Annotated in this window: 53 protein-coding genes, 4 tRNA genes and 1 pseudogene (1 of these 58 running past the window's edge); 46 read left to right on the plus strand and 12 right to left on the minus strand. The window is 39.0% G+C overall.

The genetic code is table 11. The features are described from left to right. Positions 1–302: 302 nt before the first annotated feature. The 8 genes from ABES52_RS00580 to dnaA all read right to left on the minus strand — a co-directional run bounded on the left by ABES52_RS00580 (position 303) and on the right by dnaA (position 10,574). Complete coding sequence (locus ABES52_RS00580) at positions 303–1,391, minus strand: HD-GYP domain-containing protein (protein ID WP_429647900.1); 1,089 nt, start codon at positions 1,389–1,391, stop codon at positions 303–305. A gap of 118 nt (positions 1,392–1,509) precedes the next feature. Continuing rightward, complete coding sequence (gyrA, locus tag ABES52_RS00585) at positions 1,510–3,987, minus strand: DNA gyrase subunit A (RefSeq protein ID WP_429647901.1); 2,478 nt, start codon at positions 3,985–3,987, stop codon at positions 1,510–1,512. Between the two features lie 107 nt (positions 3,988–4,094). Beyond that, positions 4,095–6,023 carry a DNA topoisomerase (ATP-hydrolyzing) subunit B gene (gene gyrB / locus ABES52_RS00590; RefSeq protein ID WP_429647903.1) on the minus strand — a complete coding sequence of 643 codons (1,929 nt, stop codon included), beginning with the start codon at positions 6,021–6,023 and terminating at the stop codon, positions 4,095–4,097. A 100-nt stretch (positions 6,024–6,123) separates the two neighbouring features. Then, positions 6,124–6,363 (minus strand): extracellular matrix regulator RemB, encoded by a 240-nt coding sequence (gene remB, locus ABES52_RS00595; protein WP_429647905.1) that lies wholly within the window; start codon positions 6,361–6,363, stop codon positions 6,124–6,126. A 10-nt stretch (positions 6,364–6,373) separates the two neighbouring features. After that, positions 6,374–7,492 carry a DNA replication/repair protein RecF gene (gene recF / locus ABES52_RS00600; protein ID WP_429647907.1) on the minus strand — a complete coding sequence of 373 codons (1,119 nt, stop codon included), beginning with the start codon at positions 7,490–7,492 and terminating at the stop codon, positions 6,374–6,376. A gap of 15 nt (positions 7,493–7,507) precedes the next feature. After that, entirely contained in the window at positions 7,508–7,723 is a 216-nt protein-coding gene (gene yaaA / locus ABES52_RS00605; RefSeq protein WP_429647908.1) for a S4 domain-containing protein YaaA, read from the minus strand. Positions 7,724–7,907: 184 nt separating this feature from the next. Beyond that, positions 7,908–9,044 (minus strand): DNA polymerase III subunit beta, encoded by a 1,137-nt coding sequence (gene dnaN / locus ABES52_RS00610; protein ID WP_429647910.1) that lies wholly within the window; start codon positions 9,042–9,044, stop codon positions 7,908–7,910. Between the two features lie 186 nt (positions 9,045–9,230). Then, positions 9,231–10,574: a chromosomal replication initiator protein DnaA gene (gene dnaA, locus ABES52_RS00615; protein ID WP_429647912.1), complete on the minus strand. Its 1,344-nt coding sequence runs from the start codon at positions 10,572–10,574 to the stop codon at positions 9,231–9,233. A 543-nt stretch (positions 10,575–11,117) separates the two neighbouring features. On the opposite strand from dnaA, the gene rpmH reads away from it, so the two are divergent. From rpmH to ABES52_RS00670, 11 genes are all read left to right on the plus strand, one after another. After that, complete coding sequence (rpmH, locus tag ABES52_RS00620; protein ID WP_429647914.1) at positions 11,118–11,252, plus strand: 50S ribosomal protein L34; 135 nt, start codon at positions 11,118–11,120, stop codon at positions 11,250–11,252. 65 nt (positions 11,253–11,317) lie between these two features. Then, the gene (rnpA, locus tag ABES52_RS00625) at positions 11,318–11,695 is read left to right on the plus strand and encodes a ribonuclease P protein component (protein WP_429647916.1); all 378 of its coding nucleotides are present in this window, start codon (positions 11,318–11,320) and stop codon (positions 11,693–11,695) included. A 106-nt stretch (positions 11,696–11,801) separates the two neighbouring features. Then, positions 11,802–12,587, plus strand: coding sequence for a YidC family membrane integrase SpoIIIJ (gene spoIIIJ, locus ABES52_RS00630; RefSeq protein WP_429647918.1), 786 nt, complete (start codon positions 11,802–11,804; stop codon positions 12,585–12,587). Next, positions 12,584–13,207, plus strand: a complete 624-nt coding sequence (gene jag, locus ABES52_RS00635) for an RNA-binding cell elongation regulator Jag/EloR (protein WP_429647920.1) — start codon at positions 12,584–12,586, stop codon at positions 13,205–13,207. The genes spoIIIJ and jag overlap by 4 nt, the downstream gene beginning before the upstream one ends. A gap of 300 nt (positions 13,208–13,507) precedes the next feature. Beyond that, the gene (mnmE, locus tag ABES52_RS00640) at positions 13,508–14,893 is read left to right on the plus strand and encodes a tRNA uridine-5-carboxymethylaminomethyl(34) synthesis GTPase MnmE (protein WP_429647922.1); all 1,386 of its coding nucleotides are present in this window, start codon (positions 13,508–13,510) and stop codon (positions 14,891–14,893) included. A 21-nt stretch (positions 14,894–14,914) separates the two neighbouring features. Beyond that, entirely contained in the window at positions 14,915–16,804 is a 1,890-nt protein-coding gene (gene mnmG, locus ABES52_RS00645; RefSeq protein WP_429647924.1) for a tRNA uridine-5-carboxymethylaminomethyl(34) synthesis enzyme MnmG, read from the plus strand. A 21-nt stretch (positions 16,805–16,825) separates the two neighbouring features. Continuing rightward, a complete protein-coding gene (gene rsmG / locus ABES52_RS00650; protein WP_429647926.1) occupies positions 16,826–17,542 on the plus strand; it encodes a 16S rRNA (guanine(527)-N(7))-methyltransferase RsmG in 717 nt (238 codons plus the stop codon). Between the two features lie 136 nt (positions 17,543–17,678). Beyond that, positions 17,679–18,521, plus strand: coding sequence for a nucleoid occlusion protein (noc, locus tag ABES52_RS00655; protein WP_429647928.1), 843 nt, complete (start codon positions 17,679–17,681; stop codon positions 18,519–18,521). A 177-nt stretch (positions 18,522–18,698) separates the two neighbouring features. Further along, positions 18,699–19,460, plus strand: a complete 762-nt coding sequence (locus tag ABES52_RS00660) for a ParA family protein (protein ID WP_429647930.1) — start codon at positions 18,699–18,701, stop codon at positions 19,458–19,460. Beyond that, entirely contained in the window at positions 19,453–20,298 is an 846-nt protein-coding gene (locus tag ABES52_RS00665) for a ParB/RepB/Spo0J family partition protein (protein WP_429647932.1), read from the plus strand. The genes ABES52_RS00660 and ABES52_RS00665 overlap by 8 nt, the downstream gene beginning before the upstream one ends. 71 nt (positions 20,299–20,369) lie before the next feature. Further along, positions 20,370–21,077, plus strand: coding sequence for a DUF554 domain-containing protein (locus tag ABES52_RS00670; RefSeq protein ID WP_429647934.1), 708 nt, complete (start codon positions 20,370–20,372; stop codon positions 21,075–21,077). Here the strand turns inward: ABES52_RS00670 and yyaC are convergent. Beyond that, complete coding sequence (yyaC, locus tag ABES52_RS00675) at positions 21,074–21,697, minus strand: spore protease YyaC (RefSeq protein ID WP_429647935.1); 624 nt, start codon at positions 21,695–21,697, stop codon at positions 21,074–21,076. The genes ABES52_RS00670 and yyaC overlap by 4 nt on opposite strands. A 156-nt stretch (positions 21,698–21,853) precedes the next feature. Here yyaC and ABES52_RS00680 point away from each other — a divergent pair, with 156 nt between their 5' ends. The 12 genes from ABES52_RS00680 (at position 21,854) to ABES52_RS00735 (ending at position 34,625) form a co-directional block, all read left to right on the plus strand. Continuing rightward, positions 21,854–22,750 (plus strand): mechanosensitive ion channel family protein, encoded by an 897-nt coding sequence (locus tag ABES52_RS00680; protein WP_429647937.1) that lies wholly within the window; start codon positions 21,854–21,856, stop codon positions 22,748–22,750. A 13-nt stretch (positions 22,751–22,763) separates the two neighbouring features. Continuing rightward, the gene (locus tag ABES52_RS00685) at positions 22,764–22,961 is read left to right on the plus strand and encodes a DUF951 domain-containing protein (RefSeq protein WP_429647939.1); all 198 of its coding nucleotides are present in this window, start codon (positions 22,764–22,766) and stop codon (positions 22,959–22,961) included. 173 nt (positions 22,962–23,134) lie between these two features. Continuing rightward, the gene (gene ychF, locus ABES52_RS00690; protein ID WP_429647941.1) at positions 23,135–24,235 is read left to right on the plus strand and encodes a redox-regulated ATPase YchF; all 1,101 of its coding nucleotides are present in this window, start codon (positions 23,135–23,137) and stop codon (positions 24,233–24,235) included. A gap of 366 nt (positions 24,236–24,601) precedes the next feature. Then, the gene (gene rpsF / locus ABES52_RS00695) at positions 24,602–24,889 is read left to right on the plus strand and encodes a 30S ribosomal protein S6 (protein ID WP_429647943.1); all 288 of its coding nucleotides are present in this window, start codon (positions 24,602–24,604) and stop codon (positions 24,887–24,889) included. A gap of 64 nt (positions 24,890–24,953) precedes the next feature. Then, positions 24,954–25,451, plus strand: a complete 498-nt coding sequence (ssb, locus tag ABES52_RS00700) for a single-stranded DNA-binding protein (protein WP_429647945.1) — start codon at positions 24,954–24,956, stop codon at positions 25,449–25,451. Positions 25,452–25,509: 58 nt separating this feature from the next. After that, positions 25,510–25,746 (plus strand): 30S ribosomal protein S18, encoded by a 237-nt coding sequence (gene rpsR, locus ABES52_RS00705; protein ID WP_429647947.1) that lies wholly within the window; start codon positions 25,510–25,512, stop codon positions 25,744–25,746. Between the two features lie 203 nt (positions 25,747–25,949). Then, the gene (locus ABES52_RS00710; protein ID WP_429648160.1) at positions 25,950–27,989 is read left to right on the plus strand and encodes a methyl-accepting chemotaxis protein; all 2,040 of its coding nucleotides are present in this window, start codon (positions 25,950–25,952) and stop codon (positions 27,987–27,989) included. 227 nt (positions 27,990–28,216) lie between these two features. Next, positions 28,217–29,149 (plus strand): YybS family protein, encoded by a 933-nt coding sequence (locus ABES52_RS00715; RefSeq protein WP_429647949.1) that lies wholly within the window; start codon positions 28,217–28,219, stop codon positions 29,147–29,149. 29 nt (positions 29,150–29,178) lie between these two features. Beyond that, positions 29,179–31,152 (plus strand): DHH family phosphoesterase, encoded by a 1,974-nt coding sequence (locus tag ABES52_RS00720; RefSeq protein WP_429647951.1) that lies wholly within the window; start codon positions 29,179–29,181, stop codon positions 31,150–31,152. Then, a complete protein-coding gene (gene rplI / locus ABES52_RS00725) occupies positions 31,149–31,598 on the plus strand; it encodes a 50S ribosomal protein L9 (protein ID WP_429647952.1) in 450 nt (149 codons plus the stop codon). The genes ABES52_RS00720 and rplI overlap by 4 nt, the downstream gene beginning before the upstream one ends. A 113-nt stretch (positions 31,599–31,711) precedes the next feature. Then, positions 31,712–33,076 carry a replicative DNA helicase gene (dnaB, locus tag ABES52_RS00730; RefSeq protein WP_429647954.1) on the plus strand — a complete coding sequence of 455 codons (1,365 nt, stop codon included), beginning with the start codon at positions 31,712–31,714 and terminating at the stop codon, positions 33,074–33,076. A gap of 256 nt (positions 33,077–33,332) precedes the next feature. Next, positions 33,333–34,625: an adenylosuccinate synthase gene (locus tag ABES52_RS00735; protein ID WP_429647955.1), complete on the plus strand. Its 1,293-nt coding sequence runs from the start codon at positions 33,333–33,335 to the stop codon at positions 34,623–34,625. Positions 34,626–34,672: 47 nt separating this feature from the next. Here the strand turns inward: ABES52_RS00735 and ABES52_RS00740 are convergent, their stop codons facing one another. After that, complete coding sequence (locus tag ABES52_RS00740) at positions 34,673–35,698, minus strand: potassium channel family protein (protein WP_429647956.1); 1,026 nt, start codon at positions 35,696–35,698, stop codon at positions 34,673–34,675. 117 nt (positions 35,699–35,815) lie between these two features. Between ABES52_RS00740 and ABES52_RS00745 the strand changes: the two genes are divergently transcribed. The 10 genes from ABES52_RS00745 to ABES52_RS00790 all read left to right on the plus strand — a co-directional run bounded on the left by ABES52_RS00745 (position 35,816) and on the right by ABES52_RS00790 (position 40,210). Next, a complete protein-coding gene (locus ABES52_RS00745) occupies positions 35,816–36,283 on the plus strand; it encodes a hypothetical protein (protein ID WP_429647958.1) in 468 nt (155 codons plus the stop codon). Then, positions 36,280–36,582 (plus strand): hypothetical protein, encoded by a 303-nt coding sequence (locus ABES52_RS00750; RefSeq protein WP_429647959.1) that lies wholly within the window; start codon positions 36,280–36,282, stop codon positions 36,580–36,582. Before ABES52_RS00745 ends, ABES52_RS00750 begins: the two co-directional genes overlap by 4 nt. Then, complete coding sequence (locus tag ABES52_RS00755) at positions 36,582–37,856, plus strand: glutathionylspermidine synthase family protein (protein WP_429647961.1); 1,275 nt, start codon at positions 36,582–36,584, stop codon at positions 37,854–37,856. The genes ABES52_RS00750 and ABES52_RS00755 overlap by 1 nt, the downstream gene beginning before the upstream one ends. Positions 37,857–37,868: 12 nt before the next feature. Then, positions 37,869–38,054, plus strand: coding sequence for a hypothetical protein (locus ABES52_RS00760; RefSeq protein WP_429647962.1), 186 nt, complete (start codon positions 37,869–37,871; stop codon positions 38,052–38,054). A gap of 65 nt (positions 38,055–38,119) precedes the next feature. Further along, the gene (locus tag ABES52_RS00765; RefSeq protein WP_429647964.1) at positions 38,120–38,536 is read left to right on the plus strand and encodes a DUF350 domain-containing protein; all 417 of its coding nucleotides are present in this window, start codon (positions 38,120–38,122) and stop codon (positions 38,534–38,536) included. Between the two features lie 198 nt (positions 38,537–38,734). Further along, positions 38,735–39,091, plus strand: a complete 357-nt coding sequence (locus ABES52_RS00770; protein WP_429647965.1) for a cupin domain-containing protein — start codon at positions 38,735–38,737, stop codon at positions 39,089–39,091. Between the two features lie 548 nt (positions 39,092–39,639). Beyond that, positions 39,640–39,715, plus strand: a tRNA-Lys gene (locus ABES52_RS00775). A 7-nt stretch (positions 39,716–39,722) separates the two neighbouring features. Further along, positions 39,723–39,794 (plus strand) — tRNA-Glu (locus ABES52_RS00780). Between the two features lie 45 nt (positions 39,795–39,839). Continuing rightward, positions 39,840–39,915: transfer RNA gene (locus tag ABES52_RS00785), tRNA-Asp, on the plus strand. 222 nt (positions 39,916–40,137) lie between these two features. Further along, positions 40,138–40,210 (plus strand) — tRNA-Phe (locus ABES52_RS00790). A gap of 569 nt (positions 40,211–40,779) precedes the next feature. On the opposite strand, the gene ABES52_RS00795 is transcribed toward ABES52_RS00790, so the two are convergent. After that, positions 40,780–41,247: a GNAT family N-acetyltransferase gene (locus ABES52_RS00795; protein ID WP_429647967.1), complete on the minus strand. Its 468-nt coding sequence runs from the start codon at positions 41,245–41,247 to the stop codon at positions 40,780–40,782. Positions 41,248–41,708: 461 nt separating this feature from the next. On the opposite strand from ABES52_RS00795, the gene ABES52_RS00800 reads away from it, so the two are divergent. The 10 genes from ABES52_RS00800 (at position 41,709) to ABES52_RS00845 (ending at position 52,881) form a co-directional block, all read left to right on the plus strand. Further along, positions 41,709–43,181 carry a peptidoglycan DD-metalloendopeptidase family protein gene (locus tag ABES52_RS00800; RefSeq protein ID WP_429647969.1) on the plus strand — a complete coding sequence of 491 codons (1,473 nt, stop codon included), beginning with the start codon at positions 41,709–41,711 and terminating at the stop codon, positions 43,179–43,181. A gap of 511 nt (positions 43,182–43,692) precedes the next feature. Then, entirely contained in the window at positions 43,693–44,400 is a 708-nt protein-coding gene (yycF, locus tag ABES52_RS00805; protein ID WP_429647971.1) for a response regulator YycF, read from the plus strand. A 4-nt stretch (positions 44,401–44,404) separates the two neighbouring features. Next, the gene (gene walK / locus ABES52_RS00810; protein WP_429647973.1) at positions 44,405–46,228 is read left to right on the plus strand and encodes a cell wall metabolism sensor histidine kinase WalK; all 1,824 of its coding nucleotides are present in this window, start codon (positions 44,405–44,407) and stop codon (positions 46,226–46,228) included. Beyond that, positions 46,225–47,544 carry a YycH family regulatory protein gene (locus ABES52_RS00815; RefSeq protein WP_429647975.1) on the plus strand — a complete coding sequence of 440 codons (1,320 nt, stop codon included), beginning with the start codon at positions 46,225–46,227 and terminating at the stop codon, positions 47,542–47,544. The genes walK and ABES52_RS00815 overlap by 4 nt, the downstream gene beginning before the upstream one ends. Continuing rightward, positions 47,531–48,334, plus strand: a complete 804-nt coding sequence (locus tag ABES52_RS00820; protein WP_429647977.1) for a two-component system regulatory protein YycI — start codon at positions 47,531–47,533, stop codon at positions 48,332–48,334. Before ABES52_RS00815 ends, ABES52_RS00820 begins: the two co-directional genes overlap by 14 nt. Before the next feature lie 5 nt (positions 48,335–48,339). Continuing rightward, positions 48,340–49,134 carry an exodeoxyribonuclease YycJ gene (locus ABES52_RS00825; protein WP_429648162.1) on the plus strand — a complete coding sequence of 265 codons (795 nt, stop codon included), beginning with the start codon at positions 48,340–48,342 and terminating at the stop codon, positions 49,132–49,134. A gap of 150 nt (positions 49,135–49,284) precedes the next feature. Next, the gene (locus ABES52_RS00830) at positions 49,285–50,496 is read left to right on the plus strand and encodes a S1C family serine protease (protein WP_429647979.1); all 1,212 of its coding nucleotides are present in this window, start codon (positions 49,285–49,287) and stop codon (positions 50,494–50,496) included. A gap of 124 nt (positions 50,497–50,620) precedes the next feature. Further along, entirely contained in the window at positions 50,621–50,779 is a 159-nt protein-coding gene (locus ABES52_RS00835; RefSeq protein WP_429647981.1) for a CxxH/CxxC protein, read from the plus strand. A 94-nt stretch (positions 50,780–50,873) separates the two neighbouring features. Then, a complete protein-coding gene (gene rlmH, locus ABES52_RS00840; protein WP_429647983.1) occupies positions 50,874–51,353 on the plus strand; it encodes a 23S rRNA (pseudouridine(1915)-N(3))-methyltransferase RlmH in 480 nt (159 codons plus the stop codon). Positions 51,354–51,891: 538 nt separating this feature from the next. Next, positions 51,892–52,881 (plus strand): spermidine synthase, encoded by a 990-nt coding sequence (locus tag ABES52_RS00845; RefSeq protein WP_429647985.1) that lies wholly within the window; start codon positions 51,892–51,894, stop codon positions 52,879–52,881. A 107-nt stretch (positions 52,882–52,988) separates the two neighbouring features. Here ABES52_RS00845 and ABES52_RS00850 read toward each other — a convergent pair whose 3' ends face one another. Continuing rightward, positions 52,989–54,848, minus strand: coding sequence for a spermine/spermidine synthase domain-containing protein (locus ABES52_RS00850; protein WP_429647987.1), 1,860 nt, complete (start codon positions 54,846–54,848; stop codon positions 52,989–52,991). Between the two features lie 581 nt (positions 54,849–55,429). Here ABES52_RS00850 and ABES52_RS00855 point away from each other — a divergent pair. The 3 genes and pseudogenes from ABES52_RS00855 to ABES52_RS00865 all read left to right on the plus strand — a co-directional run. Further along, a pseudogene (locus ABES52_RS00855) lies at positions 55,430–55,663 on the plus strand (bifunctional homocysteine S-methyltransferase/methylenetetrahydrofolate reductase); the annotation flags it as partial. A 356-nt stretch (positions 55,664–56,019) separates the two neighbouring features. Beyond that, positions 56,020–56,871 (plus strand): CPBP family intramembrane glutamic endopeptidase, encoded by an 852-nt coding sequence (locus ABES52_RS00860; RefSeq protein WP_429647989.1) that lies wholly within the window; start codon positions 56,020–56,022, stop codon positions 56,869–56,871. 752 nt (positions 56,872–57,623) lie between these two features. Then, positions 57,624–57,671: the beginning of an Alp7A family actin-like protein gene (locus ABES52_RS00865; protein WP_429647991.1), read on the plus strand. The gene runs 1,149 nt beyond the window's last position; only the first 48 of its 1,197 coding nucleotides appear in the window; it begins with the start codon at positions 57,624–57,626; its stop codon lies off the right edge, out of view.

Below are 57,671 nucleotides of genomic sequence, written 5' to 3' on the forward strand. Positions count from 1 at the left end.
ATTGACGTTGACGCTTCGTTTTGTTTAGTTTTCAAGGATCAATCATTAGCGACTTTTATAATATATCATCTATTAAAATATGTGTCAACAACTTTTTTAGAAAACTTTTTTCGTAAACTAAATAAAGTTTTTTGACTCAACGTTTTGTATTCTATCAACTTCAAGAGTAGAATGCAAGACTAATTTTATATTTTTAGAGAAAATGAAATATCTTTTTATCAATAAATGCTTAAGCAACTAATTTATCATTTTTAAAAAGAAAAAAAGGTGATTTGATCTCATCTATCAAACCACCTTTTCCCCTAATCTAGGATTTGTTCAATATGAATTTCTCTTGTTTTTTCTAAATCAATAATTTCATCGGACGAGGAAATTTTAACAATTGGTCTTGTTGGTGCTTGTGTTTTTTTAAAGATGACTGTACCTTGTTGGCCGTTACTTAATTGAATGCGTGTCCCTGTTGAAAAGTTGTGTAATAACTTGATTAACGTTTGAATAATAAATATATCAAATTGACCAAAACTATCATCTAGCATAATTTCGATTGCCTTAAACGGAGAAACACGCTTTCGAAACAGCCGATCGGATGTTAACGCATGATAGACGTCAGCGACGGCCACTATTTTCGAGAATTGGTGTATTTTTTCGTTCTTTTCTCCAAGAGGATATCCAGATCCATTAATTCGTTCATGATGTTGGAGAACGGCAAGTTTTGTTTCATTCTTTAACAAAGGGGAATATTGAATCATTTTATAACTATAGACGGGATGGGTTTTAATTTCGTCAAATTCTCGATGCGTTAATGTAGTTTCTTTTAATAATATTTGCGGATCGATTTTAGCCATGCCGCAATCAGCGAGAGTTCCAGCAAGGGCAACTTGAATCGTTTTGCCTCGGTCTCCATAAAGCTTATGAGCAATCAGTCCACTAATTAATCCGACCGATACCGCATGGTGATAAAGATAGTCTTGCATTTTAGATTTTGAAAGGAGCACTTGAAATTGTGCTGAGTGGTCTAAAATCACTTCTAACAAAGGAACTATGAGTGAGCGAATTTTGGTAATGTCTACTGTTGCTCCCGATTGCCATTTAATGTACTCATTTTGATATCCTTTGACCGCCTTCGTGTACAATTGGTCAATATCAGGGAGAATATGATTTTTTTCCTCTCTTGTTTTTTCTTCTTCTTCTATGATGTGAAGTGGTTTAAACGTCGTACCGTCCGCTTTCACTTTGCTAACATCGACTTCTTCAATCTGAAAAGCGTTCAAAATATCCAAATGGAGAGTTGATAAGGTCGTATTCTTTGGAATAATTGGGTAAGCCGTTTTCCCGAAGACATCTTTTGTTAATATGCAACCAACTTCTAGACACGAAACTTTTACCCTCACCTGTTCCACCCCGTTTTCTTTCTCACTATTACTATATTACCAAAAATTATGTAATTTTTCCTACTACTTTTTAAGGAAAAAAAAGAGACACCCTAAGATTAGGGTGTCCTCAAATATGTTATTCTTGGTCTTCTGAACCTTTTTCTTCTGTTGCTTGATCTTCGTCCTCTTCTTTTTCTACTTTGGCTACTGTTGCGACCGCATCATTTTCTTCTAACCGAATGAGTTTAACTCCTTTTGTCACACGTCCCATTGTTGAGATTCCATCAACCCCAATACGAATGAGAACGCCACCCTCTGTAATCAACATCAAGTCTTCTTCACCAGTAACCGCCTTTACAGACACAACTGGCCCATTTGCCTCGTTGACATTACACGTTTTAATTCCTTTTCCGCCACGACTTTGAACGCGGTATTCACTTTCTGGAGTTCGTTTACCATAGCCGTATTTCGTCACGATTAATATTTCTTCGCCTTCGTTTAAGATATCCATACCGACCACTTCATCCTCGGCATCCAACGTAATCCCTTTTACCCCAGTAGCAGTACGTCCCATGGACCGCACATCTGTTTCGTGGAAACGAATTAAAATACCATTCTTCGTTCCGATAATGATATGTTTATTTCCGTCAGTTAATCGAACAGAAATTAATTCGTCTCCTTCTCTTAAGTTCAATGCAATTAACCCTGAAGTACGAATGTTGGCGAAGGACGATAATGGTGAACGTTTAACGATTCCTTCTTTAGTGGCAAAGAACAAGTACCAATCGTCGACAAATTCTTGAACAGGGATAATGGCATTTACCCATTCGTCTTTATCAATCTCTAATAAGTTAATAATTGGTAACCCTTTCGCCGTTCTGCTAAACTCTGGAATCTCGTATCCCTTTGTTTTATACACTTTTCCTTTATTTGTAAAGAATAAAATTGTATCGTGTGTTGATGTCGTTAGCAAATGCTCAACGAAGTCGTCATTGTGAATACCCATTCCTTGAATTCCACGTCCACCACGTCGTTGACTGCGGTACGTAGAAACTGGTAGACGCTTAATATATCCGTTATGCGTTAACGTGATGACGATATTTTCTTTCGGAATTAAATCTTCGTCTTCGATTTGATCCACGCCACCAGAAACAATTTCAGTACGACGTTCGTCATTGTAACGTTCTTTAATTTCAAGAAGTTCTTCACGAATAATTTGTAATACTTTTTCTTCGTCGGCTAACACTTCTTTTAGTTCTTGAATAAGCTTTAGTAGACTTTGATATTCGTCCTCGATTTTCTCGCGCTCGAGACCGGTTAAGCGTTGTAAACGCATATCTAAAATGGCTTGCGCTTGTTTTTCCGTTAACGAAAATTTCTCCATTAAACCAGCTTTCGCAATTTCTGTTGTTTGTGAGCTACGAATTAAGTTAATAATTTCATCAATATGGTCAAGCGCAATGCGTAATCCTTCTAAAATATGGGCACGGGCTTCCGCTTTTCGTAAATCATATTCGGTCCGTCGGCGAATAACGACTTTTTGATGGTTTAAATAATGTTGTAAACATTGTTTTAAGTTCAGCACCTTCGGCTGACCGTTTACTAGTGCGAGTAAATTAATACCGAAGCTTGTTTGCATCGCTGTTTGCTTATACAAGTTATTTAATAACACGTTGGCGTTGGCATCTTTCCGTAGCTCAATGACAATCCGCATTCCATTTCGATCAGACTCATCACGAAGATCGGTAATACCTTCAATCTTTTTATCGCGAACAAGCTCGGCAATTTTTTCAATTAATTTCGCTTTATTCACTTGATAAGGAATTTCTTTAACGATAATTGATTGTTTTCCGTTAGGTTTTTCTTCAATTTCAACGCGGGCACGTAACGTAATCGAACCTCTTCCCGTTTCATAAGCACGGCGAATGCCACTTCGACCGACAATTAATCCAGCAGTAGGGAAGTCTGGACCAGGAATATATTCCATTAATTCTTGAACAGTAATATCTTTATCCTTACTAAGTGCAAGTAAACCATCAATCACTTCGCCTAATTGATGCGGAGGGATATTCGTTGCCATTCCAACCGCAATACCGGACGATCCATTCACAAGTAAATTTGGAAAACGAGAAGGCAGCACTTCAGGCTCTTTTTCCGAGCCGTCATAGTTATCCTTATAATCAATCGTGTCCTTGTTGATATCTCTTAAAAGCTCCATCGAGATTTTTGACATTCGCGCTTCTGTATAACGCATTGCTGCCGCTGCGTCGCCATCAACAGAACCAAAGTTACCGTGACCGTCTACAAGCATATAGCGATAGTTGAAGTCTTGAGCCATCCGAACCATCGTATCGTATACAGCAGAATCACCGTGAGGATGGTACTTACCGATGACTTCTCCAACGATACGAGCAGATTTCTTGTACGGTTTATCTGCAGTCATTCCTAAGTCATGCATCGCGTATAAAATACGACGGTGAACCGGTTTTAATCCATCGCGTACATCCGGTAATGCCCGGGACACAATAACACTCATCGCATAATCTAAAAACGAGGAGCGCATTTCCTGGCTAATGTTTACTTCTTTAATTCTGGAATTTGGTGTTTCGGCCATCTTGTAAAGGAACCTCCTTTATAGAAAGACCAATGCGATCATTTGTCTTTCAATCGGTGTGATAGAAAAGGGCAGGATAGTCGGAGATCCTCCTATCCTGCATTCCTTTAAATATCTAAGTTTTTCACGTATAACGCATTTTCTTCAATAAATTGCCTGCGCGGTTCAACTTTGTCACCCATTAATATTTCAAATGTTTCATCCGCTTCAATCGCATCCTCAAGACTTACTTGAAGAAGCGTTCGCGTTTCTGGATTCATCGTTGTTTCCCAAAGTTGTTCTGGATTCATTTCACCCAGACCTTTGTAACGTTGAATACCTGGCTTTGGTTGGGATGGTAAAGAAGCTAAAATCTCCTCTAACTGTCGATCGTTATAGGCATATTCCACCCGTTTTCCTTGCGTAATTTTATATAAAGGTGGCTGGGCAATATATATATAACCCGCTTCAATAATTTGTCGCATATAGCGATAGAAGAACGTGAGCAACAATGTTCGAATGTGCGCTCCGTCCACATCGGCGTCGGTCATAATCACGATTTTATGATAACGCGCCTTGGAAATATCAAAATCTTCACCAATTCCGGTTCCCAGCGCGGTAATAATAGTCCGGACTTCATTATTGGACAAAATCTTGTCTAAACGGGCTTTTTCTACGTTAATAATTTTTCCACGCAACGGTAAAATTGCTTGGAAATGGCGGTCTCGACCTTGTTTTGCAGAACCTCCCGCTGAGTCTCCCTCAACGATGTAAAGTTCGCTTATGTTTGGGTCTCTTGATGAGCAATCTGCTAACTTCCCTGGTAAGTTCGATATTTCTAATGCATTTTTCCGTCTTGTCAGTTCACGAGCTTTTTTCGCCGCTAAACGTGCGCGCGCAGCCATGACTCCTTTTTCAACAATTTTCTTCGCTACGGAAGGATTTTCTAGTAGAAACTTTTCAAATTGCTCCGCAAAAATAGCATCGGTGATTGCCCGCGCTTCAGAGTTTCCTAATTTCGTCTTCGTTTGCCCTTCAAATTGCGGGTCAGGATGCTTCACCGAAACAATAGCGGTTAGACCTTCACGTACATCTTCTCCTGATAAATTAGGATCGTTTTCTTTAAAAATTTGATGTTTCCGCGCATAATCATTGATAACACGTGTTAAAGCGGTTTTAAATCCCGATTCGTGAGTACCACCTTCGTACGTATGAATATTGTTTGCAAAGGAATAAATGTTACTTGAAAAACCATCGTTATATTGTAAAGAAATTTCCACGGTAATTCCGTCTTTTTCTCCTTCAATGTAAATCGGTTCTTCATGAAGGACTTCTTTCGTACGGTTTAAGTGTTCAACGTACGATTTAATTCCGCCTTCGTAGTAATATTCATTTTTTCGATTTTCAGTCCGTTTATCTTCAATCGTGATTTTAATGCCACGATTTAAAAACGCTAATTCTCGTAATCGGTTAGACAAAGTTTCGTAATCAAACTCAGTCGTTTCCGTAAAAATCTCTGGATCCGGTTTAAAATGAGTCGTTGTTCCAGTACGATCCGTTTCACCAACAACTTTTAAATCAAAACATGGAACGCCTCGTTCGTATTTTTGGTAATAAATCTTTCCATCTCGGTGAACGTATACTTCTGTTTCTGAAGACAATGCGTTTACGACGGATGCACCAACCCCGTGTAAACCACCTGATACTTTATAGCCGCCACCGCCGAATTTTCCTCCAGCATGAAGAACCGTCATAATGACTTCAACTGCTGGTCGACCCATTTTTTCATGGATTCCAACAGGAATTCCGCGCCCATTATCTTGTACCGTAATACTGTTATCCGCTTCAATCGTTACGTTTATTTCATTACAGAAACCAGCTAACGCTTCATCAATACTATTATCAACGATTTCCCAAACGAGATGGTGTAAGCCTTTTGCGCTTGTGGAACCGATGTACATACCAGGACGTTTACGAACAGCTTCTAAACCTTCAAGAACCTGTATCTGATTTTCATCGTACGTTTGTAATTGCTTTTCCTTTTGTTCCATCGCCATATTATTCACCTACACTTTCCGAAAATGCGTTCCATCTAGCTTTTTTATGAATAAAACTTGGCCATTCTGTCCAAACTGGCCAAGTGTTGTTGTATTTCTTTCATTGAATAGATGTTTCCGAGCGTTTTTTTAAAGTGGTAGAAGCAAGAGGAGAGAGATAGATTTTATGATCCGTAATAACGATAGATTTCGTTATGCGTTTGGAAAGACGGATCACTTTTTTTTCGTTAGCGGTGAGCCATGTTTCCATTTCTATTGAATCATCCATCACTGAATAATCGAGAATCGCAATAATTTCTTTCATTTGTACCATGACGTCTCCGCCCACATGGACATACACGATTTCCACCTCATTTAACTCTCATCATTGTCCCAGCTTCTACACGATACGTGGAGGCTTCGTTCAACGTTTCATGGTCAATGCCATCCACACTGGTCGTTGTTACAAACGTTTGAACTTTCCCTTGAATTGTATTTAATAAATGGGACTGGCGATAATCGTCCAGTTCCGATAAGACATCGTCCAACAATAAAATCGGATACTCTCCAATTTCTGAATGAATTAATTCGATTTCTGCCAATTTCACTGACAAAGCAGTTGTCCGCTGCTGCCCTTGGGAACCGAACGTTTGCACGTCTCTTCCATTCACTAAAAATTGAACATCATCACGGTGTGGACCTACAAGTGTAACTCCCCGTTCTATTTCTTTCGTCCGAATATCAGCCATTTTTCCCTCGATTATGTTAACCATTTTTGACCAATTCATCTCTTCTGATACATGAATGGACGGTTTATATATAATTTTTAACTCTTCTAGTCCTCGTGAGATGCCTGCATGAATTGGGCGAGCCCATTCTTCTAATAAACGGATGAATTCAAAGCGTCTTTGCATCACTCGAATGGCTAACTGGATAAATTGCTCCGTCAATACATCAAGCATCGTTTCATCGTTGTTTTTTTTCATTTGCAACAGTTTTAAATAATGGTTTCGTTGTTGTAATATTTTTTGATATTGACTCATCTCGTGTAAGTAAACGGATGAGACTTGGCCAATTTCCATATCAATAAAACGACGCCTTACTTGAGGGCTCCCCTTTACAAGGTGGAGATCTTCAGGCGCAAACATGACAACGTTCATATTTCCGATGTATTGACTTAATTTTTTCTGCTCAAGGTGATTGCATTTCGCTTTTTTTCCTTTTTTAGAGATGACAAGTTCAAGTGGAACCGATCCGTGATGTTTTTTTATCCTCCCTTTTATTTTAGCATAATCCCTATCCCAACGGATTAAATCTTTATCATTGGACGTTCGATGGGATTTTGCCATGGCTAACACATAGATCGATTCCATTACATTCGTTTTTCCTTGCGCATTTTCTCCAAGAATGACGTTCACTTTATTTTCAAAGTCCACTTCTAGCGATTCATAATTTCGATAATCCATTAATTGTAAACGCTCAATATACATTCCTGGTACATCCTTTTATTGGGAAATTTTAAAAGTACCAAAACCTGGGATTTTAATCACATCACCGACTCGAAGTTTACGCCCTCGGCGCTGATCTTGTTCACCGTTAATATATACGTCGTTTTCACTTAAAAACCATTTGGCCATGCCACCTGTTTGAATAATATCCGCTAATTTTAAAAACTGACCTAAAGTGATAGTGTCGGTTTGAATATAAATCTCCTTTACCACGTTCTCACTTCTTTCTCGAATTAATCTCTAAAAATTTATTTTACTAAATTCTTTTCAGTTAGACAAAGGACGTCTAAAGGCCTTACAGAATAAAAGGCGTTACCAGTATTGATTTTTTCCCACCATACGTTTTAAAAATAAAAACTGCCGGTTTTAAACCGACAGTCTATGCTATTCATCTCGATTAATACGTACGCACAGGTAAAATTAACTGTAAAATCGAGTCGTTATCAATTGGGCGAATAATAAATGGACGCATCGCTCCAGTGAAGCGAATAGAAATTTCAGGTCCTTCAATCGCTTTTAAGGCATCCATCATGTATTTCGCACTAAAAGAAATTTTTAGTTCTTCCCCTTCGATTGATTCGCTTGTTACGTGTTCAACGACCTTTCCGATTTCAGGAGAATTGGAAGATATTTCGATCATGCCGTTTTCTAACGTTGACAGTTTCACCACGTTATTTTTCCCTTCCCTTGCTAATAGAGAAGCTCGGTCAATGGCTTGCAAAAATTCCTTTGTATTCAAATGAATATCTGTTTTTCCATCTGTCGGAATGAGACGGGTCGTATCTGGGTAGCTTCCTTCTAATAAACGAGAGAAGAACAATAAATGTTTCGTCTTAAATAAAATTTGGTTTTCAGTTATGACAATTTCTACTGGTTCTTGAGTATCATCTAAAATTTTACTTAATTCATTTAAACTTTTTCCAGGAATAACGACATTGTAAGTGACCCCATCCGTAATTTCGACTGGTGCTTTTCGCATCGCTAAACGGTGGCTATCTGTTGCAATACATGAAAGTTCACCATTCTCGATTTTCCAGTTTACCCCGGTTAAAATCGGACGAGTTTCGGAAGTAGAGACAGCAAACACCGTTTGACGAATCATTGCTTTTAATAAATCGGTCGGTATTTTAAAGACGTTTTCTTCAATGATTTGAGGTAAATGAGGATACTCCTCATGATCTAACCCATTTAAGTTAAATTCAGTTTGTCCGGATCGAATAACTGTTTGGAAATGGTTACCCACTTCAATTTCTACCGTATCTGAAGGTAGTTTCTTCACGATTTCGCTAAAAAATTTCGCCTGTAAAACGACACCACCAGTTTGGTGAATTTCAACGATTTCATTTCCGTCTTCTTCTTTTGGTAAAAATGATTCAATGGAAATGTCCGAATCACTTCCAGTTAAAGTAACCCCATCTTCTGTAGCCACTACTTTAATACCAGTTAAGATAGGAATGGTTGTTCGAGAAGTGACAGCTTTCATCACATCTTGCACACTTTGAACTAATCGATCTCGTTGGATGAAAAATCTCACAAAGGTTCCCTCACTTTCATCTTTTTCATCGCCGTTGCATATATTTATATTTTAAATATAAATCGTACTAGTAGTAATATAGCTTGTGGATATGTGGATAACCCTGTGAAATGAAAGGAAACACAGTCTATCCACATGTGGACAGACTGTGTGTAACCTTTTCTAAGTTATACACATTTTCCCCGATTAATGTTTAAGCATATCTTTAATCTCTTTAATTTTCTTTTGTAATTGGGGATCGGATTGAAGCATTTTTGAAATCTTCTCATGGGCATGAATGACCGTTGTATGGTCTCTTCCCCCAAATTCTTCCCCGATTTTTGGTAATGAAAAGTCCGTTAGTTCACGAGATAAATACATTGCGATTTGACGTGGAAACGCAATAGATTTCGTCCGCTTTTTCGCTTTAAAATCTTCGAGCTTCACTCCGTATTGTTCACCAACTACTTTTTGAATATCGTGAATCGTAATGACTTTTGGTTTGGAGCTAGGAATGATATCTTTTAACGCTTCAGCTGCTAAATCCGCATTAATATCTTTATTGATTAGCGAAGAATAGGCAACGACGCGTATTAATGCTCCTTCTAATTCACGAATATTGGAATCTATTTGATTAGCAATATATAACATCACTTCGTTTGGAATATCGAGTCCTTCTGCTTTCGCCTTTTTCCGTAAAATCGCAATTCGTGTTTCTAAATCTGGTGGAGTAATATCCGTAATTAACCCCCATTCAAAGCGAGAGCGGAGACGATCTTCCAATGTCGGAATTTCCTTTGGTGGGCGGTCGCTGGAGATGACAATTTGTTTACTTTCCTCATGAAGAGTATTAAACGTATGGAAAAACTCTTCTTGCGTTTGTTCTTTTCCGGCTAAAAATTGAATATCATCTATCAGCAGAACATCCACGTTACGATATTTATTTCGAAAATCCACCGCTTTATTATCTCGAATGGAGTTAATAAACTCATTTGTAAATTTTTCTGACGATAAGTAAACGACTTTGGCGTTCGGATTATGCTCGAGTACGTAATGGCCGATGGCATGCATTAAGTGGGTTTTTCCTAATCCCACGCCTCCATATATAAAAAGAGGGTTATACGCTTTCGCCGGTGCTTCGGCTACTGCTAATGAGGCTGCATGAGCAAAGCGATTGCCAGAACCAATGACGAACGTATCAAACGTATATTTTGGATTTAACATATTTTGCGGTAATTCTTGAGGTTCCTCTTTTTTGACCTGTTTCGGTGGAACGGAAACCTCGACTTCTTGCTCATCTTGATTTAATGGAATAATAAATTTAATTTCTAATTCTTCACCGGTAATATCGTAAATAACACTTGAAATCAGTTGGGAATATCGACCTTCCAACCAGTCACGGGCGAATTCATTAGGAGCTGTAATAATGAGTGTATCCCCTTGTAAGGAATGAGCTTTTGTAGATTTCAGCCATGTTTCGTAACTTGGTTTGCTAATTTTTTTACGAATTTCTTCTAAGGCTTTATTCCACAAATCTGATATATTCTCCAACGCCGCTCCCTCCTTTACCTCTCACCTTGTATAATGTTTGTCAAACTGTTTTTTTTCGAAAAATTTATATTCATGCAAGATCTTGAATGTGGAAAAACATATAATAAAGTAGAAAAGCACTTTTCGACAATATTCATGGTTTGTGGACAAGTTTTTACATAAGGGGTGAATAAAGAGTCCACAACCTATCCACAATCTGTGGAAAACTTAGTTATTCACAAGTAGATATACAGAGTGAAAACACAATAATCATATCAGATAATCATAGAAGGTGCAATGCTTTTCCGTGATTATCCACAATACCAAACAACTGTGGAGAAAAGTTGTCCACAAGCTTTTGGTTTGTGAAAAACTTGTCAATAATGGGTGTGGATATTGCCGAAATGAATCGAAAATTATCCACAATAAATGTGAAAGAACGCTTTAAAGAGTAATAAAGGAGAATCTGGACAATAGTTGACAACTTTTGAGAGACATCTATATAATTAAAAAGACTGTCTTTTATTCAAACTTAAAAAGTTATTCCTCGGGGAGGTGTCATATATGAAACGAACATACCAACCAAATAAACGTAAACGTAGCAAAGTGCACGGATTCCGTAAGCGTATGAGCACAAAAAACGGACGTAAAGTTTTAGCTCGTCGTCGTCGTAAAGGAAGAAAAGTATTATCAGCGTAGGCCACTGAAATGTCTCAGTGGTCTTTTTTACAATAATGGAAGTAGAGATTAAGGTGTCGATGATTATGAATAAAAAAAATCGTGTGAAGAAAAATGAAGAATTTCAACTCATTTTTAAAAATGGCCAGTCCTTTGCGAACCGTCAATTTGTTGTTTATGTATTAAAAAAAGAGAACCAACCAAACTTTCGTATTGGGTTATCGGTTAGTAAAAAAATCGGAAAAGCTGTCACTCGAAATCGTGTAAAAAGATATATTCGTCAAGTGTTTCAAGAATCAAAAGAACAGATTCAAACCGGCTATGATTTCGTTATTATTGCGCGAATGCCAGTTGCCGAAATGGATTATTATCAAGTAAAAAAAAGTTTGATTCATGTGTTAAAACGGGCAAAAGTATGGAAAGGAAACAAGACGGGCCATAATGGAAATGAGTGTTCAGAATAATTTCCTTATTTTATATAAAAAAAAGTGGTACAATACTTTTTGGTATGATTGGAATCAATGGGACGTTGAAACTTGAATTTTCGTAATAGTAGGGAGGAAAATACGGTTGAAAAAGAGAATAGTATTTGTAGTCTCACTCGTCTTAACCCTTTCCTTATTAGCAGGTTGTAGTGAAGCTACGATGCAAGATCCGATCACAGCAGAGAGTGAAGGATTTTGGAATCATTACGTGGTGTATCCGCTATCATGGCTGATGATTAAAGTGGCCGAAACGTTCAATGGCAACTATGGTCTATCGATTGTTATCGTTACCATTTTGCTTCGCTTTGCGATTTTACCATTAATGATCAAACAAACTCAAAACTCTAAAAAAATGCAAGCTCTACAACCAGAACTGCAAAAATTAAAAGAAAAATACAGTTCAAAAGATCAAAAAACGCAACAAAAGCTACAACAAGAAACGATGGCATTGTTTCAAAAACACGGTGTCAATCCATTTAGCGGATGTTTGCCATTATTAATTCAGATGCCGATATTAATTGGTTTTTATCAGGCGATTGTTCGCACGGAACCTATTCGTGAACATACCTTCTTGTGGTTTGACTTAGGGGCACCAGATCCGCTATTTATCTTACCGCTAGTTGCTGGTTTGACGACGTTCATCCAACAAAAAATGTTAATGGCCGGAACAGAAAACCAAAATCCGCAATTAGCGATGATGCTATGGTTAATGCCTATTATGATTATCATCTTCGCTGTTAACTTCCCAGCAGCCCTTTCTTTATACTGGGTCGTGGGGAATATTTTCATGATTATTCAAACGTATTTCATTAAAGGTCCTGAATTAAAAAAAGAAGCGGCGACAGGACAAGTGGGAGGAGCTAAAAAGTGAAAGAACTAACTGCTACGGGTACCACCGTTCAAGAAGCAGTTGAATCAGCTTTAGCTCAATTACAAACTACCGAAGATCGAATAGACATCCGAGTAATTGATGAAGGAAAAAAAGGCTTTTTGGGACTTTTCGGTTCTCGACCAGCGGTTGTCCACGTAAAAGTGAAAATCGATCCTGTAGAAGAAGCGAAAACGTTTCTTCAGAATGTATTTCGTCACATGAACGTTTCCGTCGACATAGAAGGACATCAAGATGGAAAGGTTGTGTATTTGCAGCTTCATAGTGATGACGTTGCGATGGTGATTGGGAAACGTGGTCAAACATTAAATGCGCTCCAATATTTAACGCAACTGGCAGTGAACCGTCAGTCGGAGCAATATGTAACCGTTGTGCTTGACGCGGAAAATTATCGAGAACGTCGAAAAGAAACGCTTATCCAACTGGCAGAACGGCTAGCTCAGAAAGCGATTCGGACGAAGCAAAAAGTTTCATTAGAGCCGATGCCTTCCTATGAGCGAAAGGTGATTCATACCGCTTTAATGAACAACAAGTACGTAGAAACCGAATCAGAAGGGGTCGAGCCATTTCGCCATATCGTTATTATTCCAAAAAACGAGTAAAGAAAAAATCAACCACATCGAAGCGGTGTGGTTGATTTTTTTGTTTATATAAATGATAGAAGACGTACGTTCTATGTAAAAGAAATCCACAAAAGAGGTCATTTTGATTTTAACATCGTGTTTTATTGTTATTCACATGTGGATAAGTTAAAATAATACAGACAAAATATGCTTGTGGATAATTAAAAGTTCTTCTACTTTTTTTGCTATAAACGTTATGATATTCTAGTGATTTAGGGACAAAAGCAGAAAATAATCTTGGTTGATATAGATACTTGGAATTAAGTGAGGTGAATGAAGATGGAATTTGATACGATAGCTGCCATCTCCACACCAATGGGGGAAGGAGCCATTGCAATTGTTCGCTTAAGTGGGGATGAGGCGGTTTCGATTGTAGATAAACTTTTTAAAGGAAAAGGAACAAAAAAACTGGCGGACGTTCCTACCCATACAATTCATTATGGCCATCTCATCGACCCAGAGACGGAACAAATCGTTGAAGAAGTCATGGTTACGGTGATGAGAGGACCGAAAACCTTTACGAGGGAAGATGTAGTTGAAATTAACTGTCACGGGGGACTTGTCACAGTAAACCGTGTACTGCAACTTGTGTTGAAACACGGAGCGCGCTTAGCAGAACCTGGAGAGTTTACAAAGCGAGCATTTTTAAATGGACGAATCGATTTATCTCAAGCGGAAGCGGTAATGGATTTAATTCGTGCCAAGACCGATCGGGCAATGAACGTGGCATTAGGTCAAATGGAAGGGCGTTTGTCAAAACTCATTCAAAAGTTGCGTCAAGAAATTTTAGAAACACTCGCCCATGTAGAAGTCAACATTGACTATCCTGAATATGATGATGTCGAAGAAATGACCCACCAAATGTTAATTGAAAAAGCCACTTATGTAAAAAAAGAAATTGAGCGTCTCTTACAAACGGCACAACAAGGAAAAATTTTACGTGAAGGTCTTTCGACGGTCATTATCGGACGACCGAACGTCGGAAAATCATCCTTATTAAACAGCCTCGTTCATGAAAATAAAGCGATCGTTACCGATATTCCAGGTACGACGCGGGATGTCATTGAGGAGTATGTCAATGTTCGAGGAGTCCCTCTTCGACTGCTCGATACGGCCGGAATTCGGGAAACAGAAGATGTAGTCGAGCAGATCGGTGTTGAACGTTCCCGCAAAGTCTTAAAAGAAGCGGACTTAATTTTGCTTGTTTTAAATAATAACGAAGAACTAACTCCGGAAGATGAACAATTATTTGAAGCAGTAGAAGGCATGGACGTGATTGTTATTGTCAATAAAATGGATTTACCACAAAAAATTGATATGGAGCGTGTAAAGGAACTGGCAAAAAATCATCCGCTCGTGACTACTTCGCTGCTCCATGAACAAGGGGTAGACGAATTGGAAGAAGCCATTGCCTCTCTCTTCTTTGAAGGATCGTTAGAAGCGGGCGATATGACCTATGTCTCCAACAGTCGTCACATCGCTCTATTAAATCAAGCGTTAGATGCGATTAATGATGTCATCAAGGGTGTGGAAATGGGAACACCGATTGACATCGTACAAATTGATTTAACGAGAACGTGGGAACTTTTAGGAGAAATTATTGGTGATACTGTTCACGAAAGCTTAATTGATCAACTATTCTCCCAGTTCTGTTTAGGAAAATAGGAATCAGGAGGTTTGACCAACATGCAAACATACGAAGCAGGCCAATACGATGTGATTGTCGTTGGGGCCGGTCACGCGGGTTGTGAAGCCGGATTAGCGGCAGCTCGCCTCGGAGCGAAAACGTTAATGATTACGATTAACTTAGACATGGTTGCTTTTATGCCATGTAACCCTTCCATTGGTGGACCGGCAAAAGGTATTGTGGTTCGGGAAATTGATGCCTTAGGTGGAGAAATGGGGAAAAATATCGATAAAACCCATATCCAAATGAGAATGTTGAATACAGGAAAAGGACCAGCCGTGCGTGCGTTACGTGCCCAAGCGGATAAGTTTTTATACCAACACGAAATGAAAAAAACATTAGAAAGTGAACCAAATATTACGTTAATGCAAGGAATGGTAGAGCGGCTTGTCGTGGAAGACGGTGTATGTAAAGGAGTCATTACGAAAACAGGAGCAGTTTATCGCTCCAAAACGGTCGTCATTACTACTGGAACCTTTTTACGTGGGGAAATCATTATCGGTGACTTGAAATATTCGAGCGGACCGAACAACCAACAACCATCCATAAAACTGTCCGAACATTTACAAGAGCTTGGTTTTGAGCTTGTTCGTTTTAAAACTGGAACGCCTCCACGTGTAAATAGTCAAACAATCGATTATTCCAAAACCGAAATTCAACCAGGGGATGAAGAGCCGCGTGCCTTTAGTTATGAAACGGTAGAATACATTACCGACCAATTGCCATGTTGGTTAACGTATACTAACGAGGAAACGCATCGTCTTATCGATGAGAATTTACACCGTTCGCCGATGTTCTCAGGTATGATTAAAGGGACAGGTCCTCGTTATTGTCCGTCTATTGAAGATAAAGTTGTTCGTTTTAACGACAAGCCACGGCACCAAATTTTCTTGGAGCCTGAAGGCCGGAATACGCAAGAAGTGTACGTTCAAGGGCTATCTACAAGTTTACCAGAGGACGTTCAACGACAAATTTTAAAAACAATTCCTGGTCTGGAAAAGGCTCAAATGATGCGTGCTGGTTATGCAATTGAATACGATGCAATCGTACCAACACAATTATGGCCGACGTTAGAAACAAAACTGGTGAAAAACTTATACACAGCCGGACAAATTAACGGTACATCTGGTTATGAAGAAGCAGCAGGACAAGGAATTATGGCCGGAATTAATGCAGGTCGTCGAGCATTAGGAAAAGATGAAGTGATTTTAAGCAGATCCGATGCTTACATTGGAGTTCTAATTGACGATCTTGTGACAAAAGGAACGAACGAACCGTATCGCTTGTTAACGTCTCGTGCGGAATATCGCTTGCTCCTTCGTCACGATAACGCTGATTTACGCTTAACAGAAATTGGTTATAAAATTGGATTAATTTCCGAAGAACGTTATCAAAAATTCTTACAGAAGAAAGAAGCAATTGAAAAAGAAAAAGCTCGTCTCCAATCCATCATTTTAAAACCGAATGAACAAACACAAGAAGTCATTCGTCAAGCTGGTGGAAGTGAGTTGAAAGATGGAATTCGTGCGTCCGATTTATTAAAACGTCCTGAAATGACGTACGACCATATTCAACAGTTGGCACCAGCGGATGAACCATTATCTAAAGACGTTATTGAGCAAGTGGAAATTCAAATTAAGTACGAAGGTTATATTGAGAAGTCGCTTCAACAGGTAGAAAAAATGAAAAAAATGGAGAGCAAAAAGATTCCGGAGAACATTGATTATGACGCCATCAATGGTTTAGCGACGGAAGCACGTCAAAAACTAAAGGAAGTTCGTCCGTTATCCATTGCGCAAGCGTCACGTATTTCTGGTGTAAACCCAGCAGATATTTCCATTTTGCTCGTTTACCTCGAACAAGGTCGTATTGCTCGAGTTTCAAACTAAGAAAAAAGGATGGAGTCAATCGTGGACACGGTACAGTTTCAACAAATGTTAGAGGAGAAAGGGATTTCCCTTTCTTCTCACCAACTTAATCAATTCGAACGGTATTATCAACTGCTTGTTGAATGGAACGAAAAAATGAACTTAACCGCCATTACGGAAAAAAACGAAGTGTATTTAAAACATTTTTATGACTCGGTGTCAGCGGCATTTTATGTTGACTTTACCGAGCCGCTTACGATTTGTGATGTCGGTGCGGGAGCTGGTTTTCCAAGCATTCCGTTAAAAATTTGTTTCCCACACCTTAACGTGACGATTGTCGATTCATTAAACAAACGAATTACCTTTTTACAGCACTTAGCAAATGAGCTAGGTCTTGAAGGAACTTCTTTTTATCATGATCGAGCGGAGACATTTGGGAAAAAGCCGGAACATCGGGAAAGCTACGATCTTGTCATCGCTCGTGCTGTAGCACGTATGTCCGTCCTAAGTGAATTATGCCTTCCTCTAGTAAAAGTGGGTGGACAATTTATTGCTATGAAAGGTGCTAGTGCCAGTGAAGAGCTTCAACTAGGAAAGAAAGCCCTTTCTGTTTTAGGCGGCACGGTTTTAGATATGCATTCGTTCGATCTTCCTTTTGATAGTGGTGAACGAAATATCATCGTGGTCCAAAAAGAAAAACCAACACCGAAAAAATATCCTCGAAAGCCGGGGACTCCGAACAAATCACCAATTGAATAATAGGTGGATGTCATAAAAAGTGACTTGTTTTCACCTCTTTTATGACATCCGATGAATTTTATGTAAATATAGCAGGAATGTTGTCACAATAAAGAGAATACTAAAATTGGGAGTTTCTAAAAGGTGGTGTTAGCCAATGAGGCATCCTTTCTCTCGTTTTTTTAATTTAGGCGAAAAAGAAGAAGTAGAAAAATCAACAGAACATGAAGAAGTAAAGAAAATCCCACTCGATCAAATTGTTCCGAATCGATTCCAGCCGCGAACGGTATTTGATGAAAATAAAATTGAAGAATTAGCTAGAACAATTCATACGCATGGGATTATTCAACCGATTGTTGTACGTGAATTAGATGGTGACCGATATGAATTGATAGCGGGAGAAAGACGTTGGCGAGCTGTTCAAAAACTTGGTTGGGAAACAGTTCCAGCTATAGTTAAAAATATGACTGATACGGAAACTGCCTCGGTTGCCCTCATTGAAAATTTACAACGGGAGGAACTTTCACCCATTGAAGAAGCGATTGCTTATGGGAGATTAATAGAGTTACATAATTTAACACAAGAAGCACTCGCCCAACGGCTAGGAAAAGGTCAGTCCACTGTCGCTAACAAACTTAGACTATTAAAACTTCCTCAAGAAATACAAGAGGAGTTATTAAAAAAGACCATTACGGAACGTCATGCTCGGGCGTTAATTCCATTAAAAGATCCGGAAAAACAAATTCAATTAATGAAAGAAATTATTGAAAAACAATTAAATGTCAAACAAACAGAAGAACGAGTAGCGAAACTACTCGACACAACGAAAAAGCCGAAACCAAAGCGAAAAGCTTTTAGTAAAGATATACGCATTGCTGTTAATACCATTCGTCAATCCTTGTCCATGGTAACTGATAGCGGGATTAACCTCGACTCACATGAAGAAGAATTTGACGATTACTATCAAATTACAATTCGTATTCCTAAGAAAAAAAAATAAGATAATCATCGATAGTGGGAAGCTTTCATTCAAAAGTTTCTCACTTTTTTATCACCCCTAATGGGAAATATATGAAAACTTCTTGTTTTTTTGAAATTTTAAGATAACCCATTCGATTTCTGATAAAATAAAAAATATCGTTTATTATTTTATAGGTCGTTGAAGGTAGGTGACATCGTGGGCAAAATTATCGCCATTGCTAACCAAAAAGGAGGGGTTGGAAAAACAACAACCTCTGTTAATTTGGGCGCCTGCTTAGCATACATAGGCAACAAAGTATTACTTGTTGATGTGGATCCTCAAGGGAATGCAACAAGTGGAGTAGGCATTGAAAAAGGTGATGTTCAACAGTGTATTTATAACGTTCTTGTGGATGATGAAAATATAAAAGAGATTATAAGACAAACATCAGTTGAAAATTACCATTGTGCACCAGCTACCATTCAATTAGCAGGAGCAGAAATTGAACTCGTCCCGACTATTTCTCGTGAAGTTCGTTTAAAGCGAGCACTGGAATCTATAAAAAATGAATATGACTATATTATTATTGATTGTCCTCCTTCTCTAGGATTATTAACGATTAACGCTTTAACAGCAGCAGATTCAGTTCTTATTCCTGTTCAATGTGAGTACTATGCGCTAGAAGGATTAAGCCAATTATTAAGCACGGTTCGTCTTGTGCAAAAGCATCTCAATCAACATCTAATGATTGAAGGGGTACTTTTAACGATGCTCGATGCACGGACGAACTTAGGAATTCAAGTCATTGAAGAAGTAAAGAAATATTTCCAAGACAAAGTGTATCGCACCATTATCCCGCGAAATGTCCGATTAAGTGAAGCACCAAGCCATGGGGAGCCAATCATTATTTATGATCCGAAGTCGAGAGGAGCGGAAGTTTATTTAGATTTGGCAAAGGAAGTGGTGAACAATGGCTAGAGGGTTAGGAAAAGGAATCAATGCCCTTTTTACAAATGTCGCCAACAACAATGATGAACCAGTCACAGAAGTAAAAATTAAAGATTTACGACCAAACCCGTATCAACCTAGAAAAATTTTTGACGAAGAGCCATTAGAAGAGCTCACGCAATCAATTAAAGAACATGGGATTTTACAACCGCTTGTCGTTCGTAAAAGCATTAAAGGGTACGAAATTGTCGTTGGAGAGCGCCGTTATCGTGCAGCGAAAAAAGCTAAGTTAGACACCGTTCCCGTTGTCGTCAAAGATTTAAACGATCAACAAATGATGGAACTAGCGGTGTTAGAAAATTTACAACGAGAAGATTTAACTCCAATTGAAGAAGCGATGGCCTATCAAACGTTAATTGAGAAGCTGGATATTACACAAGAAGAACTAGCAAAACGACTTGGAAAAAGTCGTCCACACATCGCTAACCATATCCGTCTACTTTCCTTACCGAAGGATATTCAAACGTATATTTCTGAAGGAAAAATTTCTATGGGACATGGACGGGCGTTATTAGGTTTGCGAAAAAAAGAACAACTACCTGCTGTTGTAGAAAAAGTGATAAAAGAAGAATTAAATGTTCGCCAACTGGAAAAACTGATTCACCATTTAAATGAAAATGTTTCACGTGAAACAAAAAAGAAACATGAAGTAAAAGATGTATTTATTAAAGAAAAAGAGAATTTGTTACGGGAAAAGTTCGGGACAACGGTCAATATTAAACAATCAAAGAAAAAAGGTAAAATTGAAATTGAATTTTTCTCTAAAGAGGATTTAGAAAGAATTTTAGAGTTACTCCACAATGAATAAACCATCTTCCGATGAGATGGTTTTTTTTCTTGAAGTAAAAAATAATAACAGAGAAATGGTGGGAAATTGAGATGGTACTTCTTGGAACAATCATCAATGGCTGTTGCATTATTTTTGGTTCATTTTTAGGGACGTTTCTTCACCGAATTCCCGAACGGATGAAGCAAACCGTCATGTACGCTATTGGATTATCCGTAATGGTCTTAGGGTTACAAATGGGGCTTAAGAGTCAAAATTTCTTAATTGTCATTATTAGTCTTGTACTGGGGGCGATTATTGGAGAGGTCATCTCCTTAGATGATCGACTCAATACGTTAGGAAAATGGATGGAACAAAAAATAGGTAAAAAGGGTACGAATAGTCTTTCAGAAGGATTTGTCACCGCTACGCTTATTTTTGTCGTTGGTGCGATGGCTATTTTAGGTGCATTGGATAGCGGTATTCGTGGAAATCATGATATTTTACTAATGAAAGCCATTATTGATGGGTTTACGGCTCTCGTTTTAACGACGTCCCTCGGTATTGGGGTCATGTTCTCGGCGATTCCCGTCCTTCTCTACGAAGGAACGATTGCTTTATTTGCTACTCAGATTAATCGATTGGTGCCAGAACCCTTCATGGAACAATTCATTATAGAAATGACGTCTGCAGGTGGCATTATGATTTTGGCGCTTGGATTAAATTTATGTGGCTTAACAAAAATAAAAGTCGCCAATTTATTGCCAAGTATATTAGTAGTCACCATCGTTGTAGCTATCCTACACGGCCTTTCCGTTTAAGGCAAATGCTTTTCGGCATTGGATGGCTGAATGGATGTCCACGTACGTTTAGAATGGTAGGCAAGACTTGCTTTATATATACCATCAGCAATCGTTTTTGCCATTTTTAACACAAGGCTTAAGCGGGTATTTTGTAAAACGAAAAATTCCATAAACCCACTCACATTGACGATTCCAGTAATATGAATATGTCCGACTTCAGGAAGTTCTTTGTTCACACCAGCTCCTGGTTTAACCGGTCCATTCCCTAACTGAACGATTCCGACGCTTTTTAATCGTCCAAGACAAGCATCGATTCCAACAATGAACGGATTATGATGCTCGGTGTGTATCTTCGCAATTTTTTCTTCTAAATTCATCGCGTGAATGGGGTCGTCTAATGTGCCGTAAACGTAAAAGTGGGGTAGTTTTTTTTCTTCTAATAATGTTCCAATGAGAGGTCCTAATGAATCGCCTGTTGAACGATCAGTACCGATACATACGATAACGATTGGTTGAGGACCTACTCGGGGTAAGAGTGTTAATAAGTGAGAACCAATTTTTAATGAGGCATTTTCTTCATGAAACGGGATTCTCCATAACTTTTCTTTTCGATCAAACAAATTTTTCTTTAGATTCATTGGTTCCACTCCCTTATAATCGTAGTATCAGTATACGGAAAAAAGCTCTAATCTATACGTCTGAGAAGGAAATTTATTTGTTTAAATACCATATTTTGTGCATTTTCTATCTAGCAAAAAAATTTGCTAAAATAAAATGTGAAAGTAGGTGAAAAAATGTCTTTCGTAGAAGAAATGTGGGTGAAACTTTTAAATAAGTTGAAAGATGAGGACATGTGGCTACAAATGGGAGAAACGACATTAAAAATTGTTGGGATTCTTATTTTAACGAGTATCGTTATTCGTGTTGGGAAAACAGCAATTCGAAATATCTTTAAAATTCGTACGCGCGCGCCCCTTCGCATTTCGGAACGTCGGGAAGCGACGATGGTGAAGCTATTAGAAAATGTTTTAACGTATGTGGTTTACTTTATTGCGTTTGTGACCATCTTATCGACGTTAGATTTTGATATTAAAGGTTTATTAGCTGGGGCAGGAATTGTCGGACTAGCAGTTGGTTTTGGTGCCCAAAACTTAGTTCGTGATATTATTAGTGGATTTTTTATCATTTTTGAAGACCAATTTTCCGTAGGGGATTATATTCGAGTCAATGCAGTGGAAGGGTATGTTGAAGAAATTGGCTTACGGACAACGAAAATTAAAAGTTGGACGGGTGAGATGCACATTATCCCTAACGGACTGATTGACCAAGTGACGAATTTTTCGATTCATAACAGTATAGCCGTCGTCGATGTAAGCGTCGCGTACGAAGGAGATATTGAAAAAGCTGAACGCGTCATTGAAGACTTATTAAAAACATTACCGGATAAATACGAAGACTTAGTAAAAACACCAGAATTGTTAGGTGTACAAACCTTAGGAGCTTCTGATGTGGTCTTTCGAGTGGTTGCCGAAACGAAACCAATGAGACATTGGGCAATTGGTCGAGCAATCCGAAAAGAATTGAAGCTTTGCTTAGATCGACATGGAATTGAAATTCCGTTCCCACGTCTTGTTATGTACTCTCGTCACGAAGAAGAAAGTGACCAAGTCAAAAGATCATTAAGCGATTAAGGAGGAAGTATATATGGAACAAAAAGAATTTGGCTTATACGACATTGTCGAAATGAAAAAGCCTCACCCTTGTGGAACGAATCGCTGGAAAATCATTCGTATGGGAATGGATATCCGAATTAAATGTCAAGGTTGTGACCATAGTGTACTTCTTCCACGTAAAGAATTTGTTCGTAAAATGAAAAAAGTTCTCGAGAAGCATGAAGAATAGCTTCGTGCTTCTCTTTTTTATTCGTCTTGTCTTTTTATTTATTCCTTTCTATAATTGGAAGGGATTGATTTATAAGAAATCATCATCTCGTTTGAAGACTGAATGAGATTGATCATAGAAGTTCTATTGTGCCGATACGGGACGGAAGAACGGAAAAAAGAGGAGTGACAAAAATGGGCTTAACTGCCGGTATTGTTGGATTACCTAACGTAGGGAAATCTACGTTATTTAATGCAATTACAAAAGCAGGAGCAGAATCTGCGAACTATCCTTTCTGTACCATTGATCCTAACGTAGGTGTGGTGGAAGTTCCAGACCATCGACTAAACAAATTAACAGAACTTGTTCAACCGAAAAAAACGGTTCCGACAACGTTCGAATTTACAGATATAGCCGGAATTGTCAAAGGAGCAAGTAAAGGAGAAGGTCTTGGAAATAAATTCCTTTCTCACATCCGTCAAGTAGATGCGATTTGTCATGTTGTTCGTTGCTTTGCTGATAGTGACATTACCCATGTGGCTGGAAAAGTGGATCCGATTGCAGATATTGAAACGATTAACTTAGAGCTTATTTTAGCGGACTTAGAAACAGTTGATAAACGTATTGGCCGTGTTGAAAAAATGGCCAAGTCCAAAGATAAAAATGCTATGGCTGAATACGAAGTACTCGTAAAATTAAAAGAAACGTTTGAAGCAAATAAACCAGCACGTACGATTGAATTTACCGATGAACAAATGAAAATTGTCAAAGGGCTACACCTTTTAACCATTAAACCGGTGTTATATGTAGCCAACGTCGGTGAAGAAGATGTCGCAGATCCATCTGCCAATCCGTTTGTTCAACAAGTACGCGAATTTGCTCAACAAGACAATGCCGAAGTGATTGTTGTTTGCGCGAAAATTGAAGCGGAAATTGCAGAACTTGACGATGAAGAAAAGGCGATGTTCCTGCAAGAGCTGGGGATTGAAGAGTCAGGTCTAGACCAATTAATTCGTGCAGCCTATAATTTACTCGGTTTAGCTACTTATTTCACAGCAGGTGTACAAGAAGTTCGGGCGTGGACGTTCCGCAAAGGCATGAAAGCACCAGAATGTGCGGGAATTATTCATTCAGACTTTGAACGCGGATTTATCCGTGCTGAAACAGTTTCTTATGATGATTTAGTCAGTGCCGGTTCAATGGCAGCTGCACGGGAAGCTGGAAAAGTTCGTCTCGAAGGAAAAGATTACGAAGTGCAAGATGGAGACATTATCCACTTCCGCTTTAACGTTTAATGATCACTTTAAAGATTTGCTCGTATGGGCAAATCTTTTTATATTTTAGGCTATGTTATGTTCATTGTTGATTTTTAGCAAGTTATTCACACGGCGGCGACTCCAGCAGGAACAAGAAGCCAGGCAAGACTTACTTGAGCGTAGCGAGGGAAGCGGCTTGCGGCTTGCCCGCGGAAAGCGTCCGCCACAAGCGACATGTATAAGTATCAACAATATCGTTTAACAGAACCATATTTTATAAACAGAAAAAATACAATGTGTTGCCAACATTGACAGCCTATGCTATAATTACAACTTGTGAGTAATGTACACATTGCTCCTTGCCCTAATAATGGGCCGTATAGACCATAAGGAGGTGACAATAAGATGAGAAAGTACGAATTAATGTACATTATCCGCCCAAACGTCGATGAAGAAGGTAAAAAAGCAGTTGTTGAACGCTTTGACAACATCTTAACTTCTAACGGTGCGGAAATCATCGAGTCTAAAGAGTGGGGTAAACGTCGTCTAGCTTACGAAATCAAAGACTTCCGTGAAGGTATCTACCACATCGTAAAAGTGAAGTCTGAACCTGCAGCGGTTCAAGAGTTTGACCGTCTTGCGAAAATCAGCGACGACATTATCCGTCACATCGTTGTAAAAGAAGAAGAATAATCGTTGATGGAATAAAACAATCTATGTTTCATGTGAAACATAGATAGGTGAGGAGTTGATTCTGATGTTGAACCGCGTCATCCTTGTCGGTCGATTAACCCGTGATCCTGAATTACGTTATACTCCTAACGGGGTACCTGTAGCAACGTTCACCCTTGCAGTTAATCGTTCGTATACGAATCAACAAGGGGAACGGGAAGCGGATTTTATTAATTGCGTTGTTTGGCGCCGACCAGCAGAAAACGTGGCGAACTTCTTAAAAAAAGGAAGTTTAGCTGGCGTAGATGGCCGTATTCAAACACGCAGCTATGAAGCACAAGATGGTCGACGTGTTTACGTCACGGAAGTGTTAGCTGAAAGCGTTCAATTTTTAGAACCGAAAAGTGCTAATCGTGGCGGAGACAGCGGTTTCTATGGCGGTGACCAAAGAGGACAAGAATATCCTTACAGCCAGAATCAGAATCAACGCAATCCTAATGAAGGAATTTCACCAATGGAAGATGATCCTTTCGCAGATGGCGGTCAAACGATCGACATCTCCGACGACGATCTTCCATTCTAATGAATACGAAATAACGAACGGTTAATATAAAAATCCTTACAGAAGGAGGTCGAAAACGATGGCAGGACGTAGAGGCGGACGTAAACGTCGTAAAGTGTGCTACTTCACAGCAAACGGTATCACACACATCGACTACAAAGATGTAGATCTTCTTAAAAAGTTCATCTCTGAACGCGGAAAAATCCTTCCACGTCGTGTGACAGGAACTAGCGCGAAATATCAACGTATGTTAACTCGTGCAATCAAACGTGCTCGTCAAATGGCACTTCTTCCATACGTTGCAGAAGACAAATAAAAAGAAAACAGTGAGCTTAGCCTCACTGTTTTTTTTTATGTATAAAAATGGGTTCCTTAAAATTTAGTAAATTTTAAGATTTCATTATAAAAAAATGATGAAAAATGTCGAAATAATAATTAGGTACTGATATAGAACTAAAAACGCTATATGGGAACGTATCAACATTGGAAGAAAGTGCAGGTGGGAAAAACGTGTTTAAAATGAAGTCAATCAAGACGAAAATGATCCTGGTAACGACAGTAATTTTTGCTGTTTCCTTTCTTGTTCTGAATGTGCTTGTCACATGGCAACTTATGAAAAAGACCGAAGAAAATGTTGGTTCGCAAGCGATGGGGATTGTTCGCCAATTAAACGGTTCGGTCGTGTATTTCCTTGAGCAGTATGGAAAAAGCTTAGAACAATTAACGTTCTCGGATGATTTAAAAAATTTTGGTGACGTGATTCTTGCGGAAGGTATTGAAAGTGAAGCGTTTAAAGAACCTCATGAAGAAATTCACGAAGCGTTTAATAACTACATTAGTTTGTATGACGATACATCTTCCATTTACTTTGCATCAACCAACAAATATTTAAAAATTATTCCGTACGTATCCTTACCAGATGATTTTGATCCAACCAGTCGTGGATGGTATCAAGCAGCAATGGAAGATACAACAAAGGTGGTTTGGAGCCAGCCTTACATTGATGCTGCAACCAACAATTTTGTCATCACCGCTTCCAAAGCGGTAATAGCGAACGGAAAAGTCGTCGGTGTACTCGGTGTCGATATTAACCTATCAAAACTAACAAAGCGAATTTCCAACACGGATATCGGCTATAAGGGCTATCCGTTCATTTTCTCAAATGAAGGATTGGCCATTGTTCATCCAACGGAACAAGGTCAAGATATGAAGCAAAATGACTTTGTTAAGGAAATGTATGAGAATAACCAGCCTTCTGGAGAAATTCGCTATAAATATGACGGCCAGAAAAAGATTTTAGTATATGATACAGTTTCAACCACAGGATGGAAAGTCGGAGCAGCTTACAATGTAGATAATTTAATGACAGTTGCTTATCAAGTGCAAGCCATCATTTGGGTGATTGCTGGTCTAACCCTTGTAGGAGTAATAGTTATTATTTTCTACGCTTCCTCACGAATGGTAAAACCAATTGTTCAATTAAAAGAAGTCATGGGTAAAGTGGCCGAAGGGGACTTAACGGTTCATGCCAACATTCAATCGAAAGATGAAATCGGTGAACTGGCCGAGCAGCTCAATGAAACGATTGTTGGTGTTCGGAATATGATTTCTGTTGTTAACGAATCAGTTACTAACGTTCGTGAATCTGCAGAATCGTTAAGTGCAGTTTCTGAAGAAACAAGTGCATCCAGTCAAGAAATGGCTTCTGCCGTTAATGAAATCGCTCAAGGTGCATCTCGTTCAGCAGCCGATGCCGAAAATGCGAACCAGCAATCGATCCACTTAAGTGAACAAATTAACGAGATTCATAACAAAGCAGGTTTGATGTCTGAAATCGCTGAAAAAGCAGATGAAGTAAATGAACATGGAAAAACGCAAGTTCAGCAACTCAAAGATTCGTTTGAAGTAACGAACCAATTCTTACAATCAATGGAAACGGTTATTTTAGATCTTGGTGAAAAAGTCAAAACGATTGAAACAGTGATGGAAACAATTACAGACATCTCCTCTCAAACCAATTTATTAGCATTAAATGCTAGTATCGAGGCCGCAAGAGCGGGTGAACACGGTAAAGGCTTTGCGGTAGTCGCAGAGGAAGTGCGTAAACTTGCCGAACAATCGGTAAAAGCGACAGATCAAGTAAAAGCAACCATCGTAGATATTCAAAATGGTTCGAAACGTGCTGTTGAAGAAATGCTAAAAACAAAAGAAACGTTCTCACAACAGTCTGAAGTTGTCGTACAAACGAACAACACGTTTACTCAAATTTCCGATTTAATGAACGAAATGAAAGATTCGATTATGGCCGTTTACAATGAAATTCAAAACGTGACAATGAGTAAAGATGAAGTGGTGAACGTTATTCAAGGGATGGCAGCGGTGGCTGAAGAAACGGCAGCTGCTTGCGAACAAGTGAGCGCTTCAACAGAAGAACAATTACGTGCCATCCTATCGGTCACTGAATCTGCTGAGCGCTTAACTCATTTAAGCCAAGAACTGCAAGTTGCGGTAAACCGTTTTAAAACAGAAATGCACTTAAATGAAACGGAAGAAGCATAAGCTACTTTCGTAACAACTTAATCTTAATAAAATTGCTAGAGCTGTCTTCTAAAAAGGAGACAGCTCTATTTTTATCAGTTGACGGAGTCCAACGACTTCCAAATCAGTTGCCGAAAAGTTGAACGAAGGAAAAATTATCGATAAAATGGAATAAGGAATTTATACATAATCTTGCAGAGTCTCCTGATTTCTCATCAGGAATATGTGTAATAAGAGGTGCATAAACGTTGCGACAAACAAGAGCTATTACGGAAGGAGCAGTGATGCTCGCTGTTTTTACCATATTACTTTTAATTACACTCTATTTTCCGATTTTATCATTGATTTCTACGTTCTTTTTGCCACTTCCGTTTTTCCTATATAACGTACGCCATTCGGAAAAAAATTCATTGCCATTTTTTCTAGCGGCTCTCGTTCTTTCGTTTATTGTGGGGAACGTCGTTAGCATTTCTCTTGCGTTCACTTACGGGGCTGTTGGATGGACAATGGGCTGGCTCGTGAAAAAAAAGGAAAGTTGGAATACGACTTTACTTGTGTCTAGTCTTGTTTTTGCATTAAGTACCGTAATTCAATATGCAATTGCTGTTACAGTCTTCCAATTTGACTTCATCAAAGAAACGATGACCCTTGTTCGTTCGTCATATGAACAATCTATTCAGTTATTAAAAAGGTTAGGACAACAGCCACCAGCTGACATGATGAATCAAATCAATGACATGTTAGAGCTTATTCAAACGTTAATACCAAGCTTTATCGTGATGGCATCAATTATGGCAGTGTTTTTCATTCAACTCATCTTATTTCCAATCGTACGACGTTTTCAAGTGGAAGTACCAAAGCGTACTCCGTTTCGGAATATTCAAATGCCCAAAAATATTTTGTGGTACTATTTAGTGACATTAGTGCTAACATTAGTCTTAAACCCTGAAAAAGGAACGACCATGTTTTGGGTATTATTTAATTTAGCGACCATTTTTGGGTTACTTTTATTTATTCAAGGCTGCTCGTTCCTACTTTATTATCGATATCAAAAGAAATTACCGACGGTGTTTTCTTTCATTTTTGTGTTATTCGCATTACTTTTTCTTCCACTAGTTCGCTTATTAGGTATAATTGATTTAGGTTTTGACTTGAGAAAACGAATTCAAACAAAAGCATAGATTGAATAAAGTTTTTAGGAGCTGAAATCATGCCTGCGAAGGAAAATAACCGAGTGATACGATATCCCATTTACGGATTAATGATCGTTTCACTCCTTTTTGTCATCATCGTCGCTTTCCAATTCTGGTGGGCGAGTGTAATTGGATTACTTGTGTTTGGGGCTTTATTTTATCTCGTCTTTTATTTCGAGCAAAAATCCCATTTAGAAACCGAGCAATATATTTCTACGTTATCATACCGGGTGAAGCGTGTGGGTGAAGAGGCATTAATGGAAATGCCCATTGGAATTATGCTAATTAATGATGATTATTACATTGAATGGACGAATCCGTTTATGGCCTCTTGTTTTAATGAAGAAACGGTGATTGGACGCTCTTTATATGATGTTGCCGATATGCTCATCCCGCTTATTAAACAAGAAGTTGATACGGAAGTTATTACACTAAATGAGCGTAAATTTAAAGTCATTTTAAAACTTGAAGAAAAGCTCCTTTATTTCTTTGACGTAACCGAACAAGAGGAAATCGAAAAGCTGTATAAGGATAATCGAACGGCTATTGGCATTATTTATTTAGATAATTATGATGAACTAACGCAAGGCATGGACGATCAAACAAGAAGTAGTCTAAACAGCTTAGTCACTTCTCTATTAAATAAATGGGCTCATGATAACGGCATCTTTATTAAACGCATCTCTTCGGAACGCTTTATTGCCGTCCTTAACGAAAAAATATTGCACATACTGGAAAAAGAGAAATTTTCAATCTTAGACGACATCCGGGAAACGACATCCAAGCAAAACGTCCCACTCACCCTTAGTATCGGAATTGGTGCTGGTGTCCCTTCATTGCCAGAACTAGGTTCCCTAGCTCAATCGAGTTTAGATTTAGCTTTAGGGCGTGGTGGAGACCAAGTGGCTATTAAGCAACCAAATGGTAAGGTGAAATTTTACGGTGGGAAAACCAATCCAATGGAAAAAAGGACAAGGGTCCGTGCTCGAGTCATCTCCCATGCCTTAAGAGAATTAATTTTAGAAGCTGATAAAGTCATGGTCATGGGACACAAATTCCCGGATATGGACGCGATTGGTTCTGCAATGGGTGTTCGAAAAATAGCAGAAATGAACCAACGGGAAGGTTATATCGTTTTAAATTTTACGGAAATCGATATGAGTGTGCGCCGATTAATGGAGGAAGTGAAACAACATCCAGAGCTTTATTCTCGCTTTATCACACCAGAAGAAGCATTGGAAATGGCTACAGAGGATACGCTCCTCATTGTTGTGGATACCCATAAACCATCATTAGTCATAGAAGAACGTTTAGTAAACAAGACGGAAAACGTAGTCGTGATTGACCATCATCGTCGAGGAGAAGAGTTTATTTTGAATCCATTGCTCGTCTATATGGAGCCATATGCTTCGTCTACGGCCGAACTCGTAACCGAACTATTGGAATACCAACCGAAAAATGAAAAAATATCCATGCTCGAAGCTACTTCCTTGCTTGCGGGAATTATCGTTGATACGAAAAGCTTTACACTACGTACCGGCTCGAGAACATTTGATGCTGCTTCTTACTTACGAGCGCAAGGGGCCGACACCGTGCTTGTTCAAAAGTTTTTAAAAGAAGATATTGAGACGTATGTTACCCGTGCGAAATTAATTGAAGCCGCCCAATTTTATCAGCCGGGAATTGTCATATCAGTGGCACCGGATGATGAAATTTATAATCCGGTTATTATTGCCCAAGCCGCCGATACCCTCCTCACGATGAACGGTGTCACCGCTTCATTTGTTATTTCTAAGCGTTCGGAAGACGTTGTTGGGATTAGTGCCCGTTCATTAGGGGATGTGAACGTTCAAGTGATTATGGAAGCGCTCGATGGGGGCGGACATTTGACAAATGCCGCTACCCAGTTGCAAGATGTAACTATTGAAGAAGCTTTAGCTCGCTTACAAGAGGCCATTGATCATTATTTTGAAGGGGGTAACGAAGAATGAAAGTCATTTTCTTAAAAGATGTCAAAGGGAAAGGAAAAAAAGGTGAAGTAAAAAACGTTGCGGACGGATACGCTCAAAACTTTTTAATAAAAAATGGTTATGCAATCGAAGCGACTCCATCTAACTTAAAGACATTAGAAGCGCAAAAAAGAAAAGAACAAAAGATGGCCCAACAAGAATTAGAAGAAGCGAAAAAATTAAAAGAAACACTCGAAAACATCACGGTAGAAATTTCGGCAAAAGCAGGTGATGGCGGTCGTTTATTTGGTTCTGTTACAAGTAAACAAATCGCAGAGGAATTAAAAGCCTCTCATAATATTAAAATTGATAAGCGTAAAATTGAATTAAATGATGCTATTCGTGCCCTTGGCTTTACAAAAGTACCGGTCAAGTTACATTCAGAAGTAACGGCTACGTTGACCGTACATGTAAAAGAACAAAACTAAAATTGCCAATCCTCTTTCTCTTAGAACATGATAAAATAATATATAAAAAGAAATGTGATCTGGTTTTTTACCGATCACATTTTTTATAGTCCTTCTAATGGAGGTTCGAACAGATGAGTGATTTATTCGCCGATCGTCTACCTCCGCATAACATTGAAGCGGAGCAGGCTGTACTCGGTGCTATTTTTTTGGAGCCATCGTCTTTAACCCTTGCATCCGAAATTTTAATACCTGAAGATTTTTACCGTAACGCCCATCAAAAAATTTTCTCGGTTATGTTAAAACTAGCCGATGAAGGAAAGGCCATTGACTTAGTCACCGTTACCGAAGAATTGTCTGCATCCAAACAAATTGAAGACGTCGGTGGTGTTTCGTATTTAAGTGAATTAGCGGCATCGGTACCGACAGCTGCGAATATTGAATATTACGCCAAAATCGTTGAAGAAAAATCGTTGTTACGTCGTTTAATTCGAACAGCCACCAATATTGCCCAGGAAGGTTACACACGGGAAGACGAAGTCGAAGAACTGCTTAGCGAAGCAGAAAAAAGCATTATGGAAGTGGCTCAACGAAAAAATTCTGGCTCCTTCCATAATATTAAAGACGTTCTCGTTCGAACATACGATAATATTGAAATGCTGCATAACCGCAAAGGTGATGTAACGGGGATTCCAACCGGCTTTACCGAGCTTGATCGAATGACAGCTGGTTTTCAGCGGAGCGATTTAATTATTGTTGCTGCACGTCCATCGGTTGGTAAAACGGCTTTTGCCTTAAACATTGCTCAAAACGTAGCAACGAAAACGGGGGAAAATGTAGCGATTTTTAGTTTAGAGATGGGTGCGGAACAACTGGTCATGCGTATGCTTTGTGCAGAAGGAAATATAAACGCACAAAATTTACGTACAGGATCGCTAACTGATGAAGATTGGCGGAAGTTAACGATGGCGATGGGAAGTTTATCGAATGCAGGGATTTTTATAGATGATACGCCAGGGATACGAATTAGCGAAATTCGCTCGAAATGTCGCCGGTTAAAACAAGAACATGGACTAGGCATGGTGTTAATCGATTACTTGCAGCTCATCCAAGGAAGTGGACGCGTAAAAGAAAACCGTCAACAAGAAGTATCCGAAATTTCGCGTTCCTTAAAAGCACTTGCGCGTGAACTGGAAGTGCCGGTCATTGCTTTGTCCCAGCTTTCCCGTGGAGTAGAACAGCGACAAGACAAGCGGCCGATGATGTCTGATATTCGTGAGTCAGGAAGTATTGAGCAGGATGCGGATATTGTCGCCTTTTTATACCGCGATGACTATTATGATAAAGAGACGGAGAATAAAAATATTATTGAAATCATTATTGCGAAACAGCGGAACGGTCCTGTAGGAACAGTTCAATTGGCGTTCGTAAAAGAGTACAATAAATTCGTTAATTTAGAACGTCGATTTGACGAAGCGGATATCCCGCCTGGTGCTTAATCATATTTTTTACACAAAAAACCAATCCTATGTATCGTATAGGGTTGGTTTTTTGTTTTATAAGGATTTAGGCCTTTTCTTCATGTATTACCTTTATTCAAGGAGATATTCAAGAAAAAGTGACATTTTTTACGAACATAATCTAAGTTATTTCAATATATTGTTCGTGTTTTTATTGACGTTCCCTTTCGAACACTGGTAAAATGAATATGTTTGAATGTTGTTTGTGAGAGCCAAACCTTGGAGGTGTACATAAATGTCATCAGTAGTAGTTGTAGGAACTCAATGGGGCGACGAAGGAAAAGGAAAAATTACTGATTTCTTATCCGAAAACGCCGAAGTAATTGCTCGTTATCAAGGTGGAAATAACGCAGGCCATACGATTCGGTTTAACGGAGAAACATATAAATTACATTTAATTCCTTCCGGGATTTTTTATTCGGATAAAATTTGTGTAATAGGAAATGGGATGGTCGTTGACCCGAAAGCACTAGTGAAAGAATTACAATATTTACATGAAAAAGGTATTTCAACAGACAACTTACGCATTAGCAATCGGGCGCATGTTATTTTACCGTACCATATAAAACTGGACGAAGTCGAAGAAGAACGGAAAGGTGCAAATAAAATCGGGACAACAAAAAAAGGGATTGGTCCGGCTTATATGGATAAAGCGGCTCGTGTAGGAATTCGTATCGCTGACCTTCTTGACCGTGAAGTGTTTGAAGAGAAATTAGCGCGTAACTTAAAAGAAAAAAACCGTTTATTAGAACGGTTCTATGAAACAGAAGGCTTTACGCTTGAAGAAATTTTAGACGAATATTATGAGTACGGACAGCAATTTAAGCAATACGTATGTGATACGTCCGTTGTTTTAAACGACGCCCTCGATGAAGGACGTAGAGTTCTTTTTGAAGGGGCTCAAGGGGTTATGCTAGACATCGATCAAGGAACGTATCCATTTGTTACATCGTCCAATCCGGTAGCTGGTGGCGTCACGATTGGTTCAGGTGTTGGTCCAACGAAAATTCAACATGTTGTAGGCGTGTCGAAAGCGTATACGACTCGTGTTGGCGATGGACCGTTCCCGACGGAATTAAATAATGAAATTGGCGACCGTATTCGAGAAGTCGGTCGCGAGTATGGAACAACGACAGGTCGACCTCGTCGTGTCGGTTGGTTTGACAGTGTCGTCGTTCGTCATGCCCGTCGCGTTAGTGGTATTACCGACTTATCGCTTAACTCTTTAGACGTTTTAACAGGCATCGAGACGCTAAAAATTTGTGTGGCGTATCGTTATAATGGGCAAATCATCGAAGAGTTTCCAGCAAGCTTAAAAGTATTATCCGAATGTGAACCGGTTTACGAAGAGTTACCAGGATGGACAGAAGACATTACAGGCTGTAAAACGTTAGACGAACTACCGGCGAATGCCCGCCATTATGTTGAACGTGTTTCCCAATTAACAGGCATACCGTTATCGATTTTCTCTGTAGGTCCTGACCGTTCACAAACAAATGTTGTTCGTAGTGTTTGGGCTCAACGATAAAAAAGCACCGACTACCTTTCGTTGAATGAGGGTAGTCGGTGTTTCTTTTATTTAGAAGAAATGGTGTTAAACACCTCATCTTTACAAACGATATACAGCAAATCGTTTTCGGTTAATGGGTGTTTAGGGGTTTGGGCAAAATCCATTTTGTCATTGACGGAAACGAGAACTGCTCCGTGCTCGAATAACGATTGGTACGCCTCTTCATATGTCTTCCATTCATTTTTTGGGTGTAACTCGTGAATATTGCTGCCATAGGTTTTACTTAACAACTGTCGAAATAAACCAGTTGTTCCCGGATGAAGGGTTGCCTTCGCCATTAATAAGGAAATGGAGTCGTTCGATAAGATAAAGTCATCAATTTGAATATGTTTAAATTTCGGTATATGCTTTTCCTCACAAACTTCTACGACGGTATGTATATTTTGCCCATGTTTTTCCGAAAGAGCTTCGACTGCGGAAGCAATTAACAACGATTTTCCGTCCGCTAACAACGGATTATTTATCCGCGTATCTGCAAAAATGGCCACTCGCTTCGCTTTTAAAATATTCGCTTTTAACAACACTTCTTCATCGGACGGATCTCCTTGAATAAAATGGACTTTGTGATGTTCGATGGGGGTTTTAGGTAAGTCGTCGATTAGAACGATTTCTACGTCTGGATCATAGGTTAATACTTCCATAATGGTTTTTTTCGTCCGATTTGACCAGCCGATGTAGATGTAGTGGTTCTCCTTTTTATACATAAGTTTTCCCTCCGTTTTCAATTTTGAGTAAGATGTAAAAGCATCGACGATTTTTCCAATTAAAACCCCAATTAAACCAATACCAAAGACAAATAAAAAAATACCAAGAAGTCTACCAGAGACCGTCGTAGGTGAATAATCGCCATAACCGACGGTAGTTAATGTCGTCATGGTCCACCAAAATCCTTCAAAATATGTTGGAAAGTTCTCCGGTTCTAATACATGAATGAATACCGTACCAATCAGAATGATCAAAAGTGAAAGCAAAAAGATGGATAAAAATTCAAGTTTCATGAGTTTGTTCCAAAGTCGTAAAAAGATCGTCATCTAATTCCCCCCTTTTCTTCATATTATCATGAATTTTTTTAAAGTTATCATTTGGAAACGAAACTCAGGGTACACTTAACTCGTAGAAAGATAGAAAAGAGGAAGAGGAGTTTAGGAATGGCGAACGTAGTTTTAGAGTACCGACGCTTAAAGTGGAACGATGAATATGAGCCATTATATCACTACCCTAACATTGAATTAGAACAAATTTTAGCGAGACGTGAATGTGAGTTTTTTGTGAAAAATGGGGTTACGTACAAACAAGTGTCATCCGCCAAAGAAGGAAACTTATTTGTCATTTATGTACAAATTTATGAGGAATCGGCCCCTGATACGGAAGATTCAGATGCAAGAGAAGGCATTAAATTAGAGATACGGGAGTTAAATGAACGGCAAAACCATCCGCTTATTCAGACGTATCATTTTCATCACCATTTAGACGTGTTAAGCGTGATCGGTTCAGTGTACATTTATGAACAAGGGAAAGAATGGGAACGAGATTCAGCCGAAATCGATGAAGACCGAATGGTGTATATATTATATGTGACCCCGACTGGATACGAGTTAGAGGAGGAATGGTCATGAACAAAACGAAAACGATGTTAGCCGGGGTGATGGCAACGTTAGTGTTAGCTGGGTGTAATGATGAGCAAGCCCTGCCACCGGAATTACAGCAGATTGATTGTGACGATTGGGAGTGGGATGACGAATCAGGAACGTTTTACTGTGATGACGACGATTCATATTATCGGGGGCACTATTATCATGGAGGCAAATTTTATAAGAGTAAATCGTCTCTTAAACAATCTTCAACGTATCAGTCTTATTACAAAGGCTATAAAGCGGGAATTGGAAGCGGGACTAAAGGTGGGTTTGGCGGATAATGGTTCTCACCCCTTTTCAGCAAAAACGTCGTACCTTTTATAAACAAATTCCCTATTTTTGGCCGAATTTATACAACGAAGAATATGCTTTATACGATGTGAAAGTGGAGACGCAAGAGCAAATTGAAAGGATTCGGGATGCTGCTCAGAAGGTATGGTCAATTTTTGCGAAAACAGCTCCTGTTTTAAGACGATTAGAAGACGAGACACTTCTTCAATTAGGGTTTCCAAAAGCAACCGTTCCCTTTTTAAAATTGCACTCTATTCCGATGAATTGTGTTATTGGTCGTTTTGACTTTGTCGTTAACGGTCCTGACATCAAATTACTCGAGTTTAACGCCGATACGCCGACGTTTATTAAGGAAACGTTTTTCGTTAACGGAAAAGTATGTAAGGAATTTGGTGTCCAAAACCCGAATGAAGGCTGTGAGCAACTGCTGGCTCACACCGTTCGAAAAGCGATTCGAATGGCATGGAAACGATTAAAATTGAACCACCCTCCGAAGATTGTGTTTACGTCCCACGATGACCATGAAGAAGATTATTTAACGACTCGATATTTAATGGAAATAGCGAAAGTGGAAGCGAAATATGTGAGCTTATCTGATCTACGGCTGTTACCTCAACCGATCATGGATGGAGAAACGATCGTCCAAGAAGCAGGAGTTTTTACACCGAATGGGGAAAAAATTGATATATTGTATCGCCAAACGTACCCGATTGAGCATCTAATCGATGACCGCGACCCATATACGGGAGAACCTGTCGGACAAATGCTTCTCGAATTCGTCCAAAATAACAAACTGATGATTTTAAATCCTGTTTCTTCGTTTTTACTACAATCAAAGGCAGTGATGGCCTTAATTTGGGGGCTGTACGAAGAGCGACATCCCATTTTTACGGAAAATGAACGAAAAGTCATAGAAACGTATTTTCTACCCACATATTTAGACAAAGACGTATTTGTCGAAGAAGAAATTCCTTTTGTCAAAAAACCAGCTTTTGGACGAGAAGGCGACACAGTGGTTATTTATCTACCGGGCGGAGAGAAATGGATAGAAGATAAGCAAAAAACGTATACCGATTCTCTTCCCGTATTTCAGCAGTACATCCCTTTACCGACCCATACGATTCAAACTGAAAAAGGAGAACAAACGGCTCATATTATGTACGGGTGTTTTATCCTCAACGGACAACCAAGCGCAATTGGCATTCGTGCGGGTGGCCCCATCACCGATAATGCATCGTACTTTTTACCAATAGGTTTTAAATAAAGGCTATGTTATATGTCAGTGTTGATTTTTAGCAAGTTATTCACACGGCGGCGACTCCAGCGGGAACAAGAAGCCGCAAGACCCTTACTTGAGCGTTACGAGGGAAGCGGCTTGCGGCTTGCCCGCGGAAAGCTTCCGCCACAAGCGAAATGTTTAACAGACATTCATGCCAATTGCCATTGGCACATCGATGAATGAAATAACAGTAAAAGTTATCCACAATTATTTTAGGGTAGAGACTAAATAAAAAAGGAGGAATCATCATGGATGAACTGATTACGTTATCATCATTTGGAAACTTTTTAGCACACGTAGGGGTTGGACTGTTCTTATTGCTGTTAGGAATTATCGTTTTTTCTTTGACGACCAAGTTTTCCGAACGGGAATTAATTAAACAAGGAAACTTAGCGGTGGCTCTCAAACTATGGGGAAAAGGACTAGGATTAGCGATTGTCATTTTTACCGTCTGGGCTAGCAGTGTCAGCTTACTCGATGCATTTATTTGGGGACTTGTCGGTATTGTGACTCAAGTCGTTTCCTACTATATCATCGAATACATCCTTACTCCTAAAACAAACTTAGCGAAAAAAGTAGAAGAAGGAAACACCGCCATCGGTTTCAGTCTATTTTCCGCTAGCATCGCTGTTGGCTTAATCGTCGCTGCCAGCTTAACTTATTAATATTATTAGAACGCTTAGGACATACCCTGAGCGTTCTGTTAATTGAATATAGGAGAAATTGTTAGGAAGTAAATCAAAGGTAAATAGAGGCTATTACTTCGTTCAATAATCGGAAGGATCGTTCAATAAAACAATTTAGAGGATGATTATGTAGTTTACTCGATTTTATTTATATCCGAAAAAATGAGGGGGGACATGATGGAGTTTTATAGATTTGATAAAGAGATTGGTAAGAAAATTTCAAAATTTAATTCAGATTTTATAATGTCGCGTATTATTAAGACTGAAAAACCAGCTCATATTGGGTGTATGTATTTAGAAGCAAACGGTACCATAGGATATCATCAAGCTGTTGTTCCTCAACTACTCCTTATTATGAATGGAGAGGGTTATGTGAGGGGTGAAAAAGAAGAATATTTTAAAGTTCAAGCTGGAGATGCGGTATTTTGGGAGAAAGATGAGTGGCACGAAACAAAATCGAATAGTGGATTAACTGCTATTGTCATTGAAAGTGAAGAATTAAACCCCTCATCTATTATGACTTTAAAGAAATAAATGATATTCAACAAAAGGGTGCATTACATATGTACAGCTTCTTTTTATTCCATAAAAGGCCGCTTTACTTGAATAACAGTAATTTTGTCAACAGTCTAGGACGTTTAGAACATACCCTAGGCGTTTTATTTTTGTTAGCTCTATCGTATCGTTTCGTGACATCACTTAAAATATAAATTGCGTAAAAGCCCTAATGAAAGAAATCTTTATTTATCTATCAAATTTAAAAAAAAATTTAATTTAGGTATTGCAATTCAATAAAATCCTATGATAATATAAAAAACGTCGTCAGGAGATGTCGAAACACGACGAAGCGTTGTGTTAAAAAGCAATGATCCTAAACCAATTTGAGCCATTAGCTCAGTTGGTGGAGCACGAATGAATAAACTACAGAGCGAAACATCGAGCGCACCACTCGAGCCACTCCTTGCGTAAACTTCCTGAGAGTGGGGCGACAAAAATAAGCTCCGAGTTGTACCGCTCGAGCCGCTGCTTGAATAAGCATCCTGAGAGCGGGACACAAAAATATGCATCATCCTAACCAATTTGAGCCATTAGCTCAGTTGGTAGAGCATCTGACTTTTAATCAGAGGGTCGGAGGTTCGAGTCCTCCATGGCTCACCAAGAACATGGCCCGTTGGTCAAGTGGTTAAGACACCGCCCTTTCACGGCGGTAACACGGGTTCGAATCCCGTACGGGTCATCTATCCGAGGCGACGTTTTCGCCTCGGTCATTAAAAATACATAAGGTCCCGTGGTGTAGCGGTTAACATGCCTGCCTGTCACGCAGGAGATCGCGGGTTCGATTCCCGTCGGGACCGCCATTTTTTTTTGCTCTTAAATACATATACAAGCTCGGTAGCTAAGAGCGAAACATCCTTGAATAAGCTGCGAGCTGTACCGCTCGAGCTGCATCTTGAGTAAGCATACTGAGAGCGGGACACGAAAATCGAGCGCACCGCTCGAACCACTACTTGAAAAAGCTTTCTAAGAGCGGGGCGAGGAATTAAAAAGCAGCTATTAATTTAGGATTAGATAATAAATACGGCTCGGTAGCTCAGTCGGTAGAGCAAAGGACTGAAAATCCTTGTGTCGGCGGTTCGATTCCGTCCCGAGCCATCAGCAACCACCTGTAAAAGCAGGTGGTTTTTTTATTACAAGATAAAAGCTAGCGAAGTTGCCGTATACACAAAATGATTAAACAAATTCATCTAAAGCATGTGAGGCTCGGTAGCTCAGTCGGTGGCGTACGAATGAATAAACGACAGAGCGAAACATCGAGCGCACCACTCGAGCCACTCCTTGCGTACTGAGAGTGGGGCGACAAAAAAGCTGCGAGTTGTACCGCTCGAGCCGCTGCTTGAATAAGCTTACTGAGAGCTGGACGAAGAGCAAAAAGAATAAGAATGAATGGTATATACAGAGAACCTTAGCGCCACCTGGTACAAAGGTGGCTTTTTTGTTACTCAAAATTAACCCTGCGAAGCTGGGGTAGCCATTAATCACATAAAAGCAGAAAGGCTCGGGAGATACGAGCAAGACATTTTCGAAATAGCTCTGAGTTGTACCACTTGATCCGCATGATAAAAATTTTAAAAAATAAAAGAGAGTACATACTTACCATGAATAAAATATGTACTCTCCATTTATCTTTAATGAGCAACCGTTCGTGGAAGAAAAATTACTTATTACAATACTTTTTCCATATCCAGCATGGGGGAAAATCCAATACGTTCATAGATTCTCCTCCCCTGTGAACTTGCCCATAGTCTAGCCCTTTTTGCTCCCCGCTTTTTTAGCCAAGAACAGACTTCTGTCACCAATTGAGAAGCCAGTCCTTTTCTTCGGTGATTTTTAATTGTATAAACACAAATTACCCAACCAAAAGGAGTTGGTTCTTCACTTAAAGGGGTGGCATACTCCATTCTAATAAGACCACCTGCACACGCTACAATATTTCCATTCTCATCAACTGCAACCCTGAAACCTAGATTATTATCTTCACTCTCCTTAAGAAATAATTTTTTAATTTCGTTAACACGTTCAATGTTTGGTATAGGTATTCCATCCTTTTCTCCCATCTCACATGCCATTTTAAACCAATATTCTGCCAGCAAAGGCAGCTCGTTTTTTGTTGCCCATCTTGTGATATACATTATATATTCCACCCGTACATTTATTTTACTTAGATGTTCAATATTCTTTCTATTATTCCTCCCTTATTCAACCATACTTTCCTGTTAACCACCATGAAGATACTAACGGGTTTCGGTTATAAGAGAGAAATAATTAAAAAACAACGTGTGTGTGTGAAAATCAGTTTAAGTAATACTTTTAACGCACAAATTAACGCTGAAAATAAAAATTGTAATGAAAAATTTCCTCCTCTTTTCGACAAAACCTATCTACTAATCTTAAAAAGTGACAAATAATTACAAAATCAGTCATTTTTTGTATCTAATAATACATTTTTGTTACATTACTTTAACAATGCTAATTTTTAAACTATTTTATGATAAAGTATAAAAGGTGAAATTGTTCGAATATTTAACGTTAGGAAACAAGCGACAAAAGTTGCGTTCTTCCGACAGGTACGAGTTGTAGGAGGAAATTGACAATGAATTTACTTAATAGATTAAAAGATATTCACAATAAAATAAAAGTGTCCGTTTCTTCAATTTCAACTAGCTTATTAAAGAAGACAGTGATTACAGCGTTAGCCGTTTCAGCTATTTCGATACATACGGTTTCTGCATCAGAAGAAAACGGAATGTTTGAAACCGTCTATCATGTCTATATGAATGATACATACATTGGGACAGTTTCTGATCAATCTGTCATTAATCAAGTAATTGCCGATAAAATGAGTGAGTACAAAGAGAAATATGGTAATTACGAATTTGAATTAGGAAAAGATGTGACGTACATTCCAGAGTTCGTTTATCGTAAAACAGTCGATAACGAACGAACAGCTGAAAAGCTACGTGAAACATTGTCTGTTGAAACGGAAGCGGTAGCGATTGTAGTCAATGACCAGCCTGCAGTATATGTAAAATCAAAAGAAGACGCGGACAAAGTGTTAGAGCAATTAAAATTATCGTATGTTTCAGCGGAACAATTAAAACTGATTGAAGAACAAAAAGCTTCTAATCAACCACTTCCACCACTAAAAGTAAGCGAATCTCGTATTATTGATGTTCAGATGGTGGAAGATGTCAAATTGGAAACGCAAATGGTTGAACCTAGCCAACTCATGTCTGTTGAAGATACGGTAAACTACTTGAAAAAAGGGACGCTTGAAGAGAAAAAATATGTTGTCCAAGAAGGCGAAGTGCTTGGTTCTATCGCATCAAAGCATAATCTTTCATTAAAACAACTCCTTGCACTCAACCCTGGAGTAACGGAAGATACGCTGCTTCAAATCGGTCAAGAACTTAATGTAACTGTATATGAACCTCTTGTTCATATCGTCGTTCAAAAAGAAGTAAACAAAAAAGAAACGATTCCTTATAAAAAAGAAGTCATTGAAGATAAATCTCTTTTCAAGGGAGAAACACGCGTTAAGCAAGAAGGTCAAAACGGTGAACGATCCGTTACTTATGTAATAACCGAAACGAACGGCATTCAAACAAGTAAACAAATAAAAGAAGATAAAATTTTAAAAGAACCAGTTAATCATATTGTCATTAAAGGAACAAAAGTGATTCCTTCCCGAGGTACTGGAAATTTTGCTTGGCCAACCGTTGGTGGTTATATTTCTAGTAAACAAGGGTATCGTTGGGGCAAATTCCATAAAGGAATTGACATTGCTCGACCAAGCAACTACACCATCAAAGCGGCTGATAACGGAGTCGTTACATTTGCCGGCTGGGACGGAGGTTACGGAAAGAAAATTGTGATTAACCACAAGAATGGGTTTAAGACGGTATACGCGCACTTAAGCACAATTAATGTATCCGTTGGTCAAACCGTCTCTAAAGGTCAAAAAATAGGAGTCATGGGATCTACAGGAAACTCTACGGGAACCCATCTCCATTTCGAAGTGTATAAAAATGGAGTGCTACAAAACCCATTAGACTATTTACATTAATAAAAAAGGCCATTTAAAGGAATTTCCCCTTTAAATGGCCTTTCCCCTTTTTTTAATGGCTATGTTATATTTTATTGTTGATTTTTAGCAAGTTGTTCACATAAAGCGAAAGGCGGCGACTCCAGCGGGAACAAGAAGCCGCAAGACCCATACTTGAGCGTAGCGAGGGAAGCGGCTTGCGGCTTGCCCGCTGAAAGCGTCCGCCACAAGCGAAATGTATAAATATCAACAGTAACGTTTAACAGACATTCATGCCAATTGCCCTTAGCACATCGATGAATGAAATAACAGTAAAAGTTATCCACAGTTATTTTAGGGTAGAGCCTTTTTAATAGAAAGAAACTAGAGCATAAAAGTTGGACATTCTAACAATTGAAATAAACTTGTAAACATCGAACGGATGAATTCAAAGAAAGAACATGATAAAGTAATTTTAGAAAAGTATGACTTCCCAACGTTATGATTTTAGGCTATGAAATGTCAATAAAATATAGATAAAGGAGCATAAATGATGGATAAAAAGATTTTAGTTGTTGATGATGAAAAACCAATTGCTGAAATATTACAGTTTAATTTACAGAAAGAAGGATACGAAGTACATTGTGCCTTCGATGGGGACGAAGCATTACAAATGGTAGAAGAAATTAAACCAGACCTTATTTTATTAGATATTATGCTTCCCAACCGCGATGGCATGGAAGTGTGCCGAGAAGTGCGAAAAAAATATGAAATGCCGATTATTATGTTGACTGCTAAAGACTCGGAAATTGACAAAGTACTTGGTTTAGAACTAGGGGCTGACGACTATGTAACGAAACCGTTCAGCACACGCGAATTAATCGCCCGGGTCAAAGCGAATTTACGTCGACATCAGCAATCAGCGACGAAAGAGGAAGACAAAGATCAAAATGAAATTACGGTAGGCTCACTCGTCATTCATCCGAATGCGTACATGGTGACAAAACGAGGAGAAACGATTGAATTAACGCATCGTGAATTCGAATTGCTTCATTATTTAGCGAAACATATCGGACAAGTCATGACACGTGAACATTTGTTGCAAACGGTATGGGGTTATGATTATTATGGGGACGTTCGGACCGTCGATGTGACGATTCGACGTTTACGGGAAAAAATTGAAGATAATCCAAGCCATCCAACTTGGATTGTTACACGAAGAGGAGTTGGCTATTACTTACGCAACCCTGAGCAGGAGTAACGCCATGAAAAAAGTAGGTTTTTTTCGTTCCATTCATTTAAAATTTGTATTAATTTATGTATTGCTTATTTTAATTGCAATGCAAATTATTAGTGTTTATTTCGTTCGTGAATTAGAGGACAAATTGGTCACGAACTTTAAAAATTCCGTTCTAGAACGTGTGAATTTACTTGAATATAACCTACGTGAGGAAATGTTACGTGAACGAAAAGAAGGGGACCCTCCGTTATCGGAAGAGATTCGAAATATTTTAATCGATTTTGTGGCGACGGATATTCCGGAAGTTCGTGTCATTGATAACAGAAGTAAAATTATTGGAACATCCGATATTAATAACCAAGGAATCGTGGGTCAACGGACAACAGAAGTCATTGTTAAGCGGACATTAGCTGTCGGTAATGTCGAAGAAGAAATTTTAATTGACAAACAGACGGGGCATCGCATTTGGGTGTTAACCACTCCCATAAAAGCCGAAGGAGAAGTGCTAGGGGCGATCTACTTAATTGCGAGAATTGAGAACGTCTTCGATCAAATGAATGAAATTAACGAAATATTTGCTACGGGGACAGCGATTGCCCTCGCTATTACAGCGGTGTTAGGGGTCTTATTAGCACAAACCATTACCCGCCCTATTTCTGATATGCGTAAACAAGCGATTGAAATGGGGAAAGGGAATTTTTCAAGGAAAGTTAAAGTATACGGATACGATGAAATTGGACAGCTTGCTGTCTCGTTTAATAACTTAACGAAAAAGCTTCAAGAAGCACAAGCAACAACAGAGGGGGAACGGAGAAAACTGTCCTCCGTTTTGTCTTATATGACCGATGGTGTCATTGCTACTGATCGGAAAGGTCGTGTCATCTTAATTAACGAGCCAGCTGCTAAAATGCTGAATGTTTCACGTGAAACAGTGTTATCGTACCCCATTGTTAAATTGCTTGGACTTGAAGGCAAGTACACATTTGAAGATTTATTAGAAGAGCGAGATTCAATCATTCTTGATTATAGTACACCGGAAGATTCTTATATTTTACGGGCAAACTTTTCTATTATTCAAAAAGAGACTGGATTTGTAAATGGATTAATTACGGTTTTACACGATATTACCGAACAGGAGAAAATTGATCGAGAACGCCGAGAGTTCGTCGCCAATGTATCCCATGAATTAAGGACTCCGTTAACAACGATGAGAAGCTATCTAGAAGCATTAGCTGAAGGTGCTTGGAGAGATGAAGAAATTGCTCCACGCTTCTTAGAAGTTACCCAAAATGAAACTGAGCGGATGATTCGATTAGTAAACGATTTATTGCAGCTATCCAAAATGGATAGTAAGGACTACCGGTTAAATAAAGATTGGGTCGACTTCACACAATTTTTCCATCGAATTATTGACCGGTTCGAACTCACAAAAGAACGACATATAACGTTTAAACGAGAGCTTCCAAACAAAGCAATGTTTGTAGAAATTGATGAAGATAAAATTACGCAGGTCATTGACAATATTATTAGTAATGCGTTGAAATATTCTCCTGAGGGTGGTCAAATTACCTTCAAGGTAAAGGAATTAGAGAATTTTCTTGAAGTGAGCATTTCCGATGAAGGAATGGGCATACCAAAGGAAAACTTAGAGAAAATTTTTGAACGTTTTTACCGTGTAGACAAGGCGCGTTCACGTAAAATGGGCGGAACAGGTCTAGGACTAGCCATTGCGAAAGAAATGGTCGTTGCACACGGTGGACAAATTTGGGCGACGAGTGTGGAAGGCGAAGGAACAACGATTTACTTCACTCTTCCATATGACCGTACACAAGAGGATGATTGGTCATGAGATATGAAACGATAAAGTCAGTAATTTTGACCATTTTGGCGTTGTTAAGCATTGTGTTAACGTATAATTTATGGACGTATCAACCGGCTTACGATACGATTGACAATAATTACATTCACGAAATTTCGATCAGTGAAAAACGGGACATTTCTGACGTCGTTCGGCCAACGTTATTACTTTTTCATAAATATGGCTATCATTATGGAACGGTCCAACCGAATGTTATCGAAAAGTTCATTCAGATGATGAAAAAATGGGACTTATATGATTGGCAAGACCTTTCGGAAGAACTGAATTCGAGTGAATTTTTTTCGCTTGTGCATGGAGAACAACGAATCGAAATCGTTTTTCCTGATATTGTTCCTTTTGACGTATTTAATTCCGTTATTAGTATCGACGATGACTCTTTGAGCAATTCTTCTTTTGATCGTTTAATCATTGAAATGAACGAATCAAATAAGCATGAAGCGGACGTCTATTTTGTGAATTACGAGAAGCGACTTGTCATTGAAGCTCATCTGGAATCGCCACTTTCCTATCCGTTTCTAGCAAGTACGTGGGAGAAAGCAGAAGATTATACTCGTTATTTTGACTATGACGTCCAAGGCATTCGGAAATTATTTTTACCGCAAGATGCCCTTAAATTTTCGGTCATTAAGTATTATACGTATGTCATTAATCCTGATAAGTTTAAGTTAGCGCTTTTTAGCGACCCTAGCTTTGTAACGAAAGATTTATTAGATCAAGGAGACCAGTACACAGATGGAACGAGTATGATGAATGTCGATTATCAACGAAGCCTTATTACTTATGTGAATCCAGCCAATAATCGGGTGTCTTTCTCCATGTTAAAAAATGGGGATTTGTTACAACAAACGATTGATTTTATTAATGATCATGGTGGATGGACGGATGATTATCTTTACTTTGGGATGAGTCCCGCTGAACAAAAAGTATCGTTCCGCTTATTTATTGATGGGTTTCCGGTGTTTAATGAAGAAGGAATGGCCGAAATTGTGGAGTTTTGGGGAAATAATGAAATATACAAATACGTTCGCCCGTTTTATACTCTCAATTTACCGTTAACCGCTGAGCATATCACGTTACCGTCTGGATATGAGATGTTAGACCAACTCGTTAATCGACCTGATTTTGAACTCGAATATTTAGAAGACGTGACGATTGGGTATAAAATGTATCGAGATCCGCAAACACCGAAAGTTCTCATCTTTGAACCTTCATGGTACTATCGGTATGGCGGTTCGTGGCTCCGCTTGACGTCTGATGAGGAGGTAACGAATCGTGGACTGGAGTAAAACGAAAACGATCTTTATTATCGTTTTCTTTATTTTAGATATCTTTTTATTTGTTCAGTTTCTTGATAAGCGACATGCCAGTCAATTGAATATGACAAAAGATGCGTCCATTGAAGAAAAATTAAAAGACAATGGCATTCAATACGTCGAGCTCCCAAGTGAAAACACGAAAGGAAAGTATTTGACAGCGAAATCAAAAAATTTTTCGGATGTCAATTTGGAAGAATTACCAAATCAATCGATTACCATTCAAAACGGGACCACTCTTCTATCTATTTTTGACGAACCGATTTCAGTAAAGGAAAACATGGAGCAAGAAATGATTCATACGTTTTTAAAAACGTATGTTTATCAAGGAGGGCAATACCGGTTTTGGAAGTGGGATCAGGAACAAAATCGCCTCATCTTTTACCAGGAATATAATCAAAAATTGTTTTTTAAAAACGTCAATGGACGTTTAATAGTAAATTTAAATGATCAAAATCAAATTATTGGGTACGAACAAACATTGCTCGAAGACATACAAGAACTCGCCAATGAAAACATTTTGCCAGCTATTCGGGCCATTGAAACGATTCATCAACAAGGATTAATAAAAGCCGATAGTAAAATAACCAAGGTTGAACTCGGGTACTATACGTTAGTACAATTAACAGAGTCACAAGTATTAACCCCAACATGGCACTTTGTGATTGAACAAGGAGATACGAAAAAAGTAGAAGATATTTTTGTTAATGCAATTGAAGGACAAGTGTTCCAAGTATCGGAAAAACAGGGGATAATGGAGTGAACAGCATGTCGATACGATTTAGTGTACTAGCTAGTGGGAGTACAGGAAATGCAATATACGTGGAAACCGAAGAGCATGCTTTTTTAGTCGATGCTGGACTAAGCGGAAAGCAAATGGAAGGACTATTTCAAAAAATTGACCGAAAGATTGACCAATTAACAGGCATTTTAGTGACGCACGAACATAGTGATCACATTAAAGGACTAGGCGTGATAGCGCGAAAGTATCGCCTACCGATATACGCCAATGAAAAAACGTGGAAGGCGATGGACGGGTTAATTGGAGAAATACCGATCGAACAAAAATTCGTGTTTGAAATGGAATCTGTTCGTTCGTTTGGTTCACTCGATATCGAGTCATTTGGCGTGTCGCACGATGCGGTCGAGCCGATGTTTTATATTTTCCACCATGGTGGAAAAAAGCTCGTTCTGATTACGGACACGGGATATGTGAGCGACCGAATGAAAGGAACGATTAAAAATGCAGACGTGTTTATTTTTGAAAGCAACCATGATGTAGATATGCTTCGGATGGGTCGATATCCGTGGAGCGTGAAGCGGCGTATTTTAAGCGATGTCGGTCACGTTTCTAATGAAGATGCAGCTTTGGCGATGAGTGAAGTCATTGGTGACAAGACAAAGCACATTTATTTAGCGCATTTAAGCCAAGATAACAATATGAAAGATTTAGCCCGCATGAGTGTCAGCCAAGTGTTAGCTCAGAAAGGATTTGTAGTTGGTGAACAATTTTCTTTACATGATACGGACCCGAAAATACCGACTCCTCTCGTAGCAGTCTAATTTCATAGATTCATAGATTATAAATCATCCTGTTTCATGTTCATTTCTTTGTTTACGTTTGTTCATAGAAATTTCATTTTTTCGGATTATAATCAAACCAGAAAGGTAAAATAAGGGATAGCAGTCGTTCGGATAAAGGAGTGGTGTGAAATGGGATATTACGATGACCATTATCAAGGCCGTAATAATGAAACAAAAAGCCGAAAAGGTGGCTATCTTCTCGCTAGTTTTGTTGGTGTTTTATTAGGGGCGATGCTTGTTATTGTCGCTATCCCACAACTTGTAGACTTAGATGTTCTCCCATATCAATTAGATGAGCAGTCGCAACAAACGGAAAACGGATCCAATATTCCGGTTCAACAATTTTCCTATGATATAACGTCCGATGTGACTAAAGCGGTCGAAAAAACGAGTGCGGCCGTTGTCGGTATCACGAATATTCAATCCGCTAATTTTTGGTCGATTGGTGATCAACAAGAAGCGGGAACTGGTTCGGGTGTGATTTATAAAAAAGCGGGTGGAAAAGCGTATATCGTTACCAACTATCATGTGATTGAAGGCGCGGACCAACTTGAAGTAACGTTAGAAGACGGGACAAAAATTCCGGCGGTCATTCGCGGTGGTGATATTTGGACGGATTTAGCCGTTCTTGAAGTGGACGGCAGTCAAATCGAGACGGTCGCGGAATTCGGAAATTCTGATTTACTGAAACCAGGGGAGCCGGTCATGGCCATTGGGAACCCGCTTGGCTTAGAGTTTAGCGGCTCTGTTACGCAAGGAATCATCTCTGGTTTAGAGCGAACCATTCCGGTGGATTTAAACGGTGACGGCTATGAAGATTGGCAAGCGGAAGTAATCCAAACCGATGCCGCCATTAACCCCGGAAATAGCGGTGGGGCGTTAGTGAACATTGCCGGTCAAGTCGTTGGTATTAACTCCATGAAAATTGCCCAATCCGCTGTCGAAGGAATTGGCTTCGCGATACCAATTAATACGGCTATTCCGGTTATCGAAGACTTAGAACGATACGGAGAGGTCAAACGCCCAGCGATGGGAGTCACCCTACGGAACGTAAACGAAATTTCTGCGTACCATCAACAGGAAACGCTCAAATTACCGAAAGATGTGACAGAAGGTGTCGTCATTGAGCGAATCGTACCAAATTCACCAGCTGAGCATGCAGGTTTACAAGAGCTGGATGTCATCGTAGAACTTGATGGCGAAAAAATAGACAACATCTTAGATTTACGTAAGCATCTTTACATTGAAAAAGAAGTCGGAGACGAGATGAAGGTCAAATTTTACCGAAATGGAAAACTTCAAGAAACGACGATTAAGCTAACGGATGAATCTTCACTATAATCGTGGATAACTATCCGAGCAGGAGAGTATATGGACTTTCCTGCTTTTTTTCATAATGATAAGATAGCTTGTGGATAAAAATATTGCTTAGAGTAAAATACGCCAAAACGAAAGGAGATCATCGATGATTTTTACGTGCAAAGAACATGTCGAACTTGCCTTAGATGTCATTGTTGACGAATACGAAACGGCACCACATTTAACAGAGCTTCCTGAGGAAAAAAAGTTATCAACAACCTGTGAATATTGTGAGAATCACGCTGAATATATGGTGGCGAACTAATATTCCCACACAAGATGTGGATACGTTATGTGGATATGTGGATAACTACTGTGGATATATTGTTCGTAAATTGTTTGTAAAGTGAGGATGAGCTGTGAATATTTCAATCATCTCTGTCGGAAAACTAAAAGAAAAATATTTAAAACAAGGAATTAACGAATATACGAAGCGTCTGTCGGCCTACGCCAAAGTGGACATCATCGAAGTGCCTGACGAAAAAGCACCTGAACAACTGAGCGAAACAGAAGTGGAGCTCGTTAAAAAGAAAGAGGGAGAGCGCATTTTAGCCAAAATCCATTCAGATACATATGTCATTGCTCTGGCCATTGAAGGAAAAATGAAATCATCGGAAGAACTTGCCGAATCCTTAGACAAACTAGCCACCTACGGCAAAAGTAAAATAGCTTTTGTCATCGGTGGCTCGCTTGGCCTTCACAAAGACGTTATGCAACGAGCGAACGAAGCTCTCTCCTTTAGCAAAATGACCTTCCCCCACCAACTCATGCGTCTCATCTTGCTGGAGCAAATTTACCGTGCGTTCCGGATTAATCGGGGGGAACCGTATCACAAATAGATGCGGTCTTAAACTGTTCATATCATGTAAAAAACAAAAAGATAAGAGAATTCTTTTGGCAATCTATTGAAGACTACCTGAGTAGTATTGAAACCTTTATAAAGAAACATAGTAAGTTTTCTTCGCTTCATACTAATTTTGCATACTTTTTTAAAAGTAAATATGTTCTAAATAAACCCAAGCAGATATTCTATAGTAGAAATATCGTCTTGGGTTATTAGTTGTAATCTATTAGATTGTTATAATGGTACCGTCAAACTTTTGTGACTTTGGGGATTAGACCTTCCGCAAGTATTGCAATCAATAGCAGAACATCCTTCCGTGAGGTAAGTATGGATCTAAAGGTGAATTTCCGATAAAGGGAATAGGATAAGAATAATTTAAGGAGAATTAGTTAGGATAAGGCTCCGCTTTCTAGAGAGTGGTTTCCATCGTTTTCTAAAAAGAAAAGCAGCTGAATAAAGATGATTGCCTCTGTCACTCCCTAATAAGAATACATAACATAATTAAATACTGGGAGAAGGAGGTTAAAGCAACGATGGGTTTAAACCAACTATATTGGATTGCCATAGGTGCCGGTTTAGTGCTTCTCGTTGAAACCCTGGGCTGGCTCTATTGGCGTTATTGGGGTGCCGGTTCCATTCGAGATTATGTATCGGAAGAAGAGGAGCCCGATGGGGATTACCGCATTATCCGCAAGATCAATACGCCTGTCCAGCGAATCGCCTTGGTCGAACATCAAGGACAAATGCTGCTCTACGGCAACGGAGATGTGATGTTTGGTACCACTGAGGACGATGATTTGTATGCAGAAGCATTAATTCACGTGCCTATGGTAATAGCCGGGAAAAGAGAGCGGATTCTCATCATTGGTGGCGGTGGGGGAATTACAACAAGGGAGGCGCTACGCTATCCTGATGTGAAGGAAATAACAACTGTTGACGCAGACCCGTTGATGATGGATTTCGGCAAAAATTTAGATGCCCTTGTTAAATTCAATGAAGGATCTTTGAATCACCCAAAAGTGCGTACGGTAGTAGAAGACGGGCGGGTATTCATTGAAAATACCACGGAAGAGTGGGATGCAATCTTCTTGGATATTCCCGAGCCGAGCAAAGAATTTCCAGCACTCAGTCGCCTTTTTAGTTGGGAATTTTTTAGGCTTCTTAAGGAACGACTGGAACCGGATGGAGTGATTAATGTCTCTTGTCCTTCGTTAGCCAAGATACCTGAGTACTTTTGGAGTGTTCAGGCAACCTTGATGGCTGCAGGATTTTATGTATTGCCGTATCATTTTGATGTCATTGTGGAATATGAAGACGACTATGGATTTTGTATGGCAACAAACAGGCAAGTGTCTATAGAAGATATATCCATACCATTTCCCACCCGCTTCTTATCCCCGGAGAGACTTCGGGATATGTTCCACATTCCTTATAATTATTCCAAGAGGTGGTCGAATTATAGAATTCAAACGGATAGCAACATGGTTCTTGCTAATATTGTGGATGATGCTTGGGCTGATTAATGCAAAAGTAAGTATGACCGTTTCTTTCAATTAAAAAAAAGAGTAATTCCAACTTCTTGAGTGCTCATTGAAAGTTGGATTACTCTCTTTTTTTTATTTGATAAACTTCAGTCTGACTGTTGTAAGTTGCTGAGTAGTTCTTGTCTATAAAATTGGTGCAATTTTAGGTTAGACAGGGTATTTATCTGTGAATGAGCCAAAATTGACAGAACTTTAGGTGAGAATGTAAATAAGGAGAACAGGTCTTTAGGTAGAGTACGATTCGGGACGGATATTTCCCTTTTTTCTAAGAGCAGTGGCTTTTTTGCTGCCAAGTGGAATCCCCAATCTCCGAATGAAGGGACTTCGGTTTGGTAGCTGAGGATATGCAGCCCTGAACCTTTAAGTGTTAATCCGATGCTCCAGAATACTAATGGAGCATACTCCGGCGAATGGGATTGACAGACAAGGATACCGTCTTTGCTTAGAAGGTTTGATAATTGGCCAAAGAACTCTACGGTATATAAGCGGCTTAGTATTTCATCACCTGGATCGGGCAGGTCCACAATTATAACATCATACGGATCCCTTTTTTCTTTTTTGAAATCCTGGATATCTTGCTGATGAATCGCTACGCGTTTCTCATGGAGAGAGCCTTCGTTCAGGGCAACGACCTCCGGTACATTACTGGCCATGTGTAGTATCAATGGATCAAGATCTACTAGGTCAATGTGCTTCACATCAGGGTATTTGAGAATTTCGCGAATGGCAAGCCCATCCCCGCCGCCGACGATAAGGATGCGTTCCCGTTTTTGGACCATGGCTAGCGCCGGATGAACAAGGGCCTCATGATAAAATTGCTCATCCAAAGAACTGAACTGCAGCTGCTTATCCAGATATAGCCTTACATCGCTCGTCTCAAAAATTAACACGTTATCTCCCTCTGTACCGCCATCGTATAGAATACGATGGGAACTGGAGAGCAGATGACGAAGTTCTATCAATTCTTCCGTATTCGCGTCCTTGACCTGATCCCTATGTTGGAGGTCATAAAATACGCTGCGTCCCTTTGTGGGAATGGTGTCCACTCCACTTGCGGCATAAAACTTGTGTAAAGTCAGGCATTCTAATGAGTTGATAATCGCTTGATCCTTGACTGACATAACGTGCGGCGGAAATGTAAACCATGACGTTAGATCATAAGGGAGTGAACGGTTCGGGACATCGATTTTGCTTCCTTCCTCCCAGATCAGGGCTTCCTTTCCAGCCAGGTGAAATCCGCAATCTCCAAACCAAGGTACGTTGACATGGTAGCTAAGCGTGTGAAGGGATTCGCTTTCCAGTGTTTTGGAAATACTCCAATATATCAAAGGAGTATCTTCCGGCGATGAGGACTGGCAAACCAGGATCCCATCATCGCTTAGTTTATTGGTTAATTGGCGAAAAAACTCCTTCGTATAGAATTGGCTCAGTTCCTCCGTTTCCGGATCTGGAAGATCAGCAATGATTACATTAAACGGCTGTTGCTCCGTCCTTAGGAATTCATGAATGTCGCTTTCGTAAATATGAACGCGCTTATCAAACAAGGAGCCTTCGTTAAGTTCAGTGATCTCAGGAGTTTTCTGTGCGGCATAAAGCGTTTCAGGGGATATGGCGACTAGACTGACATGGTTAACCCTTGGGTATTTAAGGACTTCACGTAATGCCAAACCACATTCTTCGCCGATGATCAAAACTCGATTGTGTCGATTAGATAAATGCAGGGCCGGATGAACAAGAGCTTCGTGATAGATCCGTTCATCCAATGAATTCATTTCTAAATGCTCGTTCCAGTACAAGCGTATATTCTTTGATTCTATTAACAGGACGTCCTGGTATGGACTGGTCCCTTTAAAGATGATTCGGTGAGGACTTTTCAATAATTGCTGCAGTTCAATCAGGTCATATTCATCACCACGATAGGAATCCGGTTGAAGACTATCAATCAACATTATCACCTCGAATGAGTTATTTGCAGCCATTATATGAAGAATTGTTATTAACGTGTGAATGATTCGAACGCAATGATCTAGATGTGCTTGAAATGAATGGAAAAAGCAGTAATCTTTAGATCTAAAGTAAAAGTGGAAAAATAGGAATACAATTTGTAACACTTTTCAGATAATTTAATATAGTAATAGTAACTCTTATACATGCAAGAGACCCTTGCATGTATAGGAGCTACATAGCACCAATTGCCCTTTCCGATAGGTTATCTTAGCCAGGTGAAGGGCAATTTTTTTATGGTTTGGAGCGGTTGTTCAGGTTTTAAAGAATACATCTTTTTTTATTTTTATAGGGAGGTCCAAGCGTATATTTTCTTTCAATTCAAAGGATCGATCCAGCTGCCCTAAATCCACACTTTCTGACGTTGAGCCGGCTTATTTGGAAAAAGTTAATCGTCCTTTGCTTGTTGGGGAAAGAACCAATGTGATAGGATTAAGGAATTTCCGTACTTTGATTGCTGATGGCAAGTATGATGAGGCTTCGGAAATTGCAAGAGCCCAGGTAAAAAAGGGTGCGCAAATTTGCTGAATTTCTTCATAACAAAGTACCAGGGATTCGAATTCCGGATGACGTACGGGCAAGGATGGCAGGCTATGAAGGCGATGAAGCAAGGACACAAGGAATGGAAATAGCTAAGGAACTAGTGGACACAGCCCTACAATTTTTTCGAGGCATATACCTTTTTACCCCGTTTATGCGGTATGAAATAACAGCGGAATTGACAAGGTACGTAAGAAATCGAGATTCTCATTCATAAAGAAGGATGAACGGAAGGGAAAGATTACAAATATTTACCATAAAAGCATATGTGAAAGCCCGTATAAAACAGAACTCCTAGCTGAGAGAATGATCGAATTCTATGATTGAAATAAAGACTATTAAGTATAGTGATTCTGATTTCAAACTAAAATGATCTACCAAAAAATGTGGTCAAAATAAAGATTGATCGCATTTTTTGTATTTGAAGAAGTAATAAATTTTGGATTAAGGGGTTTAGGTGAACCGTATCATATGTTACTGAGGATTAATCATAGAATTAATTGTAATTCCATTTTAACCTGCTTCAATATTACCTCTTGAACCGCTACTAAATAGGGAGGAGCTATTTTACATATGCACTGGAGAAGAATAGTGATTCATAGCTTGATGTTAATTATTATATTTTTGGTATCTGCCATTATGGTGAATCCGCTAACTGACGGGATTAAAAACGATACTATACGAGTTGTGGTCAAAGAATTCATACGTATTGGATTTACTATCGGAATGTTTTGGTTGTATGCGAGGATGCTCTTAAAAAAATCGAGTGCATATTTTCGTATACATAAACCGTTCAAGACGAGCATAATATGGGTTTTCGTTGGTTTAGCAATGCCACTTACAGTTATTGTATTTTATGTACTTACACAATTCGTCGTTTTTGAAAAGCAAGAACAACTTTCTCTGGAAACTGCGTTATCGATTATCATTGGTGCAATCATTACAGCATTCTCCGCCGGGGTGATCGAAGAACTTTTGTTCCGTGGATATTTGTTTAAGCTGATCGAAGACAAATGGAATGTGGTTAGCGCTGTTTGTGTAACTGCTATCGTGTTCAGTGCTCTTCACTTACTTACGGTAAGTGGGCTACAGTTGGTTGATGTTTGCTTAGTCCTTATCGCTGTCAGCTTGGTTGGTATTATGTTATCGCTTATTGTTTATAAGACAGGGAATGTATGGAATTCAGTCGTGGTGCATATTATTTGGAACTTTTTTATGAACCCAAAAATGGTACAATTTGCTCCGCAGGAAGGCAGAAGCCATTCATCCCTTGTAATGCTCCAGTTTAAATCAGATAGTATTTGGATTACGGGCGGTACTTTTGGTATCGAAGTGGCTCTTCCTGTTGTCGTGCTGTATGTGCTAATAATTGCTGGGCTCGGTTTTTGCAAAACAGGTGTTAGGAATAATTCAATCACTTATTAAAGAAAATGATTTTTGTAGGGTTGTTCCGTAAAAGCTAAAACTCTTGGCTATTTAGTCAAAATTCTATATTTTAAATTCTAAACATGGTCCAAAAATTATTTCCCACTTTTATATTTAATGGTGAACCGTGTCATAAATAAGTTTAATGCCATTAAAAGATGCTGGTATGGAAATCAACATCTTTTTATACGATTATTGGATTTATTTTATTTTCTTGATATCACAACACTGATGGTCTTGGAATATCTCCAAATGGCCACCTGCTTATAGGATTATTGACATATTTACTTTCTTCTCCGGGTGCTGTAGTGACAAGAATAATGTTTCACTTTTACCTCCATCTGAAGCAAGCCATGTTCCTGTTTGATAGTTGCAGATTCTATACCGCCTTAAGAGGTGTTTGTTTAATTATTTGACAACGATTTAGTAAGAAGTATCTGAAAGTACAAGAGTATTATATTTAGGTTAAAAAAGTACTAATTTTACGCTGTATACGAAAGTGTGTACAAGTAAACAATACGTTTACATTTTGTGTACAAAAACGTATACATGAACACAAAGTTGTATACATACTGTTAGAATTGAATGTATACAACTTTGTATACATGTATACCAAATGAAAACTTGTTTTCTTTTTGAACACAACTAATGTCTCATTGACGCTTATATGAACCTACTTTAACCTATAAATAAAAGATGAAAGTTAGTTTTTGGAACTCATTACTTTTAATTGAAGGGGATGGGGTGATTTGATGAGTATTTCTAGAATTGCAGCGATTGATGTAGGAAATGATTGTGTT

Origin of the sequence: Aeribacillus pallidus, from assembly GCF_050478865.1 — a bacterium.
In the GTDB taxonomy this organism is placed as follows: Bacteria; Bacillota; Bacilli; order Bacillales; family JACDOC01; genus JACDOC01.

Coding starts and splice junctions, on each gene's coding strand:
- ychF (WP_429647941.1), top strand. CDS start 23,135: ATGGGCTTAACTGCCGGTATTGTTGGATTACCTAACGTAGGGAAATCT.
- ABES52_RS00770 (WP_429647965.1), top strand. CDS start 38,735: ATGGAGTTTTATAGATTTGATAAAGAGATTGGTAAGAAAATTTCAAAA.
- gyrB (WP_429647903.1), bottom strand. CDS start 6,023: ATGGCGATGGAACAAAAGGAAAAGCAATTACAAACGTACGATGAAAAT.
- walK (WP_429647973.1), top strand. CDS start 44,405: ATGAAAAAAGTAGGTTTTTTTCGTTCCATTCATTTAAAATTTGTATTA.
- ssb (WP_429647945.1), top strand. CDS start 24,954: ATGTTGAACCGCGTCATCCTTGTCGGTCGATTAACCCGTGATCCTGAA.
- rnpA (WP_429647916.1), top strand. CDS start 11,318: ATGAATAAAAAAAATCGTGTGAAGAAAAATGAAGAATTTCAACTCATT.
- ABES52_RS00665 (WP_429647932.1), top strand. CDS start 19,453: ATGGCTAGAGGGTTAGGAAAAGGAATCAATGCCCTTTTTACAAATGTC.
- ABES52_RS00685 (WP_429647939.1), top strand. CDS start 22,764: ATGGAACAAAAAGAATTTGGCTTATACGACATTGTCGAAATGAAAAAG.
- ABES52_RS00710 (WP_429648160.1), top strand. CDS start 25,950: ATGAAGTCAATCAAGACGAAAATGATCCTGGTAACGACAGTAATTTTT.
- yycF (WP_429647971.1), top strand. CDS start 43,693: ATGGATAAAAAGATTTTAGTTGTTGATGATGAAAAACCAATTGCTGAA.
- ABES52_RS00815 (WP_429647975.1), top strand. CDS start 46,225: ATGAGATATGAAACGATAAAGTCAGTAATTTTGACCATTTTGGCGTTG.
- ABES52_RS00745 (WP_429647958.1), top strand. CDS start 35,816: ATGGCGAACGTAGTTTTAGAGTACCGACGCTTAAAGTGGAACGATGAA.
- mnmG (WP_429647924.1), top strand. CDS start 14,915: ATGCAAACATACGAAGCAGGCCAATACGATGTGATTGTCGTTGGGGCC.
- noc (WP_429647928.1), top strand. CDS start 17,679: ATGAGGCATCCTTTCTCTCGTTTTTTTAATTTAGGCGAAAAAGAAGAA.
- ABES52_RS00825 (WP_429648162.1), top strand. CDS start 48,340: ATGTCGATACGATTTAGTGTACTAGCTAGTGGGAGTACAGGAAATGCA.
- gyrA (WP_429647901.1), bottom strand. CDS start 3,987: ATGGCCGAAACACCAAATTCCAGAATTAAAGAAGTAAACATTAGCCAG.
- yyaC (WP_429647935.1), bottom strand. CDS start 21,697: ATGAATCTAAAGAAAAATTTGTTTGATCGAAAAGAAAAGTTATGGAGA.
- ABES52_RS00720 (WP_429647951.1), top strand. CDS start 29,179: ATGCCTGCGAAGGAAAATAACCGAGTGATACGATATCCCATTTACGGA.
- ABES52_RS00755 (WP_429647961.1), top strand. CDS start 36,582: ATGGTTCTCACCCCTTTTCAGCAAAAACGTCGTACCTTTTATAAACAA.
- rpsF (WP_429647943.1), top strand. CDS start 24,602: ATGAGAAAGTACGAATTAATGTACATTATCCGCCCAAACGTCGATGAA.
- ABES52_RS00835 (WP_429647981.1), top strand. CDS start 50,621: ATGATTTTTACGTGCAAAGAACATGTCGAACTTGCCTTAGATGTCATT.
- ABES52_RS00760 (WP_429647962.1), top strand. CDS start 37,869: ATGTCAGTGTTGATTTTTAGCAAGTTATTCACACGGCGGCGACTCCAG.
- ABES52_RS00830 (WP_429647979.1), top strand. CDS start 49,285: ATGGGATATTACGATGACCATTATCAAGGCCGTAATAATGAAACAAAA.
- ABES52_RS00845 (WP_429647985.1), top strand. CDS start 51,892: ATGGGTTTAAACCAACTATATTGGATTGCCATAGGTGCCGGTTTAGTG.
- ABES52_RS00750 (WP_429647959.1), top strand. CDS start 36,280: ATGAACAAAACGAAAACGATGTTAGCCGGGGTGATGGCAACGTTAGTG.
- ABES52_RS00795 (WP_429647967.1), bottom strand. CDS start 41,247: ATGTATATCACAAGATGGGCAACAAAAAACGAGCTGCCTTTGCTGGCA.
- mnmE (WP_429647922.1), top strand. CDS start 13,508: ATGGAATTTGATACGATAGCTGCCATCTCCACACCAATGGGGGAAGGA.
- ABES52_RS00860 (WP_429647989.1), top strand. CDS start 56,020: ATGCACTGGAGAAGAATAGTGATTCATAGCTTGATGTTAATTATTATA.
- rplI (WP_429647952.1), top strand. CDS start 31,149: ATGAAAGTCATTTTCTTAAAAGATGTCAAAGGGAAAGGAAAAAAAGGT.
- ABES52_RS00670 (WP_429647934.1), top strand. CDS start 20,370: ATGGTACTTCTTGGAACAATCATCAATGGCTGTTGCATTATTTTTGGT.
- dnaB (WP_429647954.1), top strand. CDS start 31,712: ATGAGTGATTTATTCGCCGATCGTCTACCTCCGCATAACATTGAAGCG.
- ABES52_RS00680 (WP_429647937.1), top strand. CDS start 21,854: ATGTCTTTCGTAGAAGAAATGTGGGTGAAACTTTTAAATAAGTTGAAA.
- ABES52_RS00765 (WP_429647964.1), top strand. CDS start 38,120: ATGGATGAACTGATTACGTTATCATCATTTGGAAACTTTTTAGCACAC.
- rpmH (WP_429647914.1), top strand. CDS start 11,118: ATGAAACGAACATACCAACCAAATAAACGTAAACGTAGCAAAGTGCAC.
- ABES52_RS00740 (WP_429647956.1), bottom strand. CDS start 35,698: ATGACGATCTTTTTACGACTTTGGAACAAACTCATGAAACTTGAATTT.
- recF (WP_429647907.1), bottom strand. CDS start 7,492: ATGTATATTGAGCGTTTACAATTAATGGATTATCGAAATTATGAATCG.
- ABES52_RS00800 (WP_429647969.1), top strand. CDS start 41,709: ATGAATTTACTTAATAGATTAAAAGATATTCACAATAAAATAAAAGTG.
- ABES52_RS00735 (WP_429647955.1), top strand. CDS start 33,333: ATGTCATCAGTAGTAGTTGTAGGAACTCAATGGGGCGACGAAGGAAAA.
- rpsR (WP_429647947.1), top strand. CDS start 25,510: ATGGCAGGACGTAGAGGCGGACGTAAACGTCGTAAAGTGTGCTACTTC.